A 56,734-nucleotide genomic window follows, 5' to 3' on the forward strand; every position below is an offset into this window, starting at 1 on the left:
GGGCTGGCCCCACCGCCACCCTTACGACCGGATCATCTCCACCTGCTCGGTCCGCCACATCCCTTGGGCCTGGATCGAACAGACCCGGCCCGGCGGCATCGTCCTCACCCCCTGGGACAACCCGATGCTCTGCTGGGGCCTGCTCAAGCTCACCGTCGAGCGCGACCGCGCCCAGGGCCGCTTCAGCCCCCACTCCGCGTTCATGCTGATGCGCAACCACCGGCAGGACCTGCGGATCTTCCGCGACGTCGTCCAGGACGATCACGCCCTGGACGAGTCCGAAACGGTGCTCCCGCCATGGGAAGTCACCGGCGAAAACTGGGAGGCCCGCTTCGCCCTCGGCCTACGGCTGGGCGACGTGTGGACCGCCTGGGAGGACGACCCGGGCGTCGACGGCGTCGCCGCCCGGCTCTGGGTCGCCACCACCGATGCCCGTTCCTGGGCGGCCGTCGACCACGACGGCCGCCAGAACAAGCGCTTCACCGTCTGGCAGCACGGCCCCCGCCGCCTCTGGGACGAGGTCACGGCTGCCCACCACTGGTGGCAGCACAACAACCACCCGACCCCCGACCGCTTCGGCCTCACCGTCACCGCGAACAGACAGTGGGCCTGGCTCGACCGCCCCGCCCAGCCCGTTCGTCACCCGCTCCCGTAAGGGCCCGGCAACCGAGCCGTCGCCGGAGGGGCCTACTGCGGCCGGCGACGGGCGCGGATCAGCGCGACACCGATCGCGAGGGGGAAGGACAGCAGGAAGAACGTGACCGCGGGCCACAGCGGGTCGCCGTCGACTATCGCGTTCACGAGCGTGCGGATACCGACAACGATGAAGTGCATGCGCGTACCGTAGCGCTACCCCTCGCCGGGCCGTCCGGCGCCCCTGACCAGCGAGAACGGCCCGGCTCCCCCGCCTAGGAGGAGCCGGGCCGTCGGCGTTCGAACCAGGAGCGGTCAGCCGCCGAGCTGGATGCCGGCCATGCGCTTCCACTCGTACGCGCTGGTCTTCACCTTCAGCCCCAGCTCGCCCTCGAAGTTCTCGTGCAGGGTCAGACCCGCCAGCTCCGCGGCCCGGCGGCCGACGGCGTAGGTGGGGGCCACCTGGTCGCCCCAGGCGCCGTCCGCGCCGACCACGACGATGCGGGTGGCCACGGCGCCGACGTACTCGACGACCGCGTCGGCGCTGCCGCCGTGCTGCTGGGCGAAGCTGGTCAGGTGCTTGGCGATGCGCTTGGCGCGGCGCTCGGTACGGGCGTCCGGCGCGGCGGCGGTGGCGGTCTCTGCGCTGCTCATGCCCGCATGCTACCCACCGGTACGCGACCTGGCGACGGGAGCACCCTGTGCACCGGGACACATACTCGAAACATGACGTTCAAAGGCTGGCCGACCGAGGCGCTGGACTTCTACGAGCACCTCGAAGCCGACAACTCGAAGTCCTTCTGGCAGGCTCACAAGGAGCAGTACGACGACGCCGTACGGGCCCCGATGGAGGCGCTGCTCGCCGAGCTGGAGCCGGAGTTCGGGCCGGGAAAGATCTTCCGCCCCAACCGGGACGTCCGCTTCAGCGCCGACAAGTCCCCGTACAAGACGCACATCGGCGCGCACCTGGAGTCCGGCGGCTACATCCAGCTCTCCGCCGACGGCCTGGCCTGCGGCAACGGCATGTACCAGCTCGCTCCCGACCAGCTGGAGCGCTACCGCGCCGCCGTCGCCGAGGACGTCAGCGGCGCCGAGCTGGAGCGGGTGATCACCCGGGTGGAACAGGCCGGCCCGCGGGTCCACGGCCGCGACTCCCTCAAGTCGGCCCCGCGCGGCTACGCCAAGGACCACCCCCGGATCGAGCTGCTGCGGCACAAGGGCCTGGTGGCCTGGCAGGAGTGGGAGCCCGCGAAGTGGCTGGGCACCCGGGCCGCCCACACCCGGATCGTCGACTTCCTGCGCGCCTCCCAGCCGCTGCGGGACTGGCTGGACGGCCACGTCGGCCCGTCCGAACTCCCCTCCCGCTGAAACGCGAAGAGCCCCGGTCCACCAGGACCGGGGCTCTTCCGTCACAGAACGGAGGGCTACTTCACGAACGGGTCGATCGCGCACACCACGAACAGCAGCGACAGGTAGGTGATCGACCAGTGGAACAGCCGCATCTCCTTCAGCTTGGCGCCCACGATCCCGGCCTTGGCCCGCCCGTACAGCGCGTGCGCCTCCCGCAGCCAGAACCCGCCGAGCAGCACCGCGGCGACGGGGTACAGCCAACTCATGTGCCCCAGCGGCCAGACGGCCAGCGAGACCGCCACCATCACCCAGGAGTACGCGACGACCTGCTTGCCGACCGCCACGTTGCCCTTGATGACCGGGAGCATCGGCACGCCGGCCCGCTCGTAGTCGTCGCGCACCTTCATGGACAGCACCCAGGTGTGCGGCGGGGTCCAGAAGAACACCACCAGGAAGAGCGCCACCGCCGCCCAGGACACCGAGTTGGTCACCGAGGACCAGCCGATCAGCACCGGCATGCAGCCGGCGATGCCGCCCCACACGATGTTCTGCGAGGTGCGCCGCTTGAGGCCCAGCGTGTAGACGAAGACGTAGAACAGCAGCGCGCCGAGCGCCAGTCCGGCGGAGAGCCAGTTGACGCCGAAGCCGAGCAGCAGGGTGGAGAGGACGCCCAGCGTGATGCCGAACACCAGCGCCTCGCGCGGCGACACCATCCCGGTGACGATCGGCCGCCGCTCGGTGCGGGACATCAGCGCGTCGATGTCGCGGTCGATGTACATGTTGAGGGCGTTGGCGCCGCCCGCCGAGAGGTAACCGCCGACCACGACCTTCAGCACCAGCAGCATGTTCGGCACGCCCTGCTGGGCCAGGAACATCACCGGCACCGTGCTCATCAGCAGCAGTTCGATGATCCGCGGCTTGGTCAGTGCGACGAACGCGCCGACACGGGCCCCGATGGGCCGGTGGGCAGGAGTCGCCCCGGTGACCCCGGCGGGACGTGTTTCGACGGCGGTCACTAACACCCCAACTGAAGATGAATCTTCGCAGGCGTCCACAGGAACGAAGGGTCCCGAATCGTCCGCTCTGCGCGTACCACGCCACCTTAGACGCTCCATATATCCCATCCGGCTCCGGGGTCCCCCGGCGAGGCGGATGGCACACCCCCGGGTCAACCGCCTGGGTGAACCCACGAAGCGCCTCCCGCGAGCCTGCGCAACCCGTCCCGACCACCCGGGCGGCGCGCCCAGGCAAACCGGGAGAGCCTGGGACAAAAGAAGTCGTACCGCCCTAGTGGGAATCACCATGCGGAAATCCCGGTTGTCCCGGCACGGAGGGTGATGCCCGGCCCGGACGGTAGGCTCGCACGCAGAAGCGGGATCTACCCTCCGTGACCGGCACCATCCACAGTCGGGACCACAGCGCCGTGGCCGACCCGGTCCCCATTCACGGGGTCACTCTTCACAACGGAAGGAGCCCTGAGACAGGGTGAGCACTGCGCCGACGAACGCATTCGAGTGGAGCGACCTGGACGAGCGCACGGTTGACACGGCGCGCGTCCTCGCTATGGACGCTGTCCAGAAGGTCGGTAACGGGCACCCCGGGACGGCCATGTCCCTGGCCCCCGCGGCCTACCTGATCTTCCAGCGCTTCCTGCGCCACGACCCGACCGACCCGGCCTGGGTCGGCCGTGACCGCTTCGTCCTCTCCCCCGGGCACACCAGCCTGACGCTCTACACCCAGCTGTACTTCTCGGGTTACGGTCTGGAGCTGGACGACCTCAAGGCCTTCCGGGTGGCCGGCAGCCGCACCCCGGGCCACCCCGAGCACGGCCACACCGCGGGCGTGGAGACCACCACCGGCCCGCTCGGCCAGGGCATCGCCAACGCGGTCGGCATGGCGATGGCCGCCCGCTACGAGCGCGGCCTGTTCGACCCGGAGGCGCCCGCCGGGGAGTCCCCCTTCGACCACACCATCTGGGCGATCGTCTCCGACGGCGACCTGGAGGAGGGCATCTCCGCCGAGGCCTCCTCGCTGGCCGGCCACCAGAAGCTGGGCAACCTGGTCGCGCTCTACGACGACAACCACATCTCGATCGAGGGCGACACCGAGACCGCCTTCTCCGAGGACGTCCTCAAGCGTTACGAGGCGTACGGCTGGCACGTCCAGCGCGTCACCCCGAAGGCCAACGGCGATGTCGACGTCGAGGCCCTCGCCGGTGCGCTGGCCGCCGCCAAGGCCGAGACGTCCCGCCCGTCGATCATCGCGATGCGCACGATCATCGCCTGGCCGGCCCCGGACGCCCAGAACACCGCGAAGGCGCACGGCTCCGCACTCGGCGCCGCCGAGATCGCCGCCACCAAGAAGGTCCTGGGCTTCGACCCGGAGAAGACCTTCGAGGTCAGCGACCAGGTCATCGAGCACGCCCGCCGGGTCATCAAGCGCGGCAAGGCCGCCCGCGACCAGTGGCAGCAGGGCTTCGAGGCCTGGCGCGCCGCCAACCCGCAGCGGGCCGCCGAGTTCGACCGCATCCAGGCCGGCGAACTGCCCGAGGGCTGGAAGAAGGCCGTCCCGACCTTCCCGGCCGGCAAGGACGTCGCCACCCGCAAGGCCTCCGGCGAGACCCTCAAGGCGCTCGGCGCCGTGATCCCGGAGCTGTGGGGCGGCTCGGCCGACCTCGCGGAGTCCAACCTCACCACCATCGACGAGGACAGCTCCTTCCTCCCCGAGGGCAACCCGCTGAAGTCCGCCAGCCCGTTCGGCCGGACGATCCACTTCGGCATCCGCGAGCACGCCATGGGCTCGACCATGAACGGCATCGCCCTGCACGGCAACACCCGCGTGTACGGCGGCACCTTCCTGGTCTTCGCCGACTACATGCGCCCGGCCGTCCGCCTGGCCGCTCTGATGAAGCTGCCGGTCACCTACGTCTGGACGCACGACTCGATCGGCCTCGGCGAGGACGGCCCGACCCACCAGCCGGTCGAGCACATGGCCTCGCTGCGCGCCATCCCGGGCCTGTCCATGGTCCGCCCGGCCGACGCCAACGAGACGGCCGTCGCCTGGCGCACCGTCATCGAGCGCCAGACCACCCACCCCGGCCCGGTCGGCCTGGCGCTCACCCGTCAGAACGTCCCGACCTTCGACCGCGAGGTCTTCGCCTCCGCCGAGGGCACCGCCAAGGGCGCCTACGTGCTGGCCGAGGCCTCCAACGGCGACCCGCAGGTGATCCTGCTGGGCACCGGCTCCGAGGTCCAGCTGGCCGTCCAGGCCCGCGAGGCCCTGGAGGCCGAGGGCATCGCGACCCGGGTGGTCTCTGTCCCGTCCTTCGAGTGGTTCCAGGAGCAGGACCAGGCCTACCGCGACAGCGTGCTGCCGCCGTCGGTCAAGGCCCGTGTCTCGGTCGAGGCCGGCATCGCCCAGGGCTGGCGCGAGCTGGTCGGCGACCACGGACGGATCGTGTCGCTGGAGCACTTCGGTGCCTCCGCCGACTACAAGGTGCTGTTCGAGGAGTTCGGTCTGACCGCCGAGCGCGTGATCGCCGAGGCGCACAACGCCCTGCGCGCCCTCGAAGCCGTCAACCGCTAGTTCCGCTCCGGCCGCGTACCTCGCCCGCACGCGGGTACGCGGCCCCTCTGACTACCCCACGAAGCAGAAGAAGGACTGAAGCACCATGACTGACGCACTGAAGCGCCTCAGCGACGAAGGCGTTGCGATCTGGCTGGACGACCTCAGCCGCAAGCGGCTGAACTCCGGCAACCTGGCCGAGCTGGTGCAGAACAGGCACGTGGTGGGTGTCACCACCAACCCGACCATCTTCCAGAAGGCCATCGCCGGCAGCGGCGACACCTCCTACGACGGCCAGCTGCGCGACCTCGCCGTCCGCAAGGTCACCACCGAGGAGGCGGTCCGCATGATCACCACCTCGGACGTGCGCGACGCCGCCGACGTGCTGCGCCCGGTCTACGACGCCTCCAACGGCCGCGACGGCCGGGTCTCCATCGAGGTCGACCCGCGCCTGGCGCACGAGACCGCCCCGACCGTGGCCGAGGCCAAGCAGCTGTGGTGGCTGGTCGACCGCCCGAACGTGTTCATCAAGATCCCCGCCACCAAGGCCGGCCTGCCCGCCATCAGCGAGGTCATCGGCCTGGGCATCAGCGTCAACGTCACGCTGATCTTCTCCCTGGAGCGCTACAAGGCCGTCATCGACGCCTACCTGACCGGCCTGGAGACCGCCAAGGCCAAGGGCCTGGACCTCTCCCAGATCGAGTCGGTCGCCTCCTTCTTCGTGTCCCGCGTGGACACCGAGATCGACAAGCGCCTGGACAAGGTCGGCGGCGACGCCAAGAACCTGCGCTCCAAGGCCGCCCTGGCCAACGCCCGCCTCGCCTACCAGGCGTACGAGGAGGTCTTCGGCTCGGTCGACGGCAAGACCGCCGGCAACGCCCGCTGGAAGGCCCTGGAGGCCGCCGGCGCCAAGCCGCAGCGCCCGCTGTGGGCCTCGACCGGCGTCAAGGACCCGGCCCTGCCGGACACCCTGTACGTCACCGAGCTGGTCGCCCCGGGCACCGTCAACACCATGCCCGAGGCCACCCTGGACGCCACCGCCGACCACGGCGTGGTCAGCGGCAACACCATCGTCCCCAACTACGCCGACGCCAAGGCCCTTCTGGACGCCGTCGCGGCCGCCGGCGTGGACTACGACGACGTGGTCCAGGTCCTGGAGGACGAGGGCGTGCAGAAGTTCGAGCAGTCCTGGCAGGAGCTGCTCGACACCGTCACCGCCTCGCTGGCCTCCTTCGCCACCGAGAAGTGACCCCCGCTCACACACTCAGCGCACGAAAGCGGAGCACACCAAGTGAGCACTGATTTCCCCGAGTTGACGTCGGAGTCGGACGCGGACGACCTCCCGCCCTCCCCCGTCAACCCGCTTCGTGACCCTTCCGACCGGCGGCTCCCGCGCATCGCGGGGCCGTCCGGCCTGGTCATCTTCGGGGTCACCGGCGACCTGTCGCGCAAGAAGCTGATGCCGGCCATCTACGACCTGGCCAACCGCGGCCTGCTGCCGCCGGGCTTCTCCCTGGTCGGCTTCGCCCGCCGCGAGTGGGACAACGAGGACTTCGCCCAGGAGGTCCACGACGCGGTCAAGGAGCACGCCCGGACCCCGTTCCGGGAGGAGGTCTGGCAGCAGCTCGCCAAGGGCATGCGCTTCGTCCACGGCACCTTCGACGACGACGACGCCTTCGACAAGCTCCGCGCGACCATCGAGGAGCTGGACAAGGCCCAGGGCACCGGCGGCAACTTCGCCTTCTACCTGTCCGTCCCGCCGAAGTTCTTCCCGACCGTCGTCCAGCAGCTCAAGAAGCACGGCCTGGCCGACCCGCCGCAGGGCTCCTGGCGCCGCGCCGTCATCGAGAAGCCCTTCGGCCACGACCTGGAGAGCGCCCAGGAGCTCAACAAGGTCGTCCACGAGGTCTTCCCCCGGGACGAGGTCTTCCGGATCGACCACTACCTGGGCAAGGAGACGGTCCAGAACATCCTGGCGCTGCGCTTCGCCAACCAGATGTTCGAGCCGATCTGGAACCGGTCCTACGTCGACCACGTGCAGATCACCATGGCCGAGGACATCGGCATCGGCGGCCGGGCCGGCTACTACGACGGCATCGGCTCCGCCCGTGACGTCATCCAGAACCACCTGCTCCAGCTGATGGCGCTCACCGCCATCGAGGAGCCGGCGTCCTTCCACCCGAAGGCGCTGGTGGCCGAGAAGCTCAAGGTGCTCAGCGCCGTCAAGCTCCCGGCCGACCTCGGCCGGCACACCGTGCGCGGCCAGTACGCGGCCGGCTGGCAGGGCGGCGAGGAGGTCGTCGGCTACCTGGACGAGGACGGCATCGACCCCGAGTCCAAGACCGACACCTACGCGGCCATCAAGCTGGAGATCAACAACCGCCGCTGGGCGGGCGTCCCGTTCTACCTGCGCACCGGCAAGCGCCTGGGCCGCCGGGTCACCGAGATCGCGGTGGTCTTCCAGCGCGCCCCGTACCTGCCCTTCGACTCCTACGCGACCGAGGAGCTGGGGCAGAACGCCCTGGTCATCCGGGTCCAGCCGGACGAGGGCGTGACGGTGCGGTTCGGCTCCAAGGTGCCGGGCACCTCCTTCGAGGTCCGGGACGTCACGATGGACTTCGCCTACGGCGAGTCCTTCACCGAGTCCAGCCCGGAGGCGTACGAGCGGCTCATCCTCGACGTGCTGCTCGGCGACGCCAACCTGTTCCCGCGGCACCAGGAGGTCGAGCTCTCCTGGCAGATCCTCGACCCGATCGAGCGGTACTGGGACACCCACGGCAAGCCCGCCCAGTACGCGGCGGGCACCTGGGGGCCCGCCGAGGCTGACGAGATGCTCGCACGAGACGGCAGGAGCTGGCGCCGGCCATGAAGATCGACCTCACCAACACGACGTCCAGCAAGATCAATGCCGCGCTGATGGCGGCGCGCCGGGCCAGCGGCTCCACCGCCGCCGGCATGGTGCTCACCCTGGTGATCGTGACCGACGAGGGCAGCGCCTACGACGCCCTCAAGGCCGCCAACGACGCCTCCCGCGAGCACCCGATGCGCACCCTCGCGGTGATCAAGCGCGCCGGCCGCTCGCCCCGGGCCCGCGCCGAGACCCGCCTGGACGCCGAGATCCTGGTCGGCTCGGACGCCGGCTCCGGAGAAACGGTTGTCCTGCGGATGCACGGCGAACTCGCCGCGCACGCCCAGTCGGTCGTCCTGCCGCTGCTGCTGCCGGACGCCCCGACCGTGGTCTGGTGGCCGGAGAACGCGCCGCTGCACCCGGCGCAGGACCCGCTGGGCGCGCTCGCCCAGCGCCGGATCACCGACGCGGTCACCGCCGAGTCCCCGGTCGGCCAGCTCGCCCAGCGGGCCCAGAGCTACAGCCCGGGCGACACCGACCTGGCCTGGACCCGGCTCACCGGCTGGCGCTCGATGCTGGCCGCCGCACTGGACCAGCGGCCGTCCCACATCACCGCCGCGGTGGTCGAGGGCGAGTCCTACAACCCCAGCGTCGAGCTGCTCGGCCTGTGGCTGCTCAACCGGCTGCACGTGCCGGTCGAGCGGATCGTCACCGGCGGCCCCGGCATCACCGCGGTGCGCCTGCGTACCAAGGACGGGGACATCACCCTGGACCGCCCGGACGGCCTGATGGGCATGCTCTCCATGCCCGGCTCCCCGGACCGCCAGGTGGCGCTCAAGCGGCGCGAGACCTCGGAGCTGATCGCCGAGGAACTGCGCCGGCTGGACCCGGACGACATCTACTCGACGGCCGTGCGCACGCCCGTCGAGCGGCTGCGCGAGCACGACGACACCGTCCCGGCGGCCGCCGAGCAGATCGCCCAGGCGGTCGAGGCCTCGGTGGCCGAGACGGACGGCGGGCCGACCGGGCCGGTCGGGGCCGTAGAGGCGGGGAAGAAGCCCGCCGCGAAGAAGGCCGCCGGCAAGCGCGCCGCCACCCGGGACGGCGCATGACCAGGGCCACTCCGCAGCTGGTGGTCCACCGGGACAAGGAGCTGATGGCCCAGGCGGCCGCGGCCCGGCTGATCACCCGGATCGTGGACGCCCAGGCCGCCCGCGGCACCGCCTCGGTGGTGCTCACCGGCGGCCGCAACGGCAACGCCCTGCTGGCCGCGATCGCCGCGTCCCCGGCGCGCGACGCGGTCGACTGGGGCCGGCTGGACCTCTGGTGGGGCGACGAGCGCTTCGTGCCCGCCGCCGACGGTGACCGCAACGCCGTCCAGGCCCGCGCCGAACTGCTGGACGCCGTCCCGCTCGACCCGGCACGGGTGCACGAGATGCCCGCCTCCGACGGCGTGGACGGCTCCGACGTGGAGGCCGCGGCCGCCCGCTACGCGCAGGAGCTGGCGAGGGCCGCCGGACCGGGCGACCGGCTCCGCGTCCCGGCCTTCGACGTGCTGCTGCTCGGCGTCGGCCCGGACACCCACGTCGCCTCGCTCTTCCCGGAGCACCCGGGCGTACGGGAGACCGAGCTGACCGTGGTCGGCGTGCGCGGGGCCCCCAAGCCCCCGCCGACCCGGATCTCGCTCACCCTCCCGGCGATCCGGGCCGCCCGCGAGGTCTGGCTGCTGGCCGCCGGTGAGGACAAGGCGGGCGCGGTCGCGCTGGCCCTGTCCGGCCCCGGTGAACTGCAGGCGCCCGCCTCCGGCGCGTACGGCCGCAGCCGCACCCTGTGGCTGCTGGACCGCGCCGCCGCCGAGCGGATCCCCGCCCAGCTGTACCCGCCGGCCTCGGCCTAGCGACGAACGCCGAAGGGCGCCGCCGTCCGATGACGGTGGCGCCCTTCGTACGTGTGTGGGGTGCTCGGCTCGCTCGCGCGGCCCTCGCCCGCAGGTCAGATCTCGCCGCGCAGCTTGGCGAGCGCCTCGGCGAGGATCGCCTCGCCGTCGGCGTCGGTGCGCCGCTCACGGACGTAGGCGAGGTGGGTCTTGTACGGCTCGTTGCGCGAGGGCGCCGGCGGGTTGTGCTCGTCCTGCCCGGCCGGGAAGCCGCAGCGCGGGCAGTCCCAGGTGTCCGGGATGACGGCCTCGGCGGCGAAGCTGGGCCGGGTCTCGTGCTTGTTGGCGCACCAGAAGGAGATCCGGCTGCGCGGAGCGGACTCGCCGCGCTCCGCCTCCCCCATCGGGCCGGCCCCGACCCTGCTGCCACGGATGGCGTTGCCACTTGCCACGGTCTGACTCCCTGCGTGCTGGTGCGCCGACCCGCCGCGGTGCGCGTCGGTGGCGAAAGTCGTCCTAGTGTAAGCAGGACTTAAGCCTCCGCCACCATCGCCTCCGCCCCGACCGTCCAAGGATAGGCGCTCGGGCGACGGGGCGTCAGGGTTGCGTCAGCTCTTGTACTTCAGGACCAGGCCCAGCACCAGGATGCAGGCGAACCACCCGATGCCGACCACGATGGTGATGCGGTCCAGGTTGCGCTCGGCCACCGCCGAACCGCCGCCGGTCGACATCGCGCCGCCGCCGAACATGTCCGACAGGCCGCCGCCCTTCCCCTTGTGCAGCAGCACCAGGAGGATCATCAGCAGGCTGAAGACGATCAGGGCAATCGAGAACCCGAGAACCACGGCGGGACCAACTCTCTCGTATCTTCGGCGAAGGGGCCGGGCCGCGTACGGCGGTCCGGCCCCAAAGCCTACGTTGCTGCGGCGGCGTTAGCCTACTGCCTGCTCACGGTAGCGCACGATCTTGACGAACTCGTCGGCGTCCAGCGAGGCACCGCCGATCAGACCGCCGTCGATGTCGGGCTTGGCCATCAGACCGGCCGCGCTCGACGACTTGACCGAACCGCCGTACAGCACGCGGACCTTGTCGGCCAGCTCGGCGTCGTACAGCTCGGCGATCCGCCGGCGGATGGCGGCGCAGACCTCCTGCGCGTCCTCCGGGGTGGCCACCTCGCCGGTGCCGATCGCCCAGACCGGCTCGTAGGCGACCACGATCGACTCGGCCTGGTCGGCCGTGACGCCCTCCAGGGCGCCGTCCAGCTGGGCCAGGGTGTACTCGACGTGGGTGCCCGCCTTGCGGATCTCCAGCGGCTCGCCGACGCACAGGATCGGGGTGACCCCGGCCCGGTAGGCGGCCTTGACCTTGGCGTTGACGATCTCCTCGTTCTCGCCGTGGTACTGGCGGCGCTCCGAGTGGCCGATCACCGCGTAGGTGCACTGCAGCTTGGCCAGCATCGGGCCGGAGACCTCGCCGGTGTAGGCGCCGCCGTCGTGCTGCGAGATGTCCTGCGAGCCGTACTTGATCTTCAGCTTGTCGCCGAAGACCAGGGTCTGCACCGACCGCAGGTCGGTGAACGGCACCAGGACGGCGACCTCGACGGCCTCGTAGTCCTTGTCGGCCAGCGCGAAGGCCAGCTTCTGGGTGTGCTGGATGGCCTCGAGGTGGTTGAGGTTCATCTTCCAGTTGCCCGCCATCAGCGGGAGACGCTCAGTCATGCCTTCAGCCTTCCAGGGCGGCGAGACCGGGGAGGGTCTTGCCCTCCAGGTACTCGAGGCTCGCGCCACCGCCGGTCGAGATGTGCCCGAACTTCGTCTCGTCGAAGCCCAGGATGCGGACGGCCGCGGCGGAGTCGCCGCCACCGACCACGGTGAACGCGTTGCTGTCGATCAGGGCCTGCGCGACGGCCTTGGTGCCGTTCGCGTAGTCCGGGTGCTCGAAGACGCCCATCGGGCCGTTCCAGAACACCGTGCCGGCGTCGGCCAGCTTCGCCGCGTAGAGCTCGCGGGTCTTCGGGCCGATGTCCAGGCCCTCCTTGTCGGCCGGGATCTCGTCCGACGCGACGGTGTCGGGGTTCGCCGGGGTCTTGCCCTTGAGGTCCGGGAACTCGGCGGAGACCAGGACGTCCACGGGCAGGACGAACTCGACGCCCCGCTCCTCGGCCTCGGCCAGGTAGCCCAGGACGGTCGGGATCTGGTCCTCCTGCAGCAGCGAGATGCCGACCTCGTGGCCCTTGGCCTTGAGGAAGGTGTACGCCATGCCGCCGCCGATCAGGATCCGGTCGGCCTTCTTCAGCAGGTTGTCGATCACACCGAGCTTGTCCGACACCTTGGCGCCGCCGAGCACGACGACGTACGGGCGCTTGACGTCCTCGGTGAGCTTCTTCAGCACACCGACCTCGGTGGCGATCAGGTCGCCGGCGGCGTGCGGCAGCAGGGCCGGCAGGTCGTACACCGAGGCGTGCTTGCGGTGCACGGCGCCGAAGCCGTCGCCGACGTACAGGTCGGCCAGGGCGGCCAGCTGCTCGGCGAAGGCCTTGCGCTCGGCGTCGTCCTTGCTGGTCTCACCGGCGTTGAAGCGCAGGTTCTCCAGCAGCACGACCTCGCCGTCGGCCAGTGCGGCCACGGCGGACCGGGCCGACTCGCCCACGGTGTCGGTGGCGAAGGCGACCGGCCTGCCGAGGATCTCACCGAGGCGCTCGGCCACCGGGGCGAGCGAGAACTGCGGGTCCGGCGCGCCCTTGGGACGGCCGAGGTGGGAGGCGACGACGACCTTGGCGCCGCGCTCGACGAGCTTGGCGATGGTCGGGGCGACGGCACGGATCCGACCGTCGTCGGTGATCCGGCCGTCCGACAGCGGGACGTTCAGGTCGGCGCGTACGAAGACGCGCTTGCCGGCGACGTCCAGGTCTTCGATGGTCTTCACGGGTTCTTCGGTCTCCTGGGGAGATGGTTGATGCGCAGAGGCGGCACGGCGCAGGGGCCGCCTGAGAAGTCCTTGTACGCAGAGCGAGGGCCCGGTCGGCACATTTCGCCGTCCGAGCCCTCGCCCCTACATCACGTCAGCTCCCACCGCGTCAGAGCCGGCCACCGACGAGGGTGACCAGGTCGACGACGCGGTTCGAGTAGCCCCACTCGTTGTCGTACCAGCCGAGCACCTTGACCTGGTTGCCCTGGACCATGGTGAGCTGCGAGTCGAAGATGCAGGAGGCCGGGTCGTTGACGATGTCCGAGGAGACGATCGGGTCCTCGGTGTAGGCCAGGATGCCCTTGAGCGGGCCCTCCTGCGCGGCCTTCTGGAAGGCCGCGTTGACCTCGTCCTTGGTGACCTCGCGCTCCAGGGTGACGACCAGGTCGGTGATCGAGCCGGTCGGGACCGGGACGCGCAGCGAGGTGCCGTCCAGCTTGCCCTTCAGCTCCGGCAGGACCAGGGCGGTCGCCTTGGCGGCACCCGTCGAGGTCGGGATGATGTTCTGGCTCGCCGCACGAGCACGGCGCAGGTCCTTGTGCGGGAAGTCCAGGGTGACCTGGTCGTTGGTGAACGCGTGGACAGTGGTCATCAGACCCTTGACGATGCCGAAGCTCTCGTTCAGGACCTTGGCCATCGGCGCCACGCAGTTGGTGGTGCAGGAGGCGTTGGAGATGACGTGGTGGTTGGCGGCGTCGTACTTGTCGTCGTTGACACCCAGGACGATGGTGACGTCCTCGTCGGTGGCGGGCGCCGAGATGATGACCTTCTTCGCGCCGGCGGCGAGGTGCTTCTTCGCGGCCTCGGCCTTGGTGAAGATGCCGGTGGACTCGACGACGATGTCGGCGCCCAGGGCGGCCCACGGCAGGTTGGCCGGGTCACGCTCGGCCGTCACCTTGAAGGTGTGGCCGTCGACGGTGATGCTGTCCTCGGTGTGCGAGACCTCGCCCGGGAAGGTGCCCAGGGTGGTGTCGTACTTCAGCAGGTGAGCCAGGGTCTTCGTGTCGGTGAGGTCGTTGACACCGACGATCTCGATGTCCGCGCCCTGGGCCTTGACGGCGCGGAAGAAGTTGCGGCCGATGCGGCCGAAGCCGTTGATGCCTACCCGGATCGTCACGAACCGATCTCCTCGTTAGGTACGCCGGCGGTGAGCCGACGGGGATGAGATTTGGGAAGTCCCCGACCGCCTACGACCCTACCTCTCCCGGGCCTGCGAGGGCACATCGCGCCACCTGGCAAGACGTGGCGTGGCGCGGTCCCGGGCCCTCCGTCCGCGCCTCCCCGGGCCGTTGGTCCTGGCCAAGTGGTCTTGACCAATTTTGGTTCGCCGTCCACTCCCGTACGGGCCCGGACACAGCGACGGCCGGTGCCCCGGATTTCGGACACCGGCCGTCATTCGCCCGCTCGCCTCCGCGGCGTCCGGCGCGCGAAGCGCCGTGCGTCAGTTGAGCGCCATCTCGTCGGTCAGGTTGGCCTCGGTGCTCGGCAGGCCGAGCTCGGCGGCGCGCTTGTCGGCCATCGCCAGCAGGCGGCGGATCCGGCCGGCCACCGCGTCCTTGGTCAGCGGCGGGTCGGCGAGCGCGCCCAGCTCCTCCAGCGAGGCCTGCTTGTGCTGCATCCGCAGCTGGCCGGCCGCGGCCAGGTGCTCGGGCACCTCCTCGCCGAGGATCTCCAGCGCGCGGGCCACCCGGGCGCCGGCCGCCACCGCGGCCCGGGCCGAGCGGCGCAGGTTGGCGTCGTCGAAGTTGGCCAGCCGGTTCGCGGTGGCCCGGACCTCGCGCCGCATCCGGCGCTCCTCCCAGGCGAGCACCGACTCGTGCGCCCCCAGCCGGGTCAGCAGCGCGCCGATCGCGTCACCGTCGCGGATGACCACCCGGTCCACCCCGCGCACCTCGCGGGCCTTGGCCGGGATGCCGAGCCGACGGGCCGCGCCGACCAGCGCCAGCGCCGCCTCCGAGCCGGGGCAGGTGATCTCCAGCGAGGAGGAGCGGCCCGGCTCGGTGAGCGATCCGTGTGCGAGGAAGGCCCCGCGCCAGGCCGCCTCGGCGTCGCAGGTGGCCCCGGAGACGACCGCCGGGGGCAGGCCCCGGATCGGACGGCCGCGGCCGTCCACCAGACCGGTCTGGCGGGCGAGCAGCTCGCCGTCCTTGACCACCCGGACGACGAAGCGGCTGCCGCGCCGCAGCCCGCCGGGCGCCATCACCACGAGGTCGGAGGAGTGCCCGAAGATCTCCAGCAGGTCCTTGCGCAGCCTTCGCGCCGCCGCCCCGGTGTCCAGCTCCGCCTCGATCACGATGCGGCCGCTCACGATGTGCAGCCCGCCCGCGAACCGCAGGATCGCCGACACCTCCGCCTTGCGACAGCAGGCCCGGGTGACCGGGAGCCGGCTGATCTCGTCCTTCACCGCTGGAGTCATCGCCATGGCCCGATCCTTCCATGTGTCCGGAAAATCCGGTCGTACGCGGCCGCCAACAGCTCGGGGTCGTGTCGCGGGGTGCCGTCGGCGCGGGCCACCGTGCCGAGCACCAGAGCGGCGCCCATCCGTTCGGCGGCCTTCTCCAGACCCTCCAGGTCGGCCTGGCCGAAGGCGCCGCCCGTGACGGCGCGCTCGTCCACCAGGATCGCATCCACCGCGAGGTCCGGAGCGTGGTCGGCGATGACCTCCAGGTGGCGCTGGGGGGTGAAGCCCTCGGTCTCACCGGGCTGCGGGGCCAGGTTCAGGGTGAGCAGACGGCGGGCGCGGGTCTCCGTCAGCGCCTTGGCCAGCTCGGGCACCAGCAGGTGGGGCAGCACGCTGGTGAACCAGGAACCGGGGCCGAGCACCACCCAGTCCGCCTCGCGGACCGCCGTGACCGCCTCCGGCACGGCCGGAGGCTCGTCCGGAAGCAGCCGGATCGACTGCACGGTGCCCGGGGTGGCCGCCACGCTGGCCTGGCCGCGGACGGCCGAGACCTCGGCCGGGCGGGCCGGGTCGTGGCCGCGCACGGTCGCCTCGATGTCCAGCGGCACCGCCGACATCGGCAGCACCCGGCCCTGGACGTTCAGCAGCCGGCCGACCCAGTCCAGCGCGGCGACCGGGTCGCCGAGCTTCTCCCAGAGGGCGACGATCAGCAGATTGCCCACCGCGTGGCCGCCCAGCTCCCCGTTGCCGGTGAAGCGCTGCTGGATCACCTCGGACCAGGTGCGGCCCCAGTCGTCGTCCCCGCACAGCGCGGCCAGCGCCTTGCGCAGGTCTCCGGGCGGCAGCACCCCCAACTCCTCGCGCAACCGTCCGCTGGAGCCGCCGTCGTCGGCGACGGTGACCACGGCGGTCAGGTCGCTGGTGAGCCGGCGCAGCGCGGACAGCGAGGCGGACAGGCCCTGGCCGCCGCCGAGCGCGGTGATCCGGGGAGCCGGGTTGGCCCGGGCGGGACTGCTACGCGGACGGCTCGGCGACGGGCTGCCCGCCCGTTCGCCGGTCCTGCTCTGCGGCTGCCGCCCGGGCACGTATCCCGCCACACTCACCTCGCGTTCCTCGACCCCGCCACCGGCTCCGCCGGCGGCCCGGCAGGGAAGGCGGCGGTTACTCCCGTCCCATGTCACGGTGGACGAGCACCGTCTCGACTCCGTCGGCGATGAGACGCTTGGTCAGACGCTCGGACATGGCGACGCTACGGTGCTTGCCACCGGTGCAGCCTACGGCAAGCGTCATGTAGCGCTTCCCCTCCCGGCGGTAGCCCTCGGTAACGATCCGGAGGAGCTCGGCGTAGCCGTCCAGGAACTCGTTGGCGCCCGGCTGCTGGAAGACGTAGTCGGCGACGTCCGCGTCGGTGCCGGTGCGGGCCCGCAGCTCGGGTACCCAGTGCGGGTTCGGCAGGAAGCGGCAGTCCACCACGAGGTCGGCGTCGACCGGCAGGCCGTACTTGAAGCCGAAGGACATCACGGTGGCGCGCAGCTCGGGCTCGTCGTGGTCGGCGAACTGGGCGTCCAGCTTGGCGCGCAGCTGGTGCACGTTGAGGTTGGAGGTGTCGATCACCAGGTCGGCCTCACCGCGCAGGTCGCGCAGCAGGTCGCGCTCCTGGGCGATGCCGTCCACGATCCGGCCGTCGGCCTGCAGCGGGTGGGGGCGGCGGACGCTCTCGAAGCGTCGGACCAGGGCTTCGTCGGAGGAGTCGAGGAAGACCACCCGGAGCCGGACGCCGCGCTTCTCCAGCTCGTCCAGCGAGGTGAGCAGGTCGTCGAAGAACTGACGGCCGCGGACGTCCACGACCACGCCGATCCGGGCGACGTTGCCCTGGGAGCGGGCGCCCAGGTCGACCATGGTGGGGATCAGGGCCGGCGGCAGGTTGTCCACCACGAACCAGCCCAGGTCCTCCAGGCACTTCGCGGCGGTGGAGCGGCCGGCTCCGGACATGCCGGAGATGATCACCAGCTCCGGCGCGTTCTCGGCCACGTCTGACACGGTCACTTCGGTTCCCCGCTCTCGGTCTTTCTGCTGGGGAGAACGCGCACGGCACGGCCGCCCTTCCCCGTCCCGGACAGGCGGGCGGGTTCGGGGCGCGCCGATGGACGGGCGGCGTCGGCCGTCATGGCGTCTCCTGGGATGGTGCGGTCTGGGATGCTGCGGCCACCGGCTCGGCGGCCTGGTCAGGCCTGTCCTCGATGATCTCGCCGGTCGCGGTGTTGACCGCGGGTGCGGCAGGTGTACGGGACGACAACGCCGCCGCAACAGTTTCCGCGGTGCGGCGCCCGATGCCGGGTACCGCGCAGATCTCGTCGACGGTGGCGGCCCGGAGCTTCTTCAGCGAGCCGAAGTGCTTGAGCAGCGCCCGGCGGCGAGTTTCGCCGAGGCCCGGGACGGAGTCCAGCTCCCCGGCGGTGAGTCGCTTGGAACGCTTGTTGCGCTGATAGCTGATAGCGAAGCGGTGGGCCTCGTCGCGCACCCGCTGCAGCAGGTAGAGGCCCTCGCTGGAGCGCGGCAGCACGACCGGGTCGTCCTCGCCGGGCAGCCAGACCTCCTCCAGGCGCTTGGCCAGGCCGCACAGCGCGACGTCGTCGATGCCCAGTTCCTCCAGGGCGCGCTTGGCGGCGGCGACCTGCGGCTGGCCGCCGTCGACCACCAGCAGCTGCGGGGGGTAGGCGAAGCGCTTGGGGCGGCCGTCCTCGTCCCGGGCACCGACGGCGGTGACGGGGTCGGCGGTGACGGCATCGGCGGTGATGGGCTCGGCGGTGACGGGGTCGTCAGCCTCCGGGACGGCCCACTCGCCGGTCTGCTCGCGCTCCTGGAGGTAGCGGCGGAACCGGCGGCTGATCACCTCGTGCATCGAGCGGACGTCGTCCTGGCCCTCGAAGCCCCTGATCTGGAAGCGCCGGTACTCGCTCTTGCGGGCCAGGCCGTCCTCGAAGACGACCATCGAGGCGACCACGTCCTCGCCCTGGAGGTGGGAGATGTCGTAGCACTCGATGCGCAGCGGAACGGAGTCCAGTTCCAGCGCGTCGGCGATCTCCTGGAGGGCGCGGCTGCGGGTGGTGAGGTCGGAGGCGCGCTTGGTCTTGTGCAGGGCGAGCGCCTGTTGGGCGTTGCGCTGCACGGTGGCCATCAGGTCCTTCTTGTCGCCGCGCTGCGGGATGCGCAGGTCGACCTGGCTGCCGCGCAGACCGCTCAGCCACTCCCGGACGGGGGCGAGCGGCTCCGGCAGGGCGGGGACGAGCACCTCCCGCGGGACGGACTCGTTGCGCTCCTCCGCGGCGGCGCCGCCGTAGAGCTGCTGGAGGGCGTGCTCGACGAGTCCGGCGGTGTCGACGTCCTCGACCTTGTCGGTGACCCAGCCGCGCTGGCCGCGCACCCGGCCGCCGCGGACGTGGAAGATCTGGACGGCGGCTTCGAGTTCGTCCTCGGCGACGGCCAGCAGGTCGGCGTCGGTGGCGTCGGCGAGCACGATGGCGTTCTTCTCCATCGCGCGCTTGAGGGCGCCGATGTCGTCGCGAAGCCGGGCCGCCCTCTCGTACTCCATCTCGGCGGCGGCCTCCCGCATCTGGTCCTCCAGCCGGCGCAGGTAGTTGCCGGTGCGCCCGGCCATGAAGTCGCAGAAGTCCTCGGCCAGTTCCCGGTGTTCGTCCGCCGAGACCTTGCCGACACAGGGCGCGGCGCACTTGCCGATGTAGCCGAGCAGACAGGGGCGGCCGACCTGCCGGGCGCGCTTGAACACGCCGTTGGAGCAGGTGCGGACGGGGAAGACGCGCAGCAGCAGGTCGACCGTCTCGCGGATCGCCCAGGCGTGCCCGTACGGACCGAAGTAGCGCACGCCCTTCTTGTGGGCCCCGCGCATCACCTGGACCCTCGGGTACTCCTCGTTGAGGGTGACGGCGAGTTCCGGATAGCTCTTGTCGTCGCGGTACTTGACGTTGAACCGTGGATCGAACTCCTTGATCCAGGAGTACTCCAGTTGGAGCGCCTCGACCTCGGTGGCGACCACGGTCCACTCCACCGAGGCGGCGGTGGTGACCATGGTCGCGGTGCGGGGGTGCAGCCCGGCCAGGTCCTGGAAGTAGGACGACAGGCGCGGGCGCAGGCTCTTGGCCTTGCCGACGTAGATGACCCGGCCGTGGGCGTCACGGAACTTGTAGACGCCCGGGGAGGTCGGGATCGCGCCCGGCGCCGGGCGGTAGGTGCTCGGGTCAGCCATGGCTCCACCGTACCGATTGCGGTCGCGGCCGGGGGGACGGGATCGAGGGGGAGGCGCTCAACTGCTTCAGCTCGGGGTCACCTTGAGGTTCCCGCCCTCGACCGTGACGGCGTAGGCGGGCAGCGGGCTGGGGGCCGGGCCGTCCTGCACCGCACCGTCGGCGATGCCGAACCGGCTGCCGTGGCAGGGGCACTGGATCTGCTCCTGCTTCACCTGGTCCACGATGCAACCGGCGTGGGTGCACTTGGCGCTGAAGGCCTTGAACTGGCCGGCGGCGGGCTGGGTCACCACGATCTTCTGCTCGCGGAAGACCTTGCCGCCGCCCTCCGGGATCGCCGAGGCCGGGCCGAGGTCCACCGCGCCCTGGGGGGCGCTGCTCTTCTCCGAGGAACCGGCGGAGGAACTGCAGCCGGTGACGGCCACGGTGCCCCCGGCCGCCAGGACGGCCGCGGCACCGCAGAGCAGGGTGCGCCGGGAGGTGGCGGGGCTGGTCTCGGGGGCCTCGGACATCGGTGCGCTCCTACGGGTTGCTGCTGCGAGGGACCACGGAAGTCTATGCCGCACGCGCCCCGCCGATCCCGAGCTTCCCGGGAGCGGCGGGGCGGGTGAAGGACTACTTCTTGCCGGCGGCGGCCCGCTTGCGCGGGGCCTTCCTGGCCGGTGCCGCGACCGGGGCGTCCGCGAAGTCACCCGGCAGGATGTCCCGCAGGAACTTGCCGGTGTGGCTCTCCGAGACGGCCGCGATCTGCTCCGGGGTGCCCTCGGCGACGACCGTGCCGCCGCCGGAGCCGCCCTCGGGGCCCATGTCGACGATCCAGTCGGCGGTCTTGATCACGTCGAGGTTGTGCTCGATCACGATCACCGTGTTGCCCTTGTCGACCAGCCCGCTGAGCACCTTGATCAGCTTGCTGATGTCCTCGAAGTGCAGACCCGTGGTCGGCTCGTCCAGCACGTAGACCGTCCGCCCGGTGGAGCGCTTCTGCAGCTCGGAGGCCAGCTTGACGCGCTGTGCCTCGCCGCCGGAGAGCGTCGGCGCGGACTGGCCGAGCCGGACGTAGCCGAGGCCGACGTCGTTGAGCGTCCGCAGGTGGCGGGCGATCGCGGGGACGGCCTCGAAGAAGGCCAGCGCCTCCTCGATCGGCATGTCCAGCACCTCGGCGATGGACTTCCCCTTGTAGTGCACCTCCAGCGTCTCCCGGTTGTACCGGGCGCCGTGGCAGACCTCGCACGGCACGTAGACGTCCGGCAGGAAGTTCATCTCGATCTTGATGGTGCCGTCGCCGGTGCAGTTCTCGCAGCGGCCGCCCTTCACGTTGAAGGAGAACCGGCCCGGGAGGTACCCGCGGACCTTCGCCTCCTGGGTCTCCGCGAAGAGCCGGCGGACGTGGTCGAACACCCCGGTGTAGGTGGCCGGGTTGGACCGCGGGGTGCGGCCGATCGGCGACTGGTCGACGTGCACCACCTTGTCCACCAGGTCGGTGCCGGTGATCCGGGTGTGCCGGCCGGGCACGCTGCGGGCGCCGTTCAGCTCCCGGGCGAGGTGGGTGTAGAGGATGTCGTTGACCAGCGTCGACTTGCCGGAGCCGGAGACGCCGGTGATCGCCGTCAGCGTGCCCAGCGGGAAGCCGACCGTGACGTCCTTGAGGTTGTGCTCGCGGGCGCCGTGCACCGTCAGCTGGCGCTTCTTGTCCCGGTCGCGGCGGGCGGCCGGGATCGGAATGGACCGCTTGCCGGAGAGGTACTGGCCGGTCAGCGACTCCTTGTTGGCGAGCAGCTGCTTCAGCGACCCGGAGTGCACCACCTTGCCGCCGTGCTCACCGGCGCCCGGGCCGATGTCGACCACCCAGTCCGCGGTCTTGATGGTGTCCTCGTCGTGCTCGACCACGATCAGGGTGTTGCCGATGTCGCGCAGCCGCACCAGCGTCTCGATCAGCCGGTGGTTGTCCCGCTGGTGCAGGCCGATGGACGGCTCGTCCAGCACGTACAGCACGCCGACCAGGCCGGAGCCGATCTGGGTGGCCAGCCGGATGCGCTGGGCCTCGCCGCCGGACAGGGTGCCGGCCGCGCGGTCCAGGGAGAGGTAGTCCAGGCCCACGTCGACCAGGAAGCGCAGCCGCTCATTGACCTCCTTGAGGACCCGCTCGGCGATCTGCTTGTCCCGGTCGTTGAGCTTCATCGCGCCCAGGAACTCGGCGCAGTCGCTGATCGACATCGAGGAGACGTCGGCGATCGACCTGTCCTCGACCGTGACCGCCAGCACCACCGGCTTGAGCCGGGTGCCCTGGCAGGTCGGGCAGGGCACCTCGCGCATGTAGCCCTCGAAGCGCTCGCGGCTGCTGTCGCTCTCCGCCTCGGTGTGCCGGCGCTGGATGAACGGCACCGCGCCCTCGAAGCCGGTGCTGTACGAGCGCTCGCGGCCGAAGCGGTTGCGGTAGCGCACCTGCACCTGGTGCTTGTGCCCGTACATCAGCGCCTTCCGGGCGCGGGCGGGCAGCCCGGCCCAGGGGATGTCGGTGCGGAAGCCGAGCTCCTCGGCGAGCGCGTCGATCAGGCGCTGGAAGTAGTCCTTGGCGTGCCCGGCCGACCACGGGTGGATCGCGCCCTCGTCCAGCGAGCGCTCCGGGTCCGGCACGACCAGCTCCGGGTCGACCTCCATCCGGTTGCCCAGGCCCGAGCAGTCCGGGCAGGCGCCGAACGGCGAGTTGAAGGAGAACGAGCGCGGCTCCAGCTCCTCGAACGACACGTCGTCGTACGGGCAGTAGAGGTGCTCGGAGTACATCCGCTCGCGCTCCGGGTCACCCTCGGGGAGGTCGACGAAGTCGAGCACGACCATGCCGCCGGACAGCCGCAGGGCCGTCTCCACCGAGTCGGTGAGCCGCCGCTTGGCGCTCTCCTTGACGGTCAGGCGGTCGATGACCACCTCGACGGTGTGCTTCTCCTGCTTCTTCAGCTTCGGCGGCTCGGCGAGCTGGATCGTCTCGCCGTCGACCCGGGCGCGGGAGTAGCCCTTGGACTGGAGGTCGGCGAAGAGGTCGACGAACTCGCCCTTGCGCTCGCGCACCACCGGGCTGAGCACCTGGAAACGGGTGCCCTCGGTGAGTTCCAGCACCTTGTCGACGATCGCCTGCGGCGACTGCTTGGCGATCGGGCGGCCGCAGTGCGGGCAGTGCGGCTTGCCGATCCGGGCGAACAGCAGGCGCAGGTAGTCGTAGACCTCGGTGATCGTGCCGACGGTCGAACGGGGGTTGCGGTTGGTGGACTTCTGGTCGATCGAGACGGCCGGGGAGAGGCCCTCGATGAAGTCCACGTCGGGCTTGTCCATCTGCCCGAGGAACTGACGGGCGTAGGAGGACAGCGACTCGACGTAGCGGCGCTGGCCCTCGGCGAAGATCGTGTCGAAGGCGAGCGAGGACTTGCCGGAGCCGGAGAGGCCCGTGAAGACGATGAGGGAGTCGCGGGGCAGGTCGAGCGAGACGTTCTTGAGGTTGTGCTCGCGAGCACCGCGGACGATGAGGCGGTCGGCCACTGCTTCTGGCGCCTTTCTCCGGGGCGAGAGGGCTTGCGGTGTGAGGTGTTCTTCTTCCAGGATGCGGCAGCCAGCCTACTAGCTCAGACGTTCGAATCACGACCTTGTCCAGCCGGGACCACCCGAACGAGTGAGAGCGCCTCCCGGACCGTCCGTACCCGGACCGAAAAAGGCCCTGCTCAGGACGCGGTTTCGGCGATAGCGTCGGCTGGTCAACGAGCGAAGCCCCGCGCGGGCAACGCGCCGTCTCGTACAGAAGGCAGTTTTCGATGACCGACCCGCAGTCCGCAGCCGCCGTCGCCGCCGAGCGGCTGAGCCTGGTCGAGAGCAGCACCCGGCGCATGCTGGAGACCGTCGCCGAGCTGAAGCCCGACGCCGTCACCGAGCCCTCCGCGCTCCCCGGCTGGACTCGCGGCCACGTGCTCGCCCACCTCGCCCGCAACGCCGACTCCCTGGTCAACCTGCTCACCGGCGCCCGCACCGGCACCGACATCCCGCAGTACGCCAGCGAGGAGGAGCGCGAGCAGGGCATCCAGGACGGCGCTGGCCGCCCGCTGGAGGAGCAGCTCGCCGACCTGCGCGAGTCGCACGAGCGCTTCCTCGCCGCCGTCGCCCTGATGAACGACGAGGACTGGGCCGCCGAGGTGCGGCACCGCTCCGGCGCCGTCTTTCCGGCCTGCGACCTCGTCTGGAAGCGCCTGGGCGAGCTGGAGTACCACCTGGTCGACCTGGACGGCGGCTACTCCCCCGCCAGCTGGCCGGAGCCGTTCGCCGTCGCCGAGTTCCACAGTCTGGCCCTCCGGCTGCACGGCACCGACCTGCCCGCCGTCGAGCTCGTCGCCGAGGACACCGGGGACCGCGGCCTGATCGGCTCGGGCCCGGTCTCGCTGACCGTCCAGGGCCCCGTCCGCGCCCTGCTCGCCTGGCTCTCCGGCCGCTCCGGCGGCGCGGACCTGCGCCGCAACCCCGACACCGCGCTCCCCCAGCTTCCCCCGCTGGGCTGACGGCGCGAGGATGATCCTGAACCCTGCTTTCGGACGAGGAGCGGACGGATGACGTACCACGGAGCGGTCAAGGTCGGCGGACCGCCGGACGTGCGGGAACTGGCCCACCTGATCATCACCAAGGTGGCCGTCGGCCCCTACGACAACAACGCCTACCTGCTGCGCTGCCGGGCCACCGACGAACAGCTGCTGATCGACGCGGCCGCCGACGCCCCGGTGCTGCTGGAGACCGTCGGGGACGACCTCGAAACCGTGGTCACCACCCACCGGCACCAGGACCACTGGGGCGCGCTGGCCGAGGTGGTCGCCACCACCGGCGCCCGCACCGCCGCCGGGGAGCACGACGCCGAGGGCATCGACGTGCCCACCGAGCTGCTGCTCGCGGACGGCGACCGGCTGCGGGTCGGCGAGGTCGAGCTCACCGTCCGGCACCTGGTCGGGCACACCCCGGGCGCGATCGTGCTGATCTACGACGACCCCCAGGGCCACCCCCACGTCTTCACCGGGGACTGCCTCTTCCCAGGCGGCGTCGGCAACACCTGGGGCGACCCGGAGGCCTTCAGGACCCTCTTCCGGGACGTCAACGAGAAGATCTTCGACGCCCTCCCCGACGAGGCGTGGGTCTACCCCGGCCACGGCAACGACACCACCCTCGGCGCCGAGCGCCCCCACCTGGAGGAGTGGCGCGAACGCGGCTGGTGACGGTTCCCTCCCGGCCCGGCCGCGCCGGGGCCCCGCGACGGTCTGCGTCGCGGGGCCCCGGCGGTTCTCGGGCGCTTGGGGTTTCTCAGGTGCGTCAGGCGTCCAGCTTCTGCGGCTCGGGCTCGGCCCCGGCGGCCTTCCTGGAGGCCATCAGGCTGGTCACCGTCGTCACCACCAGGACCACCACGATGACGCCGAGCGAGAGTGGGATGCCGATCTCCGGGACGTGCGCACCGGCCTCGTGGGCGGCGTGCAGGACCAGCTTCACGCCGATGAAGCCGAGGATCACCGAGAGGCCGTAGCTCAGGTGGACCAGCTTCTTCAGCAGGCCGCCGATCAGGAAGTACAGCTGGCGCAGGCCCATCAGGGCGAAGGCGTTCGCCGTGAAGACGATGTACGGGTCCTGGGTGAGGCCGAAGATGGCCGGGATCGAGTCCAGGGCGAACAGCACGTCCGTCGTACCGATCGCCAGCATGACGATCAGCATCGGGGTGATCAGCCGGCGGCCGTTCTCCACGATGAAGAGCTTGGTGCCGTGGTAGCGATCAGTCGACGGGAAGCGCCGGGTGATCGACTTGAGCAGGCGGTTCTCCTCGAACTCCTCGTCCTCCTCGTCGGCCCGGGCTTCCTTGATCAGCTTCCAGGCCGTCCAGATCAGGAAGGCTCCGAAGAGGAAGAACACCCAGGAGAACTGCGCCACCAGCGCCGCGCCGCCGGCGATGAACGCCGCCCGGAGCACCAGGGCGATGATCACACCGAACATCAGCACGCGCTGCTGGTAGATCCTGGGCACCGCGAACTTGCCCATGATCAGGATGAACACGAAGAGGTTGTCGACGCTGAGCGACTTCTCGGTGATGTAGCCGGCGAAGAACTCGCCCGCCGGCTGCCCGCCGGAGTGCCACCAGAGGAAGCCTCCGAAGAGCGCCGCCAGCGCGATCCAGACGGCCGTCCAGATCCCGGCCTCCTTGACCGAGACCTCGTGGGGCTTGCGCCCCCCGATGAAGAAGTCCGCCACGATCAGTGCGATCAGCACACCGATCGTGGTGGCCCACATGGTTACGGAAACGTCCATGACTGCTCCTCCGGCAGCTAGGCGAGACGGGTCGTCACTGCCGGAGGTCTCTTCCGCCCACGGGCTCGCCCGGGGACCAGCGCCCCGGGGCGCCGCGACGGGCACCCGTGATGACGGGGTCGACTGTTGGGGAATACTCCCCTCCGCTGCCATCGAGAGTAACAGAGAAGGCAAAGAAGAGTAAAGAAGGTAAAGAACCGTCAGAGGAACGGCTCGATCGCCGGCAGCAGGTCCTGGAAGGTCCGACCCTTCGCGGGGGCGCCGATCGCCTGCATCTCCCAGCCGCCGTTGCCGTCCCGGACCACCTTCGCCATGATCTGCCCGGTGTGCGGCCCGCCGCCCGCCAGCTCGTACCGGGCCAGCTCCACCCCGGTGGTCTCGTCCAGCAGCCGGCAGTGCGCCTGGCGCACCTCGGCGAAGGTCTGCCCCGTGTACGAGCTGACCGTGAACACCACCTGGGTGATGTGCGGCGGCACGTGCAGCAGGTCGACCAGGATCGCCTCGTCGTCCTCCACGCCGGAGCCGCCCTCCAGGTTGTCCCCGGTGTGCCGCACCGAGCCGTCGGTGGACTCCAGGTGCTGGAAGAACACCACGTCGGTCGGGGTCTTCTCGGCGTACAGCAGTGCCGAGGCGTCCAGGTCGATCTTCCTGGTCCGGCTGCCGAACAGGCCCCGCTTGGGGGCGGCCTGCCAGCCGAGCCCCATCCGGACCACGGTCAGGGTGCCGCCCGCCCCCTTCTGGAGGCTGACCCGCTGCCCCTTGGCAAGGTTCACCGACACGACGTTGTCCTCTCTGCCGGCCACGCGGTCGCTGCCGCCCGGCTCCCCGGTGGAACACCCCGTCGCCGTCCCCCGGCTGAGGCCCCCTCTGCTGACGGCCCGCATCCCCGTCCGAGGGCGCGATGCCGCAGGCCAGCCTAGGGCCTGCGGCACCCGCGACTCCTCCGAGTTACCCGGTTTGTGGCAAGGCTGAGACACCGCCGGGCGGTTGCCCCCCGCAGGTGCGGGGGAAGGGCGTGGCCCGGCGCCCCGCACATGTTGTCAGGCCACCCCCGCCTCGCGCATCTGCCGCAGCTCCTTCTTCAGCTCCTTCACCTCGTCGCGCAGCCGGGCCGCGACCTCGAACTGGAGGTCGGCGGCCGCCGTGTGCATCCGGTCGGTCATCTCCTGGATCAGCTCCGCCAGCTCGGCGGCCGGCAGCGACTTGGCCGGCTTGCGGTCCGCGCCCAGCATCGGCACCGGGGCCTTGCCCTTCCCCTGGCCCCGGTAGCCGGTGGAGAGCAGTTCGTCGGTGTCCACGTCCTCGCGGGCGAGGGTGTCCAGGATGTCGCCGATCTTCTTCCGCAGCGGCTGCGGGTCGATCCCGTGCTCCTTGTTGTAGGCCTGCTGCACGGCACGGCGGCGGTTGGTCTCGTCGATCGCCTTCTCCATCGACGGGGTGATCCGGTCCGCGTACATGTGCACCTGGCCGGAGACGTTGCGGGCGGCACGGCCGATCGTCTGGATGAGCGAGGTGCCGGAGCGCAGGAAGCCCTCCTTGTCCGCGTCCAGGATCGCCACCAGCGACACCTCGGGCAGGTCCAGGCCCTCGCGCAGCAGGTTGATGCCGACCAGCACGTCGAACCGGCCGGCCCGCAGCTCGCGCAGCAGCTCAACCCGGCGCAGGGTGTCCACGTCGCTGTGCAGGTACCGGACCCGGATGTCCAGGCCGAGCATGTAGTCGGTGAGGTCCTCGGCCATCTTCTTGGTCAGCGTGGTGACCAGGACGCGCTCGTCCCGCTCGACCCGCTTGCGGACCTCGTGCACCAGGTCGTCGATCTGGCCCTCGGTCGGCTTGACGATCACCTCGGGGTCGATCAGACCGGTCGGACGGATGATCTGCTCGACCTGGCCGTCGCCGCGCGACAGCTCGTACGGGCCCGGCGTCGCCGACAGGTACACCGTCTGACCGATCCGGCCGAGGAACTCCTCCCACTTCAGCGGGCGGTTGTCCATCGCGGAGGGCAGCCGGAAGCCGTGCTCGACCAGGGTGCGCTTGCGCGAGGCGTCGCCCTCGTACATGGCGCCGATCTGCGGGACGGTGACGTGCGACTCGTCGATGACCAGGAGGAAGTCCTCCGGGAAGTAGTCCAGCAGGGTGTTCGGCGGGGAACCGGGCTCGCGGCCGTCGAAGTGCATCGAGTAGTTCTCGACGCCCGAGCAGGTGCCGATCTGGCGCAGCATCTCGATGTCGTAGGTGGTGCGCATGCGCAGCCGCTGGGCCTCCAGCAGCTTGCCCTGCTTCTCCAGCCTGCCGAGCGTCTGCTCCAGCTCCTGCTCGATGCCGGTGATCGCCCGCTCCATGCGCTCGGGGCCGGCCACGTAGTGCGAGGCGGGGAAAACGTAGATCTGCTCGTCCTGGCTGATGATCTCGCCGGTGAGCGGGTGGAGGGTGTAGAGGGACTCGATCTCGTCGCCGAACATCTCGATCCGGACGGCGAGTTCCTCGTAGACCGGGAAGATCTCGATGGTGTCGCCGCGGACCCGGAAGGTGCCGCGGGTGAAGGCCACGTCGTTGCGCGCGTACTGGATGTCGACGAAGCGGCGCAGCAGCACGTCGCGGTCGATCTCCTGGCCGACCTTGAGCGGGACCATCCGGTCCACATACTCCTGCGGGGTGCCGAGGCCGTAGATGCAGGAGACGGAGGCGACCACGACCACGTCGCGGCGGGTGAGCAGCGAGTTGGTCGCGGAGTGGCGCAGCCGCTCGACCTCCTCGTTGATCGAGGAGTCCTTCTCGATGTAGGTGTCCGTCTGCGGGACGTAGGCCTCGGGCTGGTAGTAGTCGTAGTACGAGACGAAGTACTCGACCGCGTTGTTCGGCAGCAGCTCCCGGAACTCGTTCGCCAGCTGCGCGGCCAGCGTCTTGTTCGGCGCCATCACCAGGGTGGGGCGCTGCAGCTTCTCGATCATCCAGGCCGTGGTGGCCGACTTGCCGGTACCGGTGGCACCGAGCAGCACGACATCCTTCTCCCCTCCCCGGATGCGCCGCTCCAGCTCGGCGATCGCCGCCGGCTGGTCACCGTTCGGCTGGAAGGGACTGACGACCTCGAAGGGCGCCACGGACCGCTCAATACTCGTGATGGGACGCACGCCTCCACCGTACGACCCACCACTGACAAGCGGCGCCGCTTCGGTCAGGCCGCGTGCGCCTCGAACCTCATGGCGGGCTCGCGGGCGGGGTCGATGCGCACGGCGGCGTCGAAGGCGGCGGCGAGCAGCTCGATCAGCGGCAGGGTCGGGTCGACCCCGCTCTCCTCGATGCTCTCGACGGCCTCCTCGTCGAGCCCCGTGTGCACCCGCCGCTCCGCGCTCGGGCCTCGGCCAGCGCCATCCGTCGCCCGGCCGCCCGGTACTCCTCGCTCTCGCGGTGCTCCGGCGGCACGACCCGACGGGTGTGGTAGCCGTCTCCGGTCATCCGACCTCCTTGTTCGGCCGTTGGTCCAACGGCCGAACGGGGAGGGAGGTCACGGATCAGCCCTTCGCGCTGTCGCGGGCGAGGGCGACCAGGCGGGATATCGCACGCAGGTACTTCTTGCGGTAGCCGCCGCGCAGCATGTCCTCGGGGAAGACCTGGTCGAAGGGCAGGCCGGAGGCGGTGATGGGCAGCTCGCGGTCGTACATCCGGTCGGCGAGGACGACCAGGCGCAGCGCGGTGGACTGGTCGTCGACCTGGTGCACGCCGCGCAGGCAGACGGCGGTGACGTCGTCCAGCAGCGCGCCGTAGCGGCTGGGGTGGACAACGGAGAGGTGGGCGAGCAGGGCCTCGAAGTCGTCCAGGGAGGCGCCGGGGGTGCGGGCGGCGACGGCCGCGACGGTGTCGTCGGCGTACGGCGGCGGGGCGTCGGGCAGGCCGCGGTGGCGGTAGTCCTGGCCGTCGATCCGCATCGGGCGGAAGTGCGCGGACAGGCCCTGGATCTCGCGCAGGAAGTCGGCGGCGGCGAAGCGGCCCTCGCCGAGCTTCTCCGGCAGGGTGTTCGAGGTGGCGCACAGCTTGACGCCGTTCTCGACCAGCCGGCCCAGCAGGGTGGAGACCAGCACGGTGTCGCCCGGGTCGTCGAGCTCGAACTCGTCGATGCACAGCAGGGTGTGCCCGGAGAGGGTCCGGACGGCCTGCTGGAAGCCGAGCGCGCCGACCAGGTTGGTCAGCTCGACGAAGGTGCCGAAGGCCTTGGGGCCGGGGGCGGCGTGCCAGAGCGAGGCGAGCAGGTGGGTCTTGCCGACGCCGTAGCCGCCGTCGAGGTAGACCCCGGCCGGACCGGTGGGCGCGGGGGCGGAGCGGCGGAACCAGCTGCGCTTGGGCGCAGAACCGTTTCCTCGCCCGAGGGTGCCGGCGAACTGCTCCAGGACCTGGACCGCCTCGTACTGGCTGGGCTGGGTCCGGTCCGGGATGTACGTCCCGAAGCTCACGTCGGCGAACCGGGGCGGCGGGACCATCTCGGCGACCAGCCGCTCGGCGGGCACGACGGGGCGGCGGTCGGTGAGCGCGATCGGGTTGCCGGCCGGGCTCGCGGCGGCTATCGGGTCGGTCGCGGTGGCGGGGCGGGAGGCTGCGGGCACGGTAGTAGAGGGTACGCCTGGTCCCTGCCGCCCCCGAAACGCCCCCGGAACGCCCCCGGACCTCCTGTGGGCCGCCCCGAGAGGGGCTCCGGTGGAACACTGAGGACATGCAACAGTTGATCAGCCCGCTGGGCGCTCCGGTCGCCGATCCGTCCGATCTGGAATCGCTCGCCGCCGTCTACGCGTACCCCGACCAGGTGAATCGGGGGCGCCCGTGGCTGCGCGCCAACATGGTGTCCGGGCTGGACGGCGGGGCGCGGCTCGACGGCCTGTCGGAGGGCCTGTCCAGTGACGCGGACAAGCGGATCTTCGGCGTGCTGCGCGCGCTGTCGGACGTGGTGCTGGTGGGCGCGGAGACGGTCCGGGCGGAGGGCTACCGGCCGGCCCGGGCCCGTCGGGAGTTCGCGGCCGCGCGGGCGGCGGCGGGGCAGTCCCCGGCGCCGGCGATCGCGATCGTGAGCCGCTCGCTGGATTTCGACCTGGGCGCGCCGCTGTTCACGGAGCCGCTGGTCAGGACGGTGGTGATCACGGTGGAGGACGCCCCCGAGGAGCGCCGCCGGGAGGTGGCCGAGGTGGCCGACGTGGTGCTCGCCGGGCGCGGCTCGGTGGACCTGCGGGCGGGGGTGGCGGCCCTGGTGGAGCGGGGCTGGACGCGCCTGCTGACCGAGGGCGGGCCGCGGCTGCTGGGGCAGCTGGCGGCGGCGGACCTGCTGGACGAGCTGTGCCTGTCGCTGGCCCCGCTGGTCACGGGGGGCGACGCGCCGCGCATCCTCCACGATGCGGAAATGCCTGACGTGCAACGGATGCGGCTGGTCTCATTGATCGAGCAGAAAGGATTCCTCTTCACCCGCTACCTGCGTCACCCGGGTTCGGAGACCCCGTGACCCCCCGATCGTGATCCCGTTATGCGATGCCGGGGCCCGGGGGCCGGCCACTGGAAGGGACTCACGTGTTCAAGACGGTACTGATGATCGAAAAGGCTCTCTCGGACGCGGACGTGGAGCTCGTCACGACGCTCCACAGCGACGAGAAGGTGTCCTTCGTCGTCCTGATGCAGCCGCGCGGCAAGCAGGACGAACTGCTGCGGGCGCTCGACGACGTCGCCCTCGGCCACCTCGACAAGGTGGTGCGCGAGCACGACGAGTCCGAGAGCGGCCCGACCGTGGCCAGCGAATCGCTGGAGCACAGCCTGCGCCACCTGCGCGCGGCCGGGGCCGAGGCGATCGGCGAACTGGTCGAGGACAGGCCGCTGGAGCGGCTGCGCGTGGCGGTCGAGGAACACCGGGCGGACGAGGTGGTGGTGCTCACCTCACCGCACTTCGTGGAGGAGTTCTTCCACCGCGACTGGGCCTCCCAGGCCCGGCACAAGGTGGGGGTGCCGGTGCTGAGGCTGTTCGCCAGCGACTCCTAGCTCCACGCGCCGGTGGTGCAGAATCGTCCTTGCGGTCCGCCCGTGAGGACGATTCGCACTCCGCGAGGACCCACCTGTGCCCACCCAGCCCCCGCCCGTACGGAGCCACGCCTTGAACGACGCCGCGCACGACCTGCACGCCCCGCACTTCATCGGCATCGGCGGCGCCGGGATGTCCGGCCTGGCGAAGATCCTCGCAGTGCGCGGTGCCGACGTCTCCGGCAGCGACTCCAAGGAGTCCGAGACCGTCCTCGCGCTGCGCGCCCTCGGCGCGACCGTGCACGTCGGCCACGCCGCCGAGCACGTGCCGGACGGCGCCAGCAGCATCGTGGTCTCCAGCGCGATCCGCGCCGACAACCCGGAACTGGTCGCCGCCCGCGAGCGCGGCATCCCGGTGGTGCACCGCTCCGACGCGCTGGCCGCGCTGATGGGCGGCCGCCGGGCCCTCGCGGTGGCCGGCACCCACGGCAAGACCACCACCACCAGCATGCTCGCCGTCGCCCTCGGCGAGCTGGGCCTCGACCCGTCCTACGCGATCGGCGGCGACCTCGACGCCCCCGGCTCCAACGCCCAGCACGGCACCGGCGAGATCTTCGTCGCCGAGGCCGACGAGAGCGACCGCAGCTTCCACAAGTACGCGCCCGAGGTGGCGATCGTGCTCAACGTGGAGCTGGACCACCACGCCAACTACGCCTCGATCGACGAGATCTACGAGTCCTTCGAGACCTTCGTCGGCCGGATCACCCCCGGCGGCACCCTGGTCGTCTCCGCCGACCACGACGGCGCCCGCGAGCTCACCTCCCGGGTGGCCGCCCGCGAGGGCCTCAACGTGGTGACCGTCGGCGCCGCCGAGGACGCCGACCTGCGCGTCCTCTCGGTCGTCGCCCGCGGCATGACCAGCGAGGTCACCGTGCTGCTGGACGGCGCCGAGCTGACCTTCACCGTCTCGGTGCCCGGCCGGCACTACGCCCACAACGCCGTGGCCGCGCTGGCCGCCGGCGTCGCGCTCGGCGTCCCGGCCGCCGACCTGGCCAAGGCGCTCGGCGCCTACACCGGCGTGCGCCGCCGCCTCCAGCTCAAGGGCGAGGCGGCCGGCGTCCAGGTGATCGACTCCTACGCCCACCACCCGACCGAGATGACCGCCGACCTGGAGGCCATCCGCGAGGGCCTGGAGGGCGAGGGCCGCGTCCTGGTGGTCTTCCAGCCGCACCTGTTCAGCCGCACCCAGCAGCTCGCCGAGGAGATGGGCCAGTCCCTGGCACTGGCCGACGCCTCCGTGGTGCTGGACATCTACCCGGCCCGCGAGGACCCGATCCCGGGCGTGACCAGCGAGCTGATCATCGACGCCGCCCGCCGGGCCGGCGCCGACGTCACCGCCGAGCACGACTTCGCTGCCGCCCCCGCCCTGCTGGCCGGCCTGGCCCGCCCGGGCGACCTGCTGCTCACCATGGGCGCGGGCGACGTCACCAACCTGGGGCCCGAAATTCTGGGGCACCTCGCGAACGTTGCTTCCAAGGTCTGACGTTACGCCGAGCGGGAGTCGTGATGAGCTACGAGATCCAGAAGACCGAGGCCGAGTGGCGCGCCCAGCTCAGCCCCGAGGAGTACCACGTGCTCCGCGAGGCGGGCACCGAGCGCCCGTTCGTCGGTGAGTACACCGACACCAAGACGGTCGGCGTCTACAGCTGCCGCGCCTGCGGGGCGGAGCTGTTCAGCTCCGAGACCAAGTTCGACAGCCACTGCGGCTGGCCGTCCTACTACGCGCCGCTGGCCGAGGACCGGGTCGAGTACATCGAGGACACCTCGCTCGGCATGCGCCGGGTCGAGGTGCGCTGCGCCCGCTGCGGCGGGCACCTGGGCCATGTCTTCGAGGGCGAGGGCTACGGCACTCCGACGGACCAGCGCTACTGCATCAACAGCATCTCGCTGACGCTGAAGCCGGCCGAGTAGGACGGACGGCGGAGGTCCGGACGGCGGTCGTCGTCCGGGCCTTCCGGCTATCCGGCCAGCGGCGCGAAGCGGACCGGGAGGTGGACCAGGGCGCGGTGGAACGGGCCCGGCCGCCAGAGCAACTCCCCTGCTGGCGTGGCGAGTTCGAGGTCACTGAGGCGGCTGGTGAGCTGTTCGATGGCGGTGATCGCGATCAGCAGGGCCGGGTCCCGGGCGGGGCAGGCGTGCGGGCCGGCCGCCCAGGCCAGGTGGGCGCTCTCACCGCTGCGCAGCTCGCCGCCGTCGGTGGGCGGCGCGGCCTGGGAGTTGGCGGCCGCGTACGAGACCAGCACCAGGGAGCCGGCCTTGATCTCGCGCCCGTGGAAGGTGATGTCGTAACGCGGGTAGTGGGCCGAGAGGTTGGCCATCGGCGGCTCGTGCCAGAGCACCTCGTCGATCGCCTGGTGGGCGGTCATCGCGCCGCCGAACAGCGAGCCGGCGTAGCGGGCGTCGGTGAGCAGGCGCAGCAGGGCGTTGCCGATCAGGTTGGTGGTCGGCTCGTGCCCGGCGATCAGAGTCAGGGTGATCTGCCGGATCACCTCGTCGTCGTCCAGCCCGACCGGGTGGGTGACGAACCAGGAGGCGAGGTCGTGCCGGGGGCGCTCGCGGCGCTCGGCGACCATCGCGGTGACCACCGCGACGAGCTTGCCGTACGCGGCGCCGGCCCGGGCGGTGGACTCGATCAGCCCGGTGATCGCGGCCACCACGTCGGCGTGCTGCTCCTCGGGCACGCCGAACCAGGTGGTGAGCACGAAGGCGGGCAGCTGGCGGGCGTACTCGGCGATCAGGTCGGCGTGGCCGACCCCGGCGAAGCGGTCGATCAGCTGGTGGGCGGCCTCGGCGACCTGGCGCTGCAGCCGGTGCGGTTCGAACAGGGCGAGACCGTCGGTGATCACCGCACGGTAGCGGGCGTGCGTGGCACCGTCGCTGAACAGGGCGGTGGGGCGGTAGCCGAGCACCGGCAGCAGCGGGGAGTCCGGCGGGACGGTCGCCTGCCAGGCGCGGGAGTCCTTGGAGAAGGTGTCGGTGTCGCGCAGCAGGTCCAGGGCGGCCTGGTAGTCGGTGACCAGCAGGGCCTCGACGCCGGGGGCGATCTCGACCGGGGCGACCGCGCCGTGGCGGCGCAGCCGCTCGTACACCAGCTGCGGGTCGGCGGCGAAGACCGGGCCGTAGATCGGAGTCGGTCGGGTCTCGACGGTCACGGGCGCTCCCGGGGGTCGGTGGCGGCGGCGGGCAGGGTGTCGAGGACGTGCTCGGCCAGGGCGATCAGCGCGTCGAGGCTGCTCCCGCGCTCGCGCGCGTCGCACAGCAGCAGCGGGGTCGCGGCGTGCAGGTCCAGGTGGGCGCGCAGCACCTCGGGCGGGTGGTCCGGGGAGCCCGGGAAGCGGTTGACGGCGACGGCGTACGGCAGGCCCTGTTCCTCGATCATGTCCATGATCTCGAAGGAGTCGGCCAGCCGGCGGGTGTCGGCGAGCACCAGGGCGCCCAGGGCGCCGCGGGCGATGTCCTGCCAGAGCGGGAAGAAGCGGCGCTGGCCGGGGGTGCCGAACATGTAGAGCACCGTGTTGCCGGGCAGGGTGAGCCGGCCGAAGTCCACCGCGACGGTGGTGGTGGACTTCTCGGGCAGTCCGGCCAGGTCGTCCACCGGCCGTCCGGTCTCGGTCATCGCCTCCTCGGTGTGCAGGGTGGCGATCTCGGAGAGGGTGCGGATGAGGGTGGTCTTGCCGACCCCGAACGGGCCGGCGACCAGCAGTTTCATCAGCGTCTGGTCCCGGTCGGGCAGGTAGCCCACCCGGCTCGGCCGGCCATCCGGCCGGTCGTTCGGGCGGTCATGCGGCCGGTCATCCGGGCTACCGGAGGGCACGGAGTCCAACGAGGAGCCTCTCGACGATGGAGCGGTCGGTCTGCTGGGCGCGCGGGATCGGCGCGCGGGCGTGCAGGCAGCCCGCCTCGACCAGGTCGGCCGCGAGGAAGACGGTGGCGCTGACCGGCAGGCGCAGGTGCGCGGCGGCCTCCACCACGGTCAGTGCGCCGGGGCGCAGCAGTTCCCAGAGCCGACGGTGTTCGGGTTCGAGTTCCGTCGGCGGTTCGGCGCGGTCGGCCCGGTCCGCGAACAGGACGGTCAGCCGCTCGAAGCCTTCGGTGCCGGGGCGGCTGCGGCCGCCGGTGGCGAGGTAGGCGGGCACCATCCGCCTGCGGGGGACGGCGGTCATGACCGGGGGGTGGTGCCCGCCGAACCAGCGCCCGTTGCCCCGGCGCCCGTTGCCCCGGCGCCCGTTGCCCCGGCGCCCGGTGCCCCGGCGACCTGCTGCCGGGAGGGGCTGGCGAGCGCGCGGCCCAGCGCGGCGACCTGGAGCTGCATCTGGTAGGCCACATTGCCCAGTTGGGCGTCCGGCGCGGTGAACACGGCGAGCGAGGTGTTCTCCCCGGCGGGAACGACGATGGCGTAGCCGAGGTCGGACTCCACCACGGTCTGGGCCAGCCGCGGCCGTTCGGTGTCGGTGAACGCGGCGGTGAAGGCGCGGGCCGCGGCGTGCACGGTGGCCGTCATCGCGGCGACCCGCTCGGCGGAGGCCCGGCCGAGGCCGTCGGAGGCGCCCTCGACGAGGCCGTCACCGGTGGCGACCACCGCGTGCAGCACCCCCGGCAGCTCCAGCAGCGGGTTCAGCACCCAGGAGATCTCGTCGGTGGCGGTCGGGCTGGGCGAGCTGCTCACTGCTCGGCTCCTTCTAAGGTCGGTCCGGTGGTGGGGTCACCGGATTCGCGGCCGGCGGTGGTGTCGGCCGTACTGACGCTCTCGCCGGTGCCGGTGGACCGGCCGGTGCCGGTGCTCCGGTCGGGGTCGCTCGGCGCACCGGTCCCACTGGTCGTACGGCTGTCACTGGTCGTCAGGGCCGTCCCGGCGGCGGGGCTCACGGCGCTGCCGCCGGTGGGCGGCGCGCCGACGGACCGCGCCGCGGCGGCCCGGCCGGAGTCGGTGCCCCGTTGCAGCGCCTGCCAGTGGGCGGCGGCCTGCTCGGGGCTACGGACGTACGGCGCGGGCCGCTCCCCCGGGGCGCTCCCCGGTCCCGCCTCCTTGCCGGCACTCGCACCCGCGCCCGGCTCCTCGGCCGTGAGCGGACGGCGGCGGCGCCGACTGGGCAGGCCGCTGCCGTCCCCGCTCTGGACAGCGCCCTGGCCGGCGCCCCGGTCAGCGCCCTGGCCGGCGCCCCGGTCAGCGCCCTGGCCGGCGCCCGCGTCCGGGTCGGGCACCACGTGGATGGCCGGCGCCGGGTGCGGGCCGGGCTGGTTGTGGCGGTCAGCAAGCCCCGGCCCGTCCTGCTGCTCGTCGGCGTCGCGCATCGGCGGGACGGCCGCGACGGCGGGCGCCTGCGCCGGTCCGCTGCCGGCCCGCAGCGGCAGCGGGGTGAGCACCGACAGCGGCTGCTCGTCGTCCACCACCGTCACCAGCGCGGCCGGGATGCGCAGGATGGTCCGCATGCCGCCGTACGGCGAGGGCTCGATGTGGCAGGCGAAGCCGTACTGGCGGGCCAGCTTGCCGACCACCGCGAAGCCGGTCTTGGGCGGGTTGCCGAGCTCGGTGAGCAGCACGTCCGGCGGGCCGGCCAGCAGTCGGCGGGCCCGGCGCAGCTGGTCCTCGTCCATGCCGATGCCGCTGTCGTCGATGATCACCAGCGCGCCGCGGCCACCCTGCTGGACGGTGACCGGGACGTCCGTCTCCGGGTGGGAGTACGAGGTGGCGTTGGCGAGCAGTTCGGCGATGGCGATGGCGATCGGCTCGGCGGCCCGGGCGGCCACGGCCAGCCGCTGCTCTCGCAGGTGGTTGGCGACCTTGATCCGCTGGTAGCCCGGCACCCGGGAGAGCGCCCCGACGACCACCTCGGCGAGCGGGGAGTCGGTCCGGGCCAGGCCCGGCCAGGCCTCGCAGAGCACGGCGACGGTCTGGATCCGGCGCAGCGCGACCTCGTTGCGGAAGTCGACCTCCAGCAGCCGGGGGTCGTCGTTGTCGTGCTGGAGCTGCTGGATCAGGCTCTGGATCTGGTACAGCAGAGTCTGGATCCGGGAGGTGGCGCCGCGCATCGCGGCCCGGGCGGCGGCGTCGACCCGCTCGCGCTCGTCGGCGAGTGCGGCGGTGGCGGCGTCCAGGACGGACTGCAGCGCCCGGACGGCCTCGGGGCCGACGGCCTGCGCGTCCAGCGGGCCGACCAGGGGGGCGTTGGCGTGGGTCAGCCGGACGGCGGTGGCGGCGACCCGCTCCTGGGCGAGGTGGCCGATCTCCGCGAGCAGCGCGGTGGTGCGCAGCTCGGCGGCGGCGAGCCGGGCCTCGGCCTCCGCCGCACGGGCGTTCGCCTCCACCTCGCGGGCGGTCGCCTCCGCGGCCAGGGCGCGCGCGGCCTCGCCCCGCTGCTCGGCGTCCCCGGTGGCCCGGCGGGCCTCCCGGGTGCGCTCCTCGGCCCGCCGGGCCTGCTCGACGGACTGCCGGGCGGCCTCCCGGGCCTCGGCCGACTCCTCCTCGGCTCGGGCGAGTCGGGCCTCCGCGGCGCGGATCTGCTGCTCGCCGTGGCCGAGGGCGGCCTCGGCGTCCGCCGCCCGGGTGACGGCCCTGGCCCTGCCGCGGGCGAACACGACCGTGGCCGCGGCGGCGACCAGCGCCAGGGCGATCAGCGCGATCTGCGTCATCGGAGTCCTCGGGTGTCCTCGCTGGTTGACCCGGGCCGTCGCCCGGCGTTCGGTTGCTGTCGGCAGTCCGGGCGGAGCACCGGGGTCGGTTGCCGCCGCCGCGGTGCCGGCCGGAGCGCGGGTGTCAGTTCCGGCCGGAGCGCGGGTGCGGGATGCGGGTGGCGTCCTCGGCCAGTTCGCGGGCCACCAGGGCGACCTGGCCCATGGCGTCCAGGACGCCGGGCAGCTCGGAGCCGTCCAGGTGCCGGTACTCGGCCGCGACGGTGAGCACCAGCCGCTCGGGCAGGCCGAGTTCGGGGTGGCGCTGTTCGGCGATCACCCGCCGGGCGGCGTCCAGCGCGGGTATCCCGGCGGCGTGCAGGGCGTGGGCGCGCTCGCGGACGTACGCGAGGTAGCCGATGTGCTCCCGGACTCCGTCGCGGTCGAGCACCGGGCCGTGGCCGGGGACGAAGATCTCCGCGCCGGTGGCCAGGGCCTGTTCGCAGGCGCCGATGATGTTCTCCAGCGGACCGGCCCAGTGCGAGGGGTGGTCGCCGGGCTGCTCGGGGGTGGAGGAGAAGATCACGTCGCCGGTGAACACGGCGCGCTGGTGCGGGAGGTGGACCATGAGGTCCCCGCCGGTGTGGGCGGCGGGCAGGCTGGTGATCTGGACCGGGTAGCGGCCGACCTTCAGCTCCAGCTCGCCGGTGAAGACCGTGTCGGGGTGCACCGGCTCGGTGGTGGACCAGTCGAAGCGGCCGAAGTGCTCGCGGAGGTAGCCGCCGAGTGGGGAGTCCGGGTCGCTGTTGGCGAGCAGCGCGTGCTGCTGCTGGGGGGTGGGCTCCCAGTGGATGTGCTCCAGCGCCTCGCGGGTGGCGATCACCTCGGCGTCCGGGAGCACCCCGGCGCCCCACAGATGGTCGCCGTTGGCGTGGGTGACGACCACCCGGTCGATGTCGACCCCGGTGGGCAGCAGGCGCCGGCTGGCGGCGAGGAACTCCCCGGCCAGCGAGGGGTCGTACGGGGTGTCGATCCAGAGCGCGGTGGTCTCGGAGGCCAGCAGGCCGCAGTTGGCCAGGCCCCAGCCCCGCTTCGGGGGGAGCCACACGTACAGGTCCTCGGCAATCGCGCTCACGTTCGCACGGTTGATCGTCATGCGCGCGATTATGCCCATGTTGTGTCAGGGATGGGGCAAAACCACTGTGGACTGCCGGAGTTCGCGCCCCGGTCTCTCCCGCCCTGTCCCGATTCGTACTATGTGGTCGAGACCAATCGTCTCACCTCTCGGGACGGCTGATGGGCACTTCGCCACGGAACCCGGGCGGAACGTCGGACCGCGGCGCGGGAAGGACCCGGCAGACCTCGACCGTGACGTCCACGGTGTCCAGTCCGATCACCCGCCCCTCCACCGCGACGAATCCTTTCTCTCCCGAGCGGAACAGCGCCGCCAGCGAAGAGTTCCGGTTCGCCGAGGTCAGCGCCTCCACCGCCATCGCGGAACCGAAGGCGAACACCCCGCAGAGCACCACGCAGGGCGCGTGCCGGGGCGTGTGGGTGACGAAGATGAACCCGTGGTCGCGGATCAGCTCCCCCGCCGGGCCGTACAGCGACTCGAAGGTCATCCCGCCCCAGCGGGCGCGGGCCTCGTCCGGGTACTCGATGGTGAAGTCCGGGAACACCGCCTCCAGCACCCCGCCGGAGTACGAGTTGACGCTCGGCCCGCCGATCGAGAAGGTCGGCATCCGCGGATCCTGCGCCCCCGCCACCACCAACTCGATCGTCGCCTTCCGGTTGATCTTCCGCAGCAGGTCGGTCAGTTCCGCTATCGCCCTGGCCTCGGCCATCGGCACGAACAGCACGTTCTTCGGCCCGCGGCTGGTCAGCTGGCAGCCGTCCTCGGTGAAGGCGAACTCCGCCACCTCCAGGCTCGGAATGACGATCTGCACCCGGCCGTACGGCGCCAGCAGCGCCCGCAGGAAGCCGTAGCGCAGGAGGAGTCTGGTACGGGCGAGGGAACGGGCCGCGAGAAAACCCATCACGGCCGGAACGGATGCGATCAGCACCTGGAGCAGGATCTCCATATGATCCCCCCGGGGAAGACTCGACCACGAACTGTGCGCCCTGGTTAAGTCCCCGCCCGTGGCCGAAAATACCCCCATCCGGCGATTCGGAGCGTAGCGGTCTTCGCACCGAAGGTCACACCAGGCGCTTGATCCCCTTGCGCTCCCCCGCGCAGCGCTCGTACCCGAGCCAGGAGTTGACCGCCAGCATCGGCGCGTTGGTGGTGTCGTTGCTGGTGTACGCGCGCCGGTAACCGGCGGCCGCGGCGAGCCGCAGCGACTCCAGCTTGGCCAGCCTGGCCAGTCCGCGGCCGCGGAACTCCCGGCGGCAGGCGGTGAACGCGGACCAGTAGCGGTCCACCCCGTCGGTTTGCACCATGGTGAACGCGGCCGGCACTCCGTCCACCACGGCCACCGTGATCAGCCCCAGGTCCAGGTCCGGCCGGGCCCAGTCGGCCCTGAGCCACTCCTCGTACTCCAGGGCGTCCATCGCCACCTCGCCGGGCTCGTCCCGGATCGCGTCCGCCTCCACCAGGAACAACGGGCGCGGATCGTCCGCCCAGTCGGTGCCCGGGCGCAGCTCGACACCGGCCGGCCGTACGGGCGCCTGCGGCAACGGCAGCGTCAGGTCCCGCGCGCCGAACTGCGCGGTGCGCCCGAGCCGGTAGCCCCGGGCTGCGGCGAAGGCCAGGGAGGCGGCCTCGTCGTCCAGCCAGGTGTGCATTTCCGTCACCCCGTGGCCGGACAGGTGCCGTTCGGCCGCGGCCAGCAGAGCGGTGGCCGCGCCGCGCCGCCGGAACCCGGGCAGCACGCTGCCGTTGGCGTAACCGACGCCGGTGGTCGACGTCCCGAGCACCAGGCCGCAGCGCACCCCGCCGACCACCCGGCCGTCCAGTTCGGCGACGAAGGTGCGGAAGTGCTGGTCGGAGTCCTGCCGGGCGTTCAGCCAGAGCAGGGCCTCGGCGGTCATCACCAGGTGCTCGCGCCCGGCCCGGTGGGCGGCCGCCACCGCCTCGGCGTCCTCGGGGCGGAAGTCACGGATCGTCAGTGCGGTGGTAGTCATGAATTCCCACGCTATCCGCCGCCGCTCGCCGACCGCCTTCCATTTTCTCCGCCGCCGCCCGGCACCCACCCGGCACCTCATCTGCGAAGACGGTCCCCGGCCGGGGACCGGAGTCACCGGTCACCGGGAAGGCAAGCTCAAATAATGCTCTGAGAAGGCCGGGTGAGGCTTGGCAGCCAGCCCGCCCGGGGACATCCTCAGCAACACGGCCGCGCGGTCCTGGCGACGACGCCCGCACCGCCCGACGGCCCTCCCACCCGGCCCTCCGAAGGGGGCGAAACCGATGACTTCCCCTGCCTCCGCGACCCGGCCCCGGGCCGGGACCAAAACCACGCTCGGCGTCGGCCTCGGCTGGCGCAGCGAGATCGACACCGTGGTCGAACGCCAACTCGGCCTGGACTGGGTCGAGGTGGTCGCCGAGAACATCTGCGCCGACCACCTGCCCACCTCGCTCACCGTGCTGCGCCGGCGCGGCGTCACCGTCGTCCCGCACGGCGTCGGCCTCGGCCTCGGCGGCGCCGGACTGCCCGACCCCGAGCGGCTCGACAGGCTCGCCGCGACGGCACTCGCGCTCGACTCCCCGCTGGTCACCGAGCACCTGGCCTTCGTCCGGGCCGGCGGTCTGGAGGCCGGGCACCTGCTGCCCGTCCCCCGCACCCGGGACTCGCTGCGGGTGATCGCCGAGAACGTCCGGATCGCCCAGGACCAGCTGCCCGTACCACTCGCCCTGGAAAACATCGCCGCCCAACTCGCCTGGCCCGACGACGAGTTCACCGAGGGCGAGTTCCTCGCCGAACTGGTCGCGCGGACCGGCGTCCGACTGCTGATCGACGTCGCCAACCTGCACACCAACCGGGTCAACCTCGGCACCGACCCGGCCGCCGAACTCGACCGCCTGCCGCTGGAGGCGCTCGCCTACGTGCACGTCGCCGGCGGCACCCTGGTCGACGGCGTGTGGCACGACACCCACGCCCACCCCGTCACCGAACCGGTGCTGGAGGTCCTGGCCGAACTCTGCGCGCGGGTCGCACCGCCCGGCGTCCTGCTGGAACGGGACGCCGCCTTCCCGCCGCCCTCCGAACTGGCCGGTGAACTGGACGCCATCCGCCGGGTGCTGGAGGGGAGCACCCCGCGATGAACGACCTGACCCGCGCCGAGCGCCCCGACGCCGAGCGCTCGACCGGCATCGCCCGGGAGCGCCTGGCCCGACGGCAGGAGGAACTGCTGGCCGCCCTGGTGGCCGGCGGGCCCGTCCCGCCCGGCTTCGACCCGGGCCAGGTCCGCGCCCAGTCCGCCGGCCTCGCCGCCAAGCGGCGAGACGCCACCGCGAAGGTCGCGCCCGACCTGCCCCGCCTGCTCGGGGCGCAGTACGGGCCGCTCTTCCTCGGCTACGCCCGCACCCACCCGCAGACCGGCGGCTACCGCGCCGACGCCCGGGCCTTCGCCGCGTGGGTGCTCACCGACGGCGGCCCGGCCGCCACCGGCCACCGCCGGGCGCTGGAGCAGTGGCTCCGGCAGTCGGGCGAGGGAGCCGAGCAGCCACCCGGCCCGCTCGCCCGCATGCGCCGGGCCCTGCGCGGCCGCTGACCCAATCCACACCTCGGGGGAACCGCCCATGTGGCACAACAGCTACTTCGTCGTCCCGACCGTCCTGCTGGTCGCGGCCGTGCTGTACGCGGCCGGCACCCACCAGCGGGTCCGGCACGTCGCGCGCCCGCAGGGCCTTCCCGGCCGCGGACTGCCGCTGCTGGACACCGCCTTCCTGGCCGGCGGCCCCGGCCGGGTCTTCGACACCGCGCTGGTCCGGATGCACCTTTCCGAGCAGGTCGTGATCAGCCGCTCCAACCTGGTCACCCTCACCGGCGCCAAGCCGTACGACGCCGTCGACCAGGCCGTCCACGACGCCGTCGGCGCGACCGGCAGCCGGGAACTCGGCGCGCTGCGCCGCATGGTGATGCGCTCCGCCGCCGTCCAGGAGATCGGCGACCGGCTCGCCGACCGCGGCCTTCTGCGCCGCCCCGAGCGGATGCAACGGGCCCGCACCGCCCGCCGGTTGCTCTGGCTCGCGATGCTCGACGTCGTGCTCTTCGCCGGGCTCGCCCTGCTGCTCGACGACAACGACGCCCTCCACGAGCGCCCCAACCTCCTGATCCCCGGCTTCCTGCTGCTCCTCGGCGCCCTCGGCCTGGCCACCAGCACCCCGGCCAAGGGCCGGATCACCCCGGCCGGGCAACGCCAGCTCAGCCTGATGCAGGGCAGCACCCCGTGGACGCCCAGCTCGGGCGTCTCGCCCCGGCTGGCGGGCGGCGCGGTGCTGGGCGCGCTCGCGCTCGGCGGGCTGGCCGTCGCCGGGCTGGAGAACCAGGAGCTGGAGCAGGCGATGACGGCCGCGGCGGCCCAGGACGAGGCGATGCGGCAGGCCCAGGCGTCCTCGTCCTTCTTCTCCTCTTCCTCCTCGTCCTCTTCCTCGTCGTCCTGGTCGTCCTCGTCGTCCTCGTCCTCGTCCTCGTCCTCGTCGTGCTCGTCGAGCGGCTACTCCTGCAGCGCCACCGACTCCGGCTCCACCCACCACCACTCCTCGTGCGGTTCCTCGCACTCCAGCTGCGGCTCGTCGCACTCCAGCTGCGGGTCCAGTTGCGGGTCCAGCTGCGGCGGCGGTTGCGGCGGCTCGTGACCTCCGGAGGGCGGCACGGCCGACGTCACAGTTCGGTATCGCGGTCCGGTAAGGCGTTCCCCGCGCCACGGCCCCAGGCATACAACAAGCCCATGTGGTTGCTGTTCCTGATACCGGCCTGTGTCACGGCGGTGCTGTCCTGCCTCCGAATGGTGCGGATGACCGCCACCGCCGACGCCCTCGCCGACCAGGACCGGCTGCGCCCGCCGGAGGCCGTCGGCATCGGGCTCTACGAGACGGCGTACCTGGCCGGCGGCCCTGACCGGGTGGTCGAGCTCGCCCTCGTCCTGATGGCCGGCCGCGGCCGGCTGCACCTCGCGCACACCGGCTGGACCACCGTGGTCGACCCCAAGGGCCGCAGCCGCCTCGAACGCGCCGTCATCGCCACCGTCGGCCCCGACGGCCAGTGCCGAACGGACGAACTGCGCCGGGCGATGGCCGAGCACCCCACGGTGCTGGAGATCGGCGCCCGGCTGGCGCTGGCCGGCCTGGCCACTCCGGCCCTGGTCCAGCGCAACACCGTCGTGGTGGTCCGCCACGTCCGGCACGCGATGCTGCTGACCGTGGTCCTCCTCGCCGCCTCGATCTCCCTCAGCGGTTTCACCGGCGGTGACGCCGTCGCCCCGCTCGCCTGGTTCTCGCTGCCGCTGGTGCTCACCGCCGGCACCCTGCTGATGGCCCGGGTCGACGTCTACCCCTACACCCGCTGGGCGTCCCCGATCGGCCAGCAGGTGCTGCGCGAGGTCCGCCCGGCCCGTCAGCGCGGCCTCGCCGACGACGAGGAACGCGAACTGCTCACCGCCGTCGCCATGAACGGCCCCGCGGTCCTCCCTGACGCCCGCCTGCGCGCCGCCCTCCGCCCCCACCGCAGCTGAGCTGCCCGGAACCACCGGAGGCCGGCTCCCCTGCCCGAACAGCGGGGAACCGGCCTCCGCGCGGCGGGCGGTTGGTGGGGTCAGACCAGACCGTTCAGCAGCTCGCTCACCGGCTTGCGGCGGCCGGTGAAGAACGGCACCTCCTCGCGGACGTGCATCCGGGCCCGGGAGGCGCGCAGTTCGCGCATCAGGTCGACGATGCGGTGCAGCTCGTCCGCCTCGAAGGCGAGCAGCCACTCGTAGTCGCCGAGCGCGAAGGAGGCCACCGTGTTGGCCCGGACGTCCGGGTAGCCGCGGGCCTGCATGCCGTGCTCGGCGAGCATCGCGCGCCGGTCCTCGTCGGGCAGCAGGTACCAGTCGTACGAGCGGACGAACGGGTACACGCAGACGTAGTCGCGCGCGCGCTCGTCGGCGAGGAACGCCGGGATGTGCGACTTGTTGAACTCGGCCGGGCGGTGCAGGGCCATGTTCGACCAGACCGGCTCCAGGTGGCGGCCCAGACCGGTGCGGCGGAAGCGGTTGTACGCCTCCTGCAGGTCGTCCGAGTCCTCGGCGTGCCACCAGATCAGGATGTCGGCGTCCGCGCGCAGCCCGGACACGTCGTAGGTGCCGCGCACCGTCACGTCCTTGACGGCGAGCTGGGCGAACAGCTCGTCCACCTCGGCGGCGAGGGCGGTGCGGTCCTCGGGCAGGGCGCCCTTGAGCTTGAACACCGACCACATCGTGTAGCGGATGACCTGGTTCAGGTCGCGCGCCTTCTTCTTCTCGGGCTGCTGCTCCGGCTCCCGCTCAACGCTCTCAGTCATGCGCCCATTGTCCTCTCCGTGGAACCTTCCCCGGTCGCCGGGGTCAACAGTTTGTCGATGGCCGCCGCGGCGGCGGCCGCCGACGCGATGCAGGCCGGAATCCCCACCCCGTCGTACGCGGCGCCGCACAGCGCCAGCGCCCCCACCGCCTCCGCGGCCGCCCGCACCCGGGCCACCCGGTCCAGGTGGCCCACCGGGTACTGCGGCAGTCCGGCCGTGAAGCGGGACACGAAGGTGTCGTACGGCCGGGCGGTCAGGCCGACCGCCTCCTCCAGGTCCGCCAGCGAGCGGGCCACCAGCTCCTCGTCCGGCAGCTCCAGCACCTCGTCCTCGCGGTGGCGGCCCAGCGAGGTACGCAGCAGGAACGCGTCCGGGGCGGAACGCTCCAGCCAGCCCCACTTGTTGGAGGAGAAGGTCGAGGCCTTGATCCGGCGGCCGTCCACCGGCGGCACCAGGAAGCCGCTGCCGCTGGGCGGCTCGGCCAGGTCGCCACGTCGGAACGCCAGGGTCACCAGCGCCATTCCCGCGTACTCGACGGTGTCCAGTTCGACGGCCGCCGCCGGGGCGTCCGCGCGCAGCAGCCGGGCCGCGGCCGGCGCCGGGACGGCCAGCACCACGGCGTCCGCGGTCAGCACCTCGCCGCCGGCCACCACCCGCCAGCCCTCGGGGGTGCGGCGCAGCTCCTCCACCGGGGTGTCGGTCCGCAGGTCCACGCCCGCCCTGACGCAGGCTGCGGCGACCGCCTCCGGCAGGGTGCCGAGGCCGCCGCGCAGGCCCTGGAACACCGGGGTGCCGACCACCTGCGGCCGGGAGGCCAGCTCGTGCACCCCCTCGACCAGCGAGCCGCCGCCCCGGGCGATCGGCAGCAGCTGCGGCACGGCCGCGCGCAGCGAGATCTCGTCGGCGCGCCCGGCGTAGACGCCGCCCAGCAGCGGCTCGACCAGCCGGTCCACCACCTCCCGGCCCAGCCGGTCGGCGACGTAGCGGCCGATCGCGACGTCCGCCCCGACCTCGGTGGGCCGCTCGCTGCGGGCCCGTTCCAGCCCCTCGGCGGTGAGCACCCCGGAAGCGGCCAGCGCCTCCAGGTCACCGGGGACGCCCATCACCTGCCCGCCCGGCAGCGGCCGCAGCGCGCCGCGGGTCCAGATCGCCGCCTTCGCGGTGGTCGGCGGCTCCAACTCCTCCCCGAGCCCGACCGCCCGCGCCAGCTCCACGGCCTCCGGCCGCCGGGCCAGCACCGATTCGGCCCCGAGGTCCACCCGGACCCCGCCGACCTCCCCGCCCCACAACTTCCCGCCGACCCGCCCGGACGCCTCCAGCACCGTCACCCGCGCCCGCGCCGGCCCCCCGGCCGCCCCGCTCAGGAAGGCAGCCGCAGCCAGCCCCGCGATCCCACCACCGACGACGACGACCTGTGCATCCGACATGCTCCGCAGTCTCGCAGGTCTTTATCCGGAACCCTCAATCCGCTGCACGACCGCTGGCGGGCACCAGCCCGTCCAGGTCGATCTCGATCGGGAAAGGCACCCGGCGTTCAAGCTTGCCCCGGAAGATCCCAGCTGGGGCATAGGAAGAGGTCGCGTGCTCCAGCTCGAAGACGTGTGCCACCGGCAGGCCGTCCTCCTCCTCGACGATCCAGTAGTGCGGGATGCCGGCCTCGGCGTACTTGCGAAACTTGACCGTCCGGTCGCGGTGCACTGACTCCGGGGAGACGACCTCGACGACGAGAGCCACCTCGTCGGGAGTGAACTGGGTGCGATCGGGGTCGAAATCGGCCTGGACGACGAGCACGTCCGGCTCAGGGCGGTTCCACTTGTCGAGCTTGATCGACATCTCCCTACCGACCCGGTGCCCCGTCGGCACCTGGCGGCGAAGCGTGTAGACGAGGTCGTTGACGACGTCGCCGTGCCACCAGCGCTGGGGAGACATCATGAAGACCAAAGCCCCATCGATCAGTTCAGTGTGCCGCGGCGCCTGCGGCAGGTGGTCGAGGTCATCGGCAAACCAGCCCTCGTCCCTGGGCGCGTACATCCAGTCCGGCAGCTCGCTCATGGCCCCCAAGATAGCGAGTTCCGCGGTGCGATGAGCTGCCGCTTAGGGTGTGTGCTATGGAACCGATCGTGGTGAGCGCCTGTCTGGCCGGGGTCCCCTGCAGGTACGACGGGCGGGCGAAGACGGCCGACGGTGCCGTGCGGCTGGTGGCGGAGGGTCGGGCGGTCGTGGTCTGTCCGGAGGGGGCCGGCGGGTTGCCCACGCCGCGGCCGGCGGCGGAGATCGTCGGCGGGGACGGGGCGGACGTGCTGGACGGGCGGGCGCGGGTGGTGGACGCGACCGGGGCCGACTGCACCGCGGAGTTCCTGTCCGGGGCCCGGGCGGCACTGGCGGCGGCGCAGGAGGCGGGGGCGCGGCGGGCGGTGCTGATGGCGCGCAGCCCGTCCTGCGGGTGCGGGCAGGTGTACGACGGGACGTTCTCCGGGGAGCTGCGGCCCGGGGACGGGGTGACAGCGGCACTGCTGCGGCGGTCGGGGATCGAGGTCACCGCCGGATAGGCCGTACCCGTGGCCGTCCCGCCGCCGAGCTGTGATGGACTCGCGATCTCACGGGCTGGTCCGTGCTGCCAGCTCTCGCGTCCAATGGTGAGGACTGCCAATGGACTTGGGGAGGGGCCCGGCAATGGGACGACAGGCGAGCGCCGGAGCGCCGGCGGCGGCGGTGGCCGCGGCGGTGCTGCTGGTCGGGGGCTGCAGCGCGGGCGGCTCGGGGGATCCGGCGAAGAACGACTCGGCCGTGGCACCGGCGAAACAGCCCGGTCAGGCCGGCGGGGCGGCCGCGCCGGCTCCGGCGAACGCCCGGGCCTCCGGCGCCCCGGCGGCGTCCGGGGTGACTCCGGTCGCCGACGCCCGGCTGATCTCGTACACCGCGCAGCTCACCCTGCGCGCCAAGGACGTTTCGCAAGTGCTGGCGAGGGCACGGGACTTGACCACCGCCTCGGGCGGCTACGTGGGCGGCGAGTCGGTCAGCGGGAGCGGTACGGACGAGTCCGGCCAGCTGACGCTCAGGATCCCGTCGGCCGCCTACCAGCAGACCCTGGACCAGCTGGCCGCCCTGGGCGAGGTGGTGTCCCGCAAGAGCCAGGCGGACGACCTGACCCAGCAGGTCGCGGACGTGGCGAGCCGGGTGCAGACCCAGCAGGCGAGCGTGGACCGGGTGCGGGCGCTGATGGCGGAGGCCAGGACGCTGAGCGACATCACCTCGTTGGAGGGCGAGCTGAGCCGCCGCGAGGCGGACCTGGAGTCTCTGCAGAAACAGCAGAAGGAGCTGGCCGCCCGGACTTCGTACTCCACCGTGACCCTGGACGTCCGCCGAGACGCCGCGATTCCCACGCCGACCGCGACGCCGAAGGAGGAGGAGCAGGGCTTCGGCGATTCGGTCGGGTCCGCGCTCGGCGGCGGCTGGCACGTGCTGCTGACGATCGCGCGGGCACTGGCGGTGGCGCTGGCCGCACTGGCGCCGTTCCTGCTGGTGCTTGGCGTCCCGGCGGCGCTGCTCTACCGGTACTGGCGCCGGACCCGCTCCCACCCCCGCGCGACCGGCTCCCGCGATGACGCCGGGGACGCCGGGGAGGCCGGGGGCACCGAGAAGGCCGCTCCGACCGACGAGGAGTGACGAACGACAGTGGCGGGCCCCCGGCGCCCGGGGGCCCGCCACCGCGAGTCGTCAGCGCGTGGACGTCAGCGCGCGCTGGCCTCGTGCACGAAGGCGACCAGGCGGCTGAGCGCGTCCGGGTCCATGGACGGCATCACGCCGTGCCCGAGGTTGAAGATGTGGCCGCTGGTGCCGAGCGCCTGGGCGGCGTGCAGCACCTCGCGGGCCTTGGTCTCCACGACCTTGGTGGGGGCGAACAGCACCGCCGGGTCGAGGTTGCCCTGCAGGCCCTTGCCGGGGCCGACCCGCTCGGCGGCGACGTTCAGCGGCACCCGCCAGTCGACGCCGACGATGTCCGCGCCGGCCTGGCCCATCAGCCCGAGCAGCTCGCCGGTGCCGACGCCGAAGTGGATCCGCGGCACCCCGTAGGAGGCGACGGCGTCGAAGACCTTGGAGCTGGCCGGCATGACCGAGCGGCGGTAGTCGTCGGGCGCGAGCGAGCCGACCCAGGAGTCGAACAGCTGGACCGCCGAGGCGCCCGCCTCGATCTGCACCTTCAGGAAGGCGGAGGTGATGTCCGCGAGCCGGTCCACCAGGGCGGCCCACAGCTCGGGCTGCCCGTACATCATGGCCTTGGTGTTCTCGTGGTTCTTGGACGGCCCGCCCTCGACCAGGTAGCTGGCCAGCGTGTACGGCGCACCGGCGAAGCCGATCAGCGGGGTCTCGCCGAGCTCGTCCACCAGCAGGCCGACGGCCTCGGTGATGTACGGGACGTCGTCGGGCTCCAGCGGGCGCAGCCGCTGGAGGTCCTCGATGGTGCGGATCGGATCGGCGATGACCGGGCCGATGCCGGCCTTGATGTCCACGTCGATGCCGACGGCCTTGAGCGGCACCACGATGTCGCTGAAGAAGATCGCCGCGTCGACCTTGTGCCGGCGCACCGGCTGCAGGGTGATCTCCTTGACCAGCTCGGGCCGCATGCAGGACTCCAGCATGGGGATGCCCTCGCGGACCTTCAGGTACTCGGGCAGCGAGCGGCCCGCCTGGCGCATGAACCACACCGGGGTGTGCGGCACCGGCTCATGCCGACAGGCGCGCAGGAACGCCGAGTCGTGCGCGGCGCCGCGGCGCGCGGGGGTGGATCGGCCGTCGAGGGTGGCCGCCGTCGGGTCTGCCGTAGTCTCGCTCACGGGTCAAATCTTCGCATGCGCCTGAGCGCCGCCTCCCCGGGCGGTCTCGTCGGTTCCTCCAAGATGTGGCCGGGTTTGCCGTTCCGGCACGCCGCTCGGACGGAAGTTGCGGCGATAACCCGGGTTTTCGACCTAGTCTTCGGGTCATGGCAGCGGTCGGCGGGCACCCCGCACAGGGTGGCGGAACAGGTGGCGGAACGGGTCGGGAGGGCGCGCCGAGCGAGTTCCGGGCCGCCGTGGAGGCCCTCGAAGGGGCGCGGCTGCGCCCGGAGGTCCAGCTCTCCCCCGCGCCGGCCCCGCGCCGGCTCGCCCCGTACTCGTTCGCAGTGACCGCCGCCGTGGAGGTGGACGGCGAGGAGCTGGCCGACGGCCGGCTGGTGCTGCTGTACGACCCGGCCGGGCAGGAGGCCTGGAACGGGGAGTTCCGGGTGGTCACCATGACCCGGGCCGAGCTGGAGCCGGAGATGGCCGGTGACCCGATGCTCTCCGAGGTCGGCTGGGCCTGGCTGCTGGACGCGCTGCAGGCGCACGGCGCCGGGTACGCGGAGCCGTCCGGCACGGTGACCCGCTGCGCCTCCCAGTACTTCGGCGGCCTGGCGGACCGCCCGTCCTCGACCGAGATCGAGATCCGGGCCTCCTGGACGCCGGCCGACGGCCGGTTCGAGCGGCACCTGGCGGCCTGGGGGGACCTGCTCTGCATCAGCGCCGGGCTGCCGCCGGCCAGCCCCGCCCCGCAGGGCCCGAACGAGGTCACGTCACTCGGTGGGGTGGTCCCGATGCCCGCGCGGCGTCGCCCGCGGTCGCACTGACGAGTGGTGTCCGGGCCGGACGGCACCTCCTGCCCCGATGCCACCCCCAGGGCTGACGGAGTGTGACTTCCGTCCTGCTCTGCGTCAATAAACTGGTCAGAGTCGACCGATCCGTGACGAATCTGATCGATTTTGTGCGATTTCAGGGCATGTCTCATCAGTCATATGCGCGATTTGTCCGTATTGTTACTCACTAGATCGTGATCTTTCGCTAAAGCCGGGCACGGTAGCTGCCGAAGCAGACTGTGACCCTTTCCGAACGCGGAACACTCCGACCGCCCCCTCGGGGTTCCGTCCGCCACTCCCCGCAGGAGGCCTGGTGTCGGTCCTTCTTGAGCACCCCGCAAACGTGGTCGCCTACCGCCCGACCAAGCCCACCGCCATGGTGGTCATCGCCGATCCCCGCGTCCGAAACACCGTCACCCGTCACCTCTGGGCGCTGGGCGTCCGCGACGTGATCGAGGTGTCATCGATCGCCGAGGCCCGTCCCCGGGTCTCCACCCCGCGCGACATCTGCGTCGCCGACGTGCACCTACCGGACGGCTCCGGGCTGACCATCCTCGCCGAGACCCGCGCCGCGGGCTGGCCCAACGGCCTGGCCCTGTCGGCCGCCGACGACATCGGCGCGGTCCGCAGCGCGCTGGCCGGCGGCGTCAAGGGCTACGTGGTCACCGGCACCCGCACCAATGTCGCGATGCCCGGCCGCCCGGGCCTGCCGCTGGGCGCCGCCGGACTGGCCGGCCGGATGCGCCGCCCCGGGATGCCGGGCATGCCGGGGGCCGCCGGTGCGCCGGGCGCGCCCGGAGCACCCGGTGCGCCGGGGCCGCAGCAGGCCGCCTATCGCGAGCTGTCCGGCCGCGAGGTCGAGGTACTGCGGCTGGTCGCCGAGGGCCAGTCGAACAAGGCGATCGGCGTGGCGATGGGCCTGTCGGCGCTCACCGTGAAGAGCCACCTCGCCCGGATCGCCCGCAAGCTCGGCACCGGCGACCGCGCCGGGATGGTCGCGGTCGCGCTGCGCACCGGCATCATTCACTGAGCCAACCAGCCGTACCACTCGCCGGAGCCGCAGCGGCTCAGGAGGAACGTTCCTCCTGAGCCGCCGCGCACGCGCGCGGCCCGGACGCAGTGGGCGATCCCCGCCCCGAGCCGAAGGGGCGCCGGTGCCGAAAGGGAGAAGGGCCGAGCCGCCGACGAGGGAGGTGGCGCAGCGCCCGCCGACCGTCGGCACCGGGTCCGAGCGGCCCGGAGGCGAGTGGGCGATCATCAGTCCGCCCAGTCCGACAACACTCCCAGTTCCGAGGACCGTCGTACCCTTGGTGGGTGACCGACGCCGTAGCAGCCATCCCAGAAGAAGCAGCCCCGGTCCCGCTCCTCGAACCGAAGGAGGGGATCCCGCCCGTCGTGGCGGACGAGCAGGCGCTGGCCGCCACGATCGCCGCCTTCGCCGCGGGCACCGGACCGGTTGCCGTCGACGCCGAGCGCGCCTCCGGCTACCGCTACGGGCAGCGGGCGTACCTGATCCAGCTGCGCCGTGCCGGCGCCGGCTCGGCCCTGATCGACCCGATCGCCTGCCCCGACCTCGGCAGGCTGGGCGCCGCCATCGCGGACGCCGAGTGGGTGGTGCACGCCGCGACCCAGGACCTGCCCTGCCTGGCCGAGGTGGGCATGAGACCCACCCGGCTGTTCGACACCGAGCTGGCCGGGCGGATCGCGGGCTTCGCCCGGGTCGGTCTCGGGCCGATGACCGAGAACGTGCTCGGGCTGAGCCTGGCCAAGGAGCACTCGGCGGTGGACTGGTCCACCCGCCCGCTGCCCGAGCCCTGGCTGCGCTACGCGGCTCTGGACGTCGAGGTGCTGGTCGAGCTGCGTGACGCACTCGAACAGGAGCTGGACGCCCAGGGCAAGCTCGACTGGGCGCTGGAGGAGTTCGCCTCGATCGCCGCCGCCCCGCGCCCGGCCCCGCGCACCGACCCGTGGCGCCGCACCTCGCAGCTGCACAAGGTCCGCCGGCGCCGCCAGCTGGCCGTGGTGCGCGAGCTGTGGCTGACCCGTGACCGGATGGCGCAGGAGCGCGACGTCTCCCCCGGCCGGGTGCTCTCGGACGCCGCGATCGTCAACGCCGCGCTGGCCATGCCGCTGAACATCGCGGCCCTTCAGGCCGTGCAGGGCTTCGGCCCGCGCCTGCACCGGCGCCAGCTGGACCAGTGGCTGGCGGCCGTGCAGCGCGGCCGGGAGGTCCCGGAGAACCAGCTGCCGCCGGCCGCCGCACCGCACGACGGTCCGCCGCCGCCGCGGGCCTGGGCGGAGAAGGACCCGGTGGCCGCCGCCCGGTTGTCCGGCGCCCGCGCCGCGGTCAGCGAGCTGGCCGAGCGTCACCATCTGCCGGCCGAGAACCTGATCACTCCGGACCTGGTGCGTCGGGTCTCCTGGGAGCCGCCGGCCGACCCGAGCGCCGAGGGCGTGGCCGCCGCGCTGCGCCGGCTCGGCGCCCGGCAGTGGCAGGTCGACCTGGTGGCACCGGTGATGGCCGCCGCCTTCGCCACCGCCACCGCCGCCACGGCCCAGGGTTGATCCGGTCCGGCGACGCCACCGGCTCCGAAAAGGGGATGCCGTCCGTACGGACCGCATCCCCTTCGGCGTCTCCGGGGAGGCTTCCTGGTCGGACGTGCCGCCGGACGTGTCGCGGGACACATGGTCAGAACCCTCCGAGGGGCCTGGGCAGGTTGGTTACCGACCGGTAGCATGGCCGGGACGCGGCGCCGCCAGGTGTTTCCCGGCGGCAGCCTGCCCACCTCGAAATGTTGGTCCCTGGGAGGAGAGCCCCCGTGCCTCGTACCGCGAGGGACGTCGTCTTCGTCGACGGCGTCCGCACCCCGTTCGGCAAGGCCGGCCCGAAGGGCATCTACCACGAGACGCGCGCCGACGACCTCGTCGTCAAGTGCATCCGGGAGCTCGTGCGCCGTAACCCGAACCTGCCCGTCGAGCGCATCGACGAGGTCGCCGTCGCGGCCACCACGCAGATCGGCGACCAGGGTCTGACCATCGGGCGCACCGCCGCCCTGCTGTCCGGCCTGCCGAAGTCCGTCCCTGGTTACGCGATCGACCGCATGTGCGCCGGCGCCCTGACCGCCGTGACCACCACCGCCGGCGGCATCGCCTTCGGCGCGTACGACGTGGTCGTGGCCGGCGGCGTCGAGCACATGGGCCGCCACCCGATGGGCGAGGGCGTGGACCCGAACCCGCGCTTCGTCTCCGAGAAGCTGGTCGACGAGTCCGCCCTGTTCATGGGCATGACCGCGGAGAACCTGCACGACCGGTTCCCGCACCTGACCAAGGAGCGCTGCGACGCCTACGCCGTGCGCTCCCAGGAGAAGGCCGCCAAGGCGTACGCCAACGGCGACATCCAGCCCGACCTGGTGCCGATCTCGATCCGCAACACCAACCCCGAGGTCGGCGAGACCGGCTGGGGCCTGGCCACCGTGGACGAGCCGCTGCGCCCGGGCACCACGATGGAGTCGCTGGCCAACCTGAAGACCCCGTTCCGCCCGCACGGCAACATCACCGCGGGCAACTCGGCCGGTCTGAACGACGGTGCCACCGCCTCGCTGCTGGCCGCCGAGGACGTCGCCGAGGAGCTCGGCCTCCCGGTCAAGATGCGCCTGGTCTCCTACGCCTTCGCCGGCGTCGAGCCCGAGGTGATGGGCATCGGCCCGGTGCCGGCCACCGAGAAGGCGCTGGCCAAGGCCGGTCTGACCATCGACGACATCCAGGCCTTCGAGATCAACGAGGCCTTCGCCGTCCAGGTGCTGTCCTTCCTGGACCACTACGGCATCGCGGACGACGACGAGCGGGTCAACCCGTACGGCGGTGCGATCGCCTTCGGCCACCCGCTGGCCTCCTCCGGCGTGCGCCTGATGAACCAGCTGGCCCGCCGCTTCGAGCAGCGCCCGGACGTCCGCTACGGCCTGACCACGATGTGCATCGGGTTCGGCATGGGCGGCACCATCATCTGGGAGAACCCGCATTGGAGCGGAGCGGAAAAGTCGTCCGAGCTCGAGGGTGGTAAGTGACCATGAGCAACACCACTGAGCTGCTCCAGCACGGCGCCGAGCTGTTCCCGGGCGAGGTCGTCACGACCGCCCACGTCCGCCACCTGGACCTGCCGCTGCAGGCCGGCAAGCTGGCCCTGATCACCCTGGACAACGGCTTCGACCACACCAAGCCGACCACCTTCGGCCCGGGTTCGCTGCTGAAGCTGTCCGCTGCGCTGGACCAGGTCGAGGCCGAGGCCGCCGAGGGCAAGATCGTCGGCGCCGCGATCACCGGCAAGCCGTTCATCTTCGCCGTGGGCGCCGACCTCAAGGGCGTCGAGCTGCTCCAGCAGCACGCCGACGCGCTGGCCATCGGCAAGGGCGGCCACGAGGTCTTCAAGCGGATCGCCGCACTGCCCGTCCCGACCTTCGCCTTCTACAACGGCGCGGCCATGGGCGGCGGCGTCGAGGTCGGCCTGCACTGCGACTACCGCACGGTGTCCGCGGGTGTTCCGGCCTTCTCGCTGCCCGAGGTCTTCCTCGGCCTCGTCCCCGGCTGGGGCGGCTGCACCATCCTGCCGAACCTGATCGGTGCCGGTAAGGCTGTCAAGGTCATCATCGAGAACTCGATGAACCAGAACAAGCAGCTCAAGGGCAAGGACGTGTTCGAGCTGGGGATCGCCGACGCGATCTTCGAGCCGGCCGACTTCCTGG

Annotated in this window: 52 protein-coding genes and 2 pseudogenes (2 of these 54 cut by a window edge); 23 read left to right on the plus strand and 31 right to left on the minus strand. The window is 72.1% G+C overall.

Annotated elements, in window-relative coordinates:
* Nucleotides 1–655, plus strand: the 3' portion of a protein-coding gene (locus BOQ63_RS16330) for a methyltransferase domain-containing protein (protein ID WP_072654530.1). 536 nt of this gene lie to the left of the window's left edge; 655 of the gene's 1,191 nt are visible here — the last part of the coding sequence; its start codon lies off the left edge, out of view; it ends in the stop codon at nucleotides 653–655.
* Between the two features lie 32 nt (nucleotides 656–687).
* Here BOQ63_RS16330 and BOQ63_RS16335 read toward each other — a convergent pair whose 3' ends face one another.
* On the minus strand, nucleotides 688–834 hold the full coding sequence (locus tag BOQ63_RS16335) for a hypothetical protein (RefSeq protein WP_157846599.1): 147 nt from the start codon (nucleotides 832–834) through the stop codon (nucleotides 688–690).
* Between the two features lie 114 nt (nucleotides 835–948).
* Nucleotides 949–1,287, minus strand: coding sequence for a hypothetical protein (locus BOQ63_RS16340; protein ID WP_030288307.1), 339 nt, complete (start codon nucleotides 1,285–1,287; stop codon nucleotides 949–951).
* Between the two features lie 72 nt (nucleotides 1,288–1,359).
* On the opposite strand from BOQ63_RS16340, the gene BOQ63_RS16345 reads away from it, so the two are divergent.
* On the plus strand, nucleotides 1,360–2,001 hold the full coding sequence (locus BOQ63_RS16345) for a DUF2461 domain-containing protein (RefSeq protein ID WP_030554931.1): 642 nt from the start codon (nucleotides 1,360–1,362) through the stop codon (nucleotides 1,999–2,001).
* Nucleotides 2,002–2,057: 56 nt separating this feature from the next.
* Here the strand turns inward: BOQ63_RS16345 and BOQ63_RS16350 are convergent, their stop codons facing one another.
* Nucleotides 2,058–3,005, minus strand: coding sequence for a heme o synthase (locus tag BOQ63_RS16350; protein WP_030288303.1), 948 nt, complete (start codon nucleotides 3,003–3,005; stop codon nucleotides 2,058–2,060).
* Between the two features lie 463 nt (nucleotides 3,006–3,468).
* Between BOQ63_RS16350 and tkt the strand changes: the two genes are divergently transcribed.
* The 5 genes from tkt (at nucleotide 3,469) to pgl (ending at nucleotide 10,292) form a co-directional block, all read left to right on the plus strand.
* Entirely contained in the window at nucleotides 3,469–5,568 is a 2,100-nt protein-coding gene (gene tkt, locus BOQ63_RS16355; protein WP_030288301.1) for a transketolase, read from the plus strand.
* An 85-nt stretch (nucleotides 5,569–5,653) separates the two neighbouring features.
* On the plus strand, nucleotides 5,654–6,796 hold the full coding sequence (gene tal, locus BOQ63_RS16360) for a transaldolase (RefSeq protein WP_030288300.1): 1,143 nt from the start codon (nucleotides 5,654–5,656) through the stop codon (nucleotides 6,794–6,796).
* A gap of 63 nt (nucleotides 6,797–6,859) precedes the next feature.
* The gene (gene zwf / locus BOQ63_RS16365) at nucleotides 6,860–8,416 is read left to right on the plus strand and encodes a glucose-6-phosphate dehydrogenase (RefSeq protein ID WP_030288298.1); all 1,557 of its coding nucleotides are present in this window, start codon (nucleotides 6,860–6,862) and stop codon (nucleotides 8,414–8,416) included.
* Nucleotides 8,413–9,507: a glucose-6-phosphate dehydrogenase assembly protein OpcA gene (gene opcA, locus BOQ63_RS16370; RefSeq protein ID WP_030288296.1), complete on the plus strand. Its 1,095-nt coding sequence runs from the start codon at nucleotides 8,413–8,415 to the stop codon at nucleotides 9,505–9,507. Before zwf ends, opcA begins: the two co-directional genes overlap by 4 nt.
* A complete protein-coding gene (gene pgl, locus BOQ63_RS16375) occupies nucleotides 9,504–10,292 on the plus strand; it encodes a 6-phosphogluconolactonase (protein ID WP_030288294.1) in 789 nt (262 codons plus the stop codon). The genes opcA and pgl overlap by 4 nt, the downstream gene beginning before the upstream one ends.
* Nucleotides 10,293–10,387: 95 nt before the next feature.
* Here the strand turns inward: pgl and BOQ63_RS16380 are convergent, their stop codons facing one another.
* The 11 genes from BOQ63_RS16380 to uvrA form a co-directional block, all read right to left on the minus strand.
* On the minus strand, nucleotides 10,388–10,675 hold the full coding sequence (locus BOQ63_RS16380; protein WP_030288292.1) for an RNA polymerase-binding protein RbpA: 288 nt from the start codon (nucleotides 10,673–10,675) through the stop codon (nucleotides 10,388–10,390).
* A gap of 204 nt (nucleotides 10,676–10,879) precedes the next feature.
* Nucleotides 10,880–11,116, minus strand: coding sequence for a preprotein translocase subunit SecG (gene secG / locus BOQ63_RS16385; RefSeq protein WP_030288291.1), 237 nt, complete (start codon nucleotides 11,114–11,116; stop codon nucleotides 10,880–10,882).
* A gap of 87 nt (nucleotides 11,117–11,203) precedes the next feature.
* Nucleotides 11,204–11,989 carry a triose-phosphate isomerase gene (gene tpiA / locus BOQ63_RS16390; RefSeq protein WP_030288289.1) on the minus strand — a complete coding sequence of 262 codons (786 nt, stop codon included), beginning with the start codon at nucleotides 11,987–11,989 and terminating at the stop codon, nucleotides 11,204–11,206.
* 4 nt (nucleotides 11,990–11,993) lie between these two features.
* A complete protein-coding gene (locus tag BOQ63_RS16395) occupies nucleotides 11,994–13,196 on the minus strand; it encodes a phosphoglycerate kinase (protein ID WP_030288287.1) in 1,203 nt (400 codons plus the stop codon).
* Nucleotides 13,197–13,347: 151 nt separating this feature from the next.
* The gene (gene gap, locus BOQ63_RS16400; protein WP_030288285.1) at nucleotides 13,348–14,355 is read right to left on the minus strand and encodes a type I glyceraldehyde-3-phosphate dehydrogenase; all 1,008 of its coding nucleotides are present in this window, start codon (nucleotides 14,353–14,355) and stop codon (nucleotides 13,348–13,350) included.
* A 324-nt stretch (nucleotides 14,356–14,679) separates the two neighbouring features.
* Nucleotides 14,680–15,660 carry a DNA-binding protein WhiA gene (gene whiA / locus BOQ63_RS16405; protein ID WP_030288283.1) on the minus strand — a complete coding sequence of 327 codons (981 nt, stop codon included), beginning with the start codon at nucleotides 15,658–15,660 and terminating at the stop codon, nucleotides 14,680–14,682.
* Nucleotides 15,651–16,736, minus strand: coding sequence for a gluconeogenesis factor YvcK family protein (locus BOQ63_RS16410; protein ID WP_030288280.1), 1,086 nt, complete (start codon nucleotides 16,734–16,736; stop codon nucleotides 15,651–15,653). Before BOQ63_RS16410 ends, whiA begins: the two co-directional genes overlap by 10 nt.
* A 64-nt stretch (nucleotides 16,737–16,800) precedes the next feature.
* Nucleotides 16,801–17,685 (minus strand): RNase adapter RapZ, encoded by an 885-nt coding sequence (rapZ, locus tag BOQ63_RS16415; protein WP_037830760.1) that lies wholly within the window; start codon nucleotides 17,683–17,685, stop codon nucleotides 16,801–16,803.
* A gap of 118 nt (nucleotides 17,686–17,803) precedes the next feature.
* Nucleotides 17,804–19,903, minus strand: coding sequence for an excinuclease ABC subunit UvrC (gene uvrC, locus BOQ63_RS16420; protein ID WP_037830758.1), 2,100 nt, complete (start codon nucleotides 19,901–19,903; stop codon nucleotides 17,804–17,806).
* Between the two features lie 66 nt (nucleotides 19,904–19,969).
* Entirely contained in the window at nucleotides 19,970–20,413 is a 444-nt protein-coding gene (locus BOQ63_RS16425; protein ID WP_030288276.1) for a Rieske (2Fe-2S) protein, read from the minus strand.
* A 103-nt stretch (nucleotides 20,414–20,516) separates the two neighbouring features.
* Nucleotides 20,517–23,429 (minus strand): excinuclease ABC subunit UvrA, encoded by a 2,913-nt coding sequence (gene uvrA, locus BOQ63_RS16430; protein WP_030288275.1) that lies wholly within the window; start codon nucleotides 23,427–23,429, stop codon nucleotides 20,517–20,519.
* 269 nt (nucleotides 23,430–23,698) lie between these two features.
* On the opposite strand from uvrA, the gene BOQ63_RS16435 reads away from it, so the two are divergent.
* Nucleotides 23,699–24,433 (plus strand): maleylpyruvate isomerase family mycothiol-dependent enzyme, encoded by a 735-nt coding sequence (locus tag BOQ63_RS16435; RefSeq protein ID WP_046386072.1) that lies wholly within the window; start codon nucleotides 23,699–23,701, stop codon nucleotides 24,431–24,433.
* A 48-nt stretch (nucleotides 24,434–24,481) separates the two neighbouring features.
* Nucleotides 24,482–25,135: an MBL fold metallo-hydrolase gene (locus BOQ63_RS16440; protein WP_030554923.1), complete on the plus strand. Its 654-nt coding sequence runs from the start codon at nucleotides 24,482–24,484 to the stop codon at nucleotides 25,133–25,135.
* A gap of 94 nt (nucleotides 25,136–25,229) precedes the next feature.
* Here the strand turns inward: BOQ63_RS16440 and BOQ63_RS16445 are convergent, their stop codons facing one another.
* The 5 genes from BOQ63_RS16445 to zapE form a co-directional block, all read right to left on the minus strand.
* Nucleotides 25,230–26,210 (minus strand): TerC family protein, encoded by a 981-nt coding sequence (locus BOQ63_RS16445; protein WP_072654531.1) that lies wholly within the window; start codon nucleotides 26,208–26,210, stop codon nucleotides 25,230–25,232.
* 200 nt (nucleotides 26,211–26,410) lie between these two features.
* Complete coding sequence (locus BOQ63_RS16450; RefSeq protein ID WP_030288268.1) at nucleotides 26,411–26,989, minus strand: TerD family protein; 579 nt, start codon at nucleotides 26,987–26,989, stop codon at nucleotides 26,411–26,413.
* A 261-nt stretch (nucleotides 26,990–27,250) separates the two neighbouring features.
* A complete protein-coding gene (gene uvrB / locus BOQ63_RS16455; protein ID WP_030288266.1) occupies nucleotides 27,251–29,341 on the minus strand; it encodes an excinuclease ABC subunit UvrB in 2,091 nt (696 codons plus the stop codon).
* Between the two features lie 44 nt (nucleotides 29,342–29,385).
* The gene (locus BOQ63_RS16460) at nucleotides 29,386–29,547 is read right to left on the minus strand and encodes a hypothetical protein (RefSeq protein ID WP_167395750.1); all 162 of its coding nucleotides are present in this window, start codon (nucleotides 29,545–29,547) and stop codon (nucleotides 29,386–29,388) included.
* Nucleotides 29,548–29,722: 175 nt separating this feature from the next.
* On the minus strand, nucleotides 29,723–30,769 hold the full coding sequence (gene zapE, locus BOQ63_RS16465; RefSeq protein WP_223886246.1) for a cell division protein ZapE: 1,047 nt from the start codon (nucleotides 30,767–30,769) through the stop codon (nucleotides 29,723–29,725).
* A 146-nt stretch (nucleotides 30,770–30,915) separates the two neighbouring features.
* Here zapE and BOQ63_RS16470 point away from each other — a divergent pair, with 146 nt between their 5' ends.
* The 4 genes from BOQ63_RS16470 to msrB all read left to right on the plus strand — a co-directional run bounded on the left by BOQ63_RS16470 (nucleotide 30,916) and on the right by msrB (nucleotide 34,169).
* The gene (locus tag BOQ63_RS16470) at nucleotides 30,916–31,692 is read left to right on the plus strand and encodes a pyrimidine reductase family protein (protein ID WP_043388873.1); all 777 of its coding nucleotides are present in this window, start codon (nucleotides 30,916–30,918) and stop codon (nucleotides 31,690–31,692) included.
* Between the two features lie 65 nt (nucleotides 31,693–31,757).
* On the plus strand, nucleotides 31,758–32,219 hold the full coding sequence (locus BOQ63_RS16475) for a hypothetical protein (protein WP_030288263.1): 462 nt from the start codon (nucleotides 31,758–31,760) through the stop codon (nucleotides 32,217–32,219).
* A 133-nt stretch (nucleotides 32,220–32,352) separates the two neighbouring features.
* A complete protein-coding gene (gene murC, locus BOQ63_RS16480) occupies nucleotides 32,353–33,741 on the plus strand; it encodes a UDP-N-acetylmuramate--L-alanine ligase (protein WP_037830775.1) in 1,389 nt (462 codons plus the stop codon).
* Nucleotides 33,742–33,764: 23 nt separating this feature from the next.
* Nucleotides 33,765–34,169, plus strand: coding sequence for a peptide-methionine (R)-S-oxide reductase MsrB (gene msrB / locus BOQ63_RS16485; protein WP_030288260.1), 405 nt, complete (start codon nucleotides 33,765–33,767; stop codon nucleotides 34,167–34,169).
* Between the two features lie 47 nt (nucleotides 34,170–34,216).
* Here the strand turns inward: msrB and BOQ63_RS16490 are convergent, their stop codons facing one another.
* From BOQ63_RS16490 to BOQ63_RS16525, 8 genes and pseudogenes are all read right to left on the minus strand, one after another.
* A complete protein-coding gene (locus BOQ63_RS16490; protein ID WP_030288257.1) occupies nucleotides 34,217–35,410 on the minus strand; it encodes a cytochrome P450 in 1,194 nt (397 codons plus the stop codon).
* Nucleotides 35,407–35,967 (minus strand): GTP-binding protein, encoded by a 561-nt coding sequence (locus BOQ63_RS16495; protein WP_078656938.1) that lies wholly within the window; start codon nucleotides 35,965–35,967, stop codon nucleotides 35,407–35,409. The genes BOQ63_RS16490 and BOQ63_RS16495 overlap by 4 nt, the downstream gene beginning before the upstream one ends.
* Before the next feature lie 91 nt (nucleotides 35,968–36,058).
* On the minus strand, nucleotides 36,059–36,421 hold the full coding sequence (locus tag BOQ63_RS16500) for a DUF742 domain-containing protein (protein ID WP_030288251.1): 363 nt from the start codon (nucleotides 36,419–36,421) through the stop codon (nucleotides 36,059–36,061).
* Nucleotides 36,422–36,516: 95 nt separating this feature from the next.
* Nucleotides 36,517–36,924: pseudogene (locus BOQ63_RS16505) on the minus strand (roadblock/LC7 domain-containing protein); the annotation flags it as partial.
* A complete protein-coding gene (locus BOQ63_RS16510) occupies nucleotides 36,921–38,888 on the minus strand; it encodes an ATP-binding protein (RefSeq protein WP_150475945.1) in 1,968 nt (655 codons plus the stop codon). The gene BOQ63_RS16510 and the pseudogene BOQ63_RS16505, both read right to left, overlap by 4 nt.
* A 124-nt stretch (nucleotides 38,889–39,012) precedes the next feature.
* Entirely contained in the window at nucleotides 39,013–40,023 is a 1,011-nt protein-coding gene (locus BOQ63_RS16515) for an MBL fold metallo-hydrolase (RefSeq protein WP_030554913.1), read from the minus strand.
* A gap of 121 nt (nucleotides 40,024–40,144) precedes the next feature.
* On the minus strand, nucleotides 40,145–40,948 hold the full coding sequence (locus BOQ63_RS16520; protein ID WP_030288246.1) for a hypothetical protein: 804 nt from the start codon (nucleotides 40,946–40,948) through the stop codon (nucleotides 40,145–40,147).
* 115 nt (nucleotides 40,949–41,063) lie between these two features.
* Nucleotides 41,064–41,990, minus strand: a complete 927-nt coding sequence (locus tag BOQ63_RS16525; protein WP_030288244.1) for a GNAT family N-acetyltransferase — start codon at nucleotides 41,988–41,990, stop codon at nucleotides 41,064–41,066.
* 283 nt (nucleotides 41,991–42,273) lie between these two features.
* Here BOQ63_RS16525 and BOQ63_RS16530 point away from each other — a divergent pair.
* The 3 genes and pseudogenes from BOQ63_RS16530 to BOQ63_RS16540 all read left to right on the plus strand — a co-directional run bounded on the left by BOQ63_RS16530 (nucleotide 42,274) and on the right by BOQ63_RS16540 (nucleotide 45,539).
* A pseudogene (locus BOQ63_RS16530) lies at nucleotides 42,274–43,577 on the plus strand (MbnB/TglH/ChrH family RiPP precursor modification enzyme).
* Nucleotides 43,578–43,605: 28 nt separating this feature from the next.
* Nucleotides 43,606–44,664, plus strand: a complete 1,059-nt coding sequence (locus BOQ63_RS16535; protein ID WP_072654535.1) for a TIGR04222 domain-containing membrane protein — start codon at nucleotides 43,606–43,608, stop codon at nucleotides 44,662–44,664.
* A 92-nt stretch (nucleotides 44,665–44,756) separates the two neighbouring features.
* Nucleotides 44,757–45,539, plus strand: coding sequence for a TIGR04222 domain-containing membrane protein (locus BOQ63_RS16540; RefSeq protein ID WP_030288236.1), 783 nt, complete (start codon nucleotides 44,757–44,759; stop codon nucleotides 45,537–45,539).
* Nucleotides 45,540–45,619: 80 nt separating this feature from the next.
* Here the strand turns inward: BOQ63_RS16540 and hemQ are convergent, their stop codons facing one another.
* From hemQ to BOQ63_RS16555, 3 genes are read right to left on the minus strand one after another with little or no spacing between them, the layout of a single operon-like run.
* Nucleotides 45,620–46,345: a hydrogen peroxide-dependent heme synthase gene (hemQ, locus tag BOQ63_RS16545; RefSeq protein WP_072654536.1), complete on the minus strand. Its 726-nt coding sequence runs from the start codon at nucleotides 46,343–46,345 to the stop codon at nucleotides 45,620–45,622.
* Nucleotides 46,342–47,772, minus strand: a complete 1,431-nt coding sequence (gene hemG / locus BOQ63_RS16550) for a protoporphyrinogen oxidase (RefSeq protein ID WP_030554901.1) — start codon at nucleotides 47,770–47,772, stop codon at nucleotides 46,342–46,344. Before hemG ends, hemQ begins: the two co-directional genes overlap by 4 nt.
* A gap of 34 nt (nucleotides 47,773–47,806) precedes the next feature.
* A complete protein-coding gene (locus BOQ63_RS16555; RefSeq protein WP_030288231.1) occupies nucleotides 47,807–48,397 on the minus strand; it encodes a Uma2 family endonuclease in 591 nt (196 codons plus the stop codon).
* Nucleotides 48,398–48,453: 56 nt separating this feature from the next.
* Here BOQ63_RS16555 and BOQ63_RS16560 point away from each other — a divergent pair, with 56 nt between their 5' ends.
* Nucleotides 48,454–48,894: a 2-thiouracil desulfurase family protein gene (locus BOQ63_RS16560; protein WP_030288228.1), complete on the plus strand. Its 441-nt coding sequence runs from the start codon at nucleotides 48,454–48,456 to the stop codon at nucleotides 48,892–48,894.
* 124 nt (nucleotides 48,895–49,018) lie between these two features.
* Nucleotides 49,019–50,011, plus strand: coding sequence for a DUF4349 domain-containing protein (locus BOQ63_RS16565; RefSeq protein ID WP_167395751.1), 993 nt, complete (start codon nucleotides 49,019–49,021; stop codon nucleotides 50,009–50,011).
* Nucleotides 50,012–50,076: 65 nt separating this feature from the next.
* On the opposite strand, the gene hemE is transcribed toward BOQ63_RS16565, so the two are convergent.
* Nucleotides 50,077–51,090, minus strand: coding sequence for a uroporphyrinogen decarboxylase (gene hemE, locus BOQ63_RS16570; protein ID WP_223886247.1), 1,014 nt, complete (start codon nucleotides 51,088–51,090; stop codon nucleotides 50,077–50,079).
* 236 nt (nucleotides 51,091–51,326) lie between these two features.
* On the opposite strand from hemE, the gene BOQ63_RS16575 reads away from it, so the two are divergent.
* The 5 genes from BOQ63_RS16575 to BOQ63_RS16595 form a co-directional block, all read left to right on the plus strand.
* Nucleotides 51,327–51,989, plus strand: coding sequence for a DUF3000 domain-containing protein (locus BOQ63_RS16575; protein WP_033353514.1), 663 nt, complete (start codon nucleotides 51,327–51,329; stop codon nucleotides 51,987–51,989).
* Between the two features lie 319 nt (nucleotides 51,990–52,308).
* The gene (locus BOQ63_RS16580) at nucleotides 52,309–53,025 is read left to right on the plus strand and encodes a response regulator transcription factor (protein ID WP_030288221.1); all 717 of its coding nucleotides are present in this window, start codon (nucleotides 52,309–52,311) and stop codon (nucleotides 53,023–53,025) included.
* A 284-nt stretch (nucleotides 53,026–53,309) separates the two neighbouring features.
* The gene (locus tag BOQ63_RS16585; protein ID WP_030288219.1) at nucleotides 53,310–54,560 is read left to right on the plus strand and encodes a ribonuclease D; all 1,251 of its coding nucleotides are present in this window, start codon (nucleotides 53,310–53,312) and stop codon (nucleotides 54,558–54,560) included.
* 254 nt (nucleotides 54,561–54,814) lie between these two features.
* Entirely contained in the window at nucleotides 54,815–56,059 is a 1,245-nt protein-coding gene (locus tag BOQ63_RS16590; protein WP_030288216.1) for a thiolase family protein, read from the plus strand.
* 2 nt (nucleotides 56,060–56,061) lie between these two features.
* On the plus strand, nucleotides 56,062–56,734 hold the beginning of the coding sequence (locus BOQ63_RS16595) for a 3-hydroxyacyl-CoA dehydrogenase NAD-binding domain-containing protein (protein WP_030554897.1). The gene runs 1,481 nt beyond the window's last position; only the first 673 of its 2,154 coding nucleotides appear in the window; the start codon lies at nucleotides 56,062–56,064; its stop codon lies beyond the right edge, outside the window.

Source organism: Streptomyces viridifaciens (genome assembly GCF_001888885.2).
GTDB lineage: Bacteria > Actinomycetota > Actinomycetes > Streptomycetales > Streptomycetaceae > Kitasatospora > Kitasatospora aureofaciens.

Coding starts and splice junctions, on each gene's coding strand:
- BOQ63_RS16335 (WP_157846599.1), bottom strand. CDS start 834: ATGCACTTCATCGTTGTCGGTATCCGCACGCTCGTGAACGCGATAGTC.
- BOQ63_RS16340 (WP_030288307.1), bottom strand. CDS start 1,287: ATGAGCAGCGCAGAGACCGCCACCGCCGCCGCGCCGGACGCCCGTACC.
- BOQ63_RS16345 (WP_030554931.1), top strand. CDS start 1,360: ATGACGTTCAAAGGCTGGCCGACCGAGGCGCTGGACTTCTACGAGCAC.
- tal (WP_030288300.1), top strand. CDS start 5,654: ATGACTGACGCACTGAAGCGCCTCAGCGACGAAGGCGTTGCGATCTGG.
- opcA (WP_030288296.1), top strand. CDS start 8,413: ATGAAGATCGACCTCACCAACACGACGTCCAGCAAGATCAATGCCGCG.
- pgl (WP_030288294.1), top strand. CDS start 9,504: ATGACCAGGGCCACTCCGCAGCTGGTGGTCCACCGGGACAAGGAGCTG.
- BOQ63_RS16380 (WP_030288292.1), bottom strand. CDS start 10,675: ATGGGGGAGGCGGAGCGCGGCGAGTCCGCTCCGCGCAGCCGGATCTCC.
- tpiA (WP_030288289.1), bottom strand. CDS start 11,989: ATGACTGAGCGTCTCCCGCTGATGGCGGGCAACTGGAAGATGAACCTC.
- whiA (WP_030288283.1), bottom strand. CDS start 15,660: ATGGCGATGACTCCAGCGGTGAAGGACGAGATCAGCCGGCTCCCGGTC.
- uvrC (WP_037830758.1), bottom strand. CDS start 19,903: ATGGCTGACCCGAGCACCTACCGCCCGGCGCCGGGCGCGATCCCGACC.
- BOQ63_RS16425 (WP_030288276.1), bottom strand. CDS start 20,413: ATGTCCGAGGCCCCCGAGACCAGCCCCGCCACCTCCCGGCGCACCCTG.
- BOQ63_RS16435 (WP_046386072.1), top strand. CDS start 23,699: ATGACCGACCCGCAGTCCGCAGCCGCCGTCGCCGCCGAGCGGCTGAGC.
- BOQ63_RS16440 (WP_030554923.1), top strand. CDS start 24,482: ATGACGTACCACGGAGCGGTCAAGGTCGGCGGACCGCCGGACGTGCGG.
- BOQ63_RS16445 (WP_072654531.1), bottom strand. CDS start 26,210: ATGGACGTTTCCGTAACCATGTGGGCCACCACGATCGGTGTGCTGATC.
- BOQ63_RS16470 (WP_043388873.1), top strand. CDS start 30,916: ATGCAACAGTTGATCAGCCCGCTGGGCGCTCCGGTCGCCGATCCGTCC.
- msrB (WP_030288260.1), top strand. CDS start 33,765: ATGAGCTACGAGATCCAGAAGACCGAGGCCGAGTGGCGCGCCCAGCTC.
- BOQ63_RS16495 (WP_078656938.1), bottom strand. CDS start 35,967: ATGAAACTGCTGGTCGCCGGCCCGTTCGGGGTCGGCAAGACCACCCTC.
- BOQ63_RS16500 (WP_030288251.1), bottom strand. CDS start 36,421: ATGACCGCCGTCCCCCGCAGGCGGATGGTGCCCGCCTACCTCGCCACC.
- BOQ63_RS16510 (WP_150475945.1), bottom strand. CDS start 38,888: ATGACGCAGATCGCGCTGATCGCCCTGGCGCTGGTCGCCGCCGCGGCC.
- BOQ63_RS16515 (WP_030554913.1), bottom strand. CDS start 40,023: ATGACGATCAACCGTGCGAACGTGAGCGCGATTGCCGAGGACCTGTAC.
- BOQ63_RS16520 (WP_030288246.1), bottom strand. CDS start 40,948: ATGGAGATCCTGCTCCAGGTGCTGATCGCATCCGTTCCGGCCGTGATG.
- BOQ63_RS16525 (WP_030288244.1), bottom strand. CDS start 41,990: ATGACTACCACCGCACTGACGATCCGTGACTTCCGCCCCGAGGACGCC.
- BOQ63_RS16535 (WP_072654535.1), top strand. CDS start 43,606: ATGTGGCACAACAGCTACTTCGTCGTCCCGACCGTCCTGCTGGTCGCG.
- BOQ63_RS16540 (WP_030288236.1), top strand. CDS start 44,757: ATGTGGTTGCTGTTCCTGATACCGGCCTGTGTCACGGCGGTGCTGTCC.
- hemQ (WP_072654536.1), bottom strand. CDS start 46,345: ATGACTGAGAGCGTTGAGCGGGAGCCGGAGCAGCAGCCCGAGAAGAAG.
- hemG (WP_030554901.1), bottom strand. CDS start 47,772: ATGTCGGATGCACAGGTCGTCGTCGTCGGTGGTGGGATCGCGGGGCTG.
- BOQ63_RS16555 (WP_030288231.1), bottom strand. CDS start 48,397: ATGAGCGAGCTGCCGGACTGGATGTACGCGCCCAGGGACGAGGGCTGG.
- BOQ63_RS16560 (WP_030288228.1), top strand. CDS start 48,454: ATGGAACCGATCGTGGTGAGCGCCTGTCTGGCCGGGGTCCCCTGCAGG.
- BOQ63_RS16565 (WP_167395751.1), top strand. CDS start 49,019: ATGGGACGACAGGCGAGCGCCGGAGCGCCGGCGGCGGCGGTGGCCGCG.
- BOQ63_RS16575 (WP_033353514.1), top strand. CDS start 51,327: ATGGCAGCGGTCGGCGGGCACCCCGCACAGGGTGGCGGAACAGGTGGC.